The 57671-nt window shown below is 51.9% G+C and carries 56 protein-coding genes and 4 tRNA genes (2 of these 60 cut by a window edge); 40 read left to right on the top strand and 20 right to left on the bottom strand.

What is annotated here, in order from left to right; genetic code table 11:
• The 12 genes from QMG44_RS14585 to QMG44_RS14530 form a co-directional block, all read left to right on the top strand.
• On the top strand, positions 1 to 734 hold the 3' portion of the coding sequence (locus QMG44_RS14585; protein ID WP_281853130.1) for a hypothetical protein. 874 nt of this gene lie to the left of the window's left edge; the window shows 734 of its 1608 coding nt (coding positions 875-1608); its start codon lies off the left edge, out of view; it ends in the stop codon at positions 732 to 734.
• 40 nt (positions 735 to 774) lie between these two features.
• Positions 775 to 1632 carry an IdsF gene (locus QMG44_RS14580; protein ID WP_281853129.1) on the top strand — a complete coding sequence of 286 codons (858 nt, stop codon included), beginning with the start codon at positions 775 to 777 and terminating at the stop codon, positions 1630 to 1632.
• Positions 1633 to 1668: 36 nt separating this feature from the next.
• Positions 1669 to 1935: a PAAR domain-containing protein gene (locus QMG44_RS14575; RefSeq protein ID WP_281853128.1), complete on the top strand. Its 267-nt coding sequence runs from the start codon at positions 1669 to 1671 to the stop codon at positions 1933 to 1935.
• 119 nt (positions 1936 to 2054) lie between these two features.
• Positions 2055 to 2417: a hypothetical protein gene (locus tag QMG44_RS14570; RefSeq protein WP_281853127.1), complete on the top strand. Its 363-nt coding sequence runs from the start codon at positions 2055 to 2057 to the stop codon at positions 2415 to 2417.
• An 86-nt stretch (positions 2418 to 2503) separates the two neighbouring features.
• The gene (locus QMG44_RS14565; protein WP_281853126.1) at positions 2504 to 2743 is read left to right on the top strand and encodes a Dabb family protein; all 240 of its coding nucleotides are present in this window, start codon (positions 2504 to 2506) and stop codon (positions 2741 to 2743) included.
• Positions 2744 to 3156: 413 nt separating this feature from the next.
• Positions 3157 to 4401, top strand: a complete 1245-nt coding sequence (locus QMG44_RS14560; protein WP_281853125.1) for a GIY-YIG nuclease family protein — start codon at positions 3157 to 3159, stop codon at positions 4399 to 4401.
• Positions 4402 to 4448: 47 nt separating this feature from the next.
• Entirely contained in the window at positions 4449 to 5840 is a 1392-nt protein-coding gene (locus tag QMG44_RS14555; RefSeq protein ID WP_281853124.1) for a VasL domain-containing protein, read from the top strand.
• Between the two features lie 17 nt (positions 5841 to 5857).
• The gene (locus QMG44_RS14550; RefSeq protein ID WP_281853123.1) at positions 5858 to 6499 is read left to right on the top strand and encodes a hypothetical protein; all 642 of its coding nucleotides are present in this window, start codon (positions 5858 to 5860) and stop codon (positions 6497 to 6499) included.
• Positions 6496 to 7098, top strand: a complete 603-nt coding sequence (locus QMG44_RS14545) for a hypothetical protein (protein WP_139282311.1) — start codon at positions 6496 to 6498, stop codon at positions 7096 to 7098. Before QMG44_RS14550 ends, QMG44_RS14545 begins: the two co-directional genes overlap by 4 nt.
• Positions 7088 to 8002, top strand: a complete 915-nt coding sequence (locus QMG44_RS14540) for a Kiwa anti-phage protein KwaB-like domain-containing protein (protein WP_281853122.1) — start codon at positions 7088 to 7090, stop codon at positions 8000 to 8002. The genes QMG44_RS14545 and QMG44_RS14540 overlap by 11 nt, the downstream gene beginning before the upstream one ends.
• A gap of 161 nt (positions 8003 to 8163) precedes the next feature.
• Positions 8164 to 9081, top strand: a complete 918-nt coding sequence (locus QMG44_RS14535) for a DUF1837 domain-containing protein (protein ID WP_281853121.1) — start codon at positions 8164 to 8166, stop codon at positions 9079 to 9081.
• The gene (locus QMG44_RS14530) at positions 9081 to 11189 is read left to right on the top strand and encodes a DEAD/DEAH box helicase (protein ID WP_281853120.1); all 2109 of its coding nucleotides are present in this window, start codon (positions 9081 to 9083) and stop codon (positions 11187 to 11189) included. The genes QMG44_RS14535 and QMG44_RS14530 overlap by 1 nt, the downstream gene beginning before the upstream one ends.
• Positions 11190 to 11409: 220 nt before the next feature.
• Here the strand turns inward: QMG44_RS14530 and QMG44_RS14525 are convergent, their stop codons facing one another.
• From QMG44_RS14525 to aspA, 7 genes are all read right to left on the bottom strand, one after another.
• Complete coding sequence (locus QMG44_RS14525; RefSeq protein ID WP_281853119.1) at positions 11410 to 12669, bottom strand: integrase arm-type DNA-binding domain-containing protein; 1260 nt, start codon at positions 12667 to 12669, stop codon at positions 11410 to 11412.
• Between the two features lie 194 nt (positions 12670 to 12863).
• Positions 12864 to 12939, bottom strand: a tRNA-Phe gene (locus tag QMG44_RS14520).
• A 126-nt stretch (positions 12940 to 13065) separates the two neighbouring features.
• Complete coding sequence (locus tag QMG44_RS14515; protein ID WP_020882970.1) at positions 13066 to 13641, bottom strand: transcriptional regulator; 576 nt, start codon at positions 13639 to 13641, stop codon at positions 13066 to 13068.
• A 49-nt stretch (positions 13642 to 13690) separates the two neighbouring features.
• Positions 13691 to 15394 (bottom strand): protein-disulfide reductase DsbD, encoded by a 1704-nt coding sequence (locus tag QMG44_RS14510; protein WP_086533152.1) that lies wholly within the window; start codon positions 15392 to 15394, stop codon positions 13691 to 13693.
• Complete coding sequence (gene cutA / locus QMG44_RS14505) at positions 15370 to 15693, bottom strand: divalent cation tolerance protein CutA (protein WP_044857998.1); 324 nt, start codon at positions 15691 to 15693, stop codon at positions 15370 to 15372. Before cutA ends, QMG44_RS14510 begins: the two co-directional genes overlap by 25 nt.
• Positions 15694 to 15806: 113 nt before the next feature.
• Complete coding sequence (locus tag QMG44_RS14500; RefSeq protein ID WP_006178930.1) at positions 15807 to 17108, bottom strand: anaerobic C4-dicarboxylate transporter; 1302 nt, start codon at positions 17106 to 17108, stop codon at positions 15807 to 15809.
• Positions 17109 to 17224: 116 nt separating this feature from the next.
• Positions 17225 to 18661 carry an aspartate ammonia-lyase gene (gene aspA / locus QMG44_RS14495; RefSeq protein ID WP_020882968.1) on the bottom strand — a complete coding sequence of 479 codons (1437 nt, stop codon included), beginning with the start codon at positions 18659 to 18661 and terminating at the stop codon, positions 17225 to 17227.
• 335 nt (positions 18662 to 18996) lie between these two features.
• On the opposite strand from aspA, the gene QMG44_RS14490 reads away from it, so the two are divergent.
• Positions 18997 to 19461: an FxsA family protein gene (locus QMG44_RS14490; RefSeq protein WP_032679407.1), complete on the top strand. Its 465-nt coding sequence runs from the start codon at positions 18997 to 18999 to the stop codon at positions 19459 to 19461.
• A 42-nt stretch (positions 19462 to 19503) separates the two neighbouring features.
• Here QMG44_RS14490 and yjeH read toward each other — a convergent pair whose 3' ends face one another.
• Positions 19504 to 20742, bottom strand: coding sequence for an L-methionine/branched-chain amino acid transporter (gene yjeH / locus QMG44_RS14485; protein ID WP_086533153.1), 1239 nt, complete (start codon positions 20740 to 20742; stop codon positions 19504 to 19506).
• A 178-nt stretch (positions 20743 to 20920) separates the two neighbouring features.
• On the opposite strand from yjeH, the gene QMG44_RS14480 reads away from it, so the two are divergent.
• The 3 genes from QMG44_RS14480 (at position 20921) to QMG44_RS14470 (ending at position 23381) form a co-directional block, all read left to right on the top strand.
• Positions 20921 to 21214, top strand: a complete 294-nt coding sequence (locus QMG44_RS14480; RefSeq protein ID WP_003855929.1) for a co-chaperone GroES — start codon at positions 20921 to 20923, stop codon at positions 21212 to 21214.
• Between the two features lie 32 nt (positions 21215 to 21246).
• The gene (gene groL, locus QMG44_RS14475; protein ID WP_014168284.1) at positions 21247 to 22890 is read left to right on the top strand and encodes a chaperonin GroEL; all 1644 of its coding nucleotides are present in this window, start codon (positions 21247 to 21249) and stop codon (positions 22888 to 22890) included.
• Positions 22891 to 23027: 137 nt separating this feature from the next.
• Complete coding sequence (locus QMG44_RS14470) at positions 23028 to 23381, top strand: DUF4156 domain-containing protein (protein ID WP_020882965.1); 354 nt, start codon at positions 23028 to 23030, stop codon at positions 23379 to 23381.
• A 63-nt stretch (positions 23382 to 23444) separates the two neighbouring features.
• On the opposite strand, the gene epmB is transcribed toward QMG44_RS14470, so the two are convergent.
• Positions 23445 to 24473, bottom strand: a complete 1029-nt coding sequence (gene epmB / locus QMG44_RS14465; RefSeq protein ID WP_025206268.1) for an EF-P beta-lysylation protein EpmB — start codon at positions 24471 to 24473, stop codon at positions 23445 to 23447.
• Positions 24474 to 24513: 40 nt separating this feature from the next.
• On the opposite strand from epmB, the gene efp reads away from it, so the two are divergent.
• From efp to ecnB, 3 genes are all read left to right on the top strand, one after another.
• Positions 24514 to 25080 carry an elongation factor P gene (gene efp / locus QMG44_RS14460; protein WP_014882207.1) on the top strand — a complete coding sequence of 189 codons (567 nt, stop codon included), beginning with the start codon at positions 24514 to 24516 and terminating at the stop codon, positions 25078 to 25080.
• A gap of 58 nt (positions 25081 to 25138) precedes the next feature.
• Positions 25139 to 25270: an entericidin A/B family lipoprotein gene (locus QMG44_RS14455; protein ID WP_086533154.1), complete on the top strand. Its 132-nt coding sequence runs from the start codon at positions 25139 to 25141 to the stop codon at positions 25268 to 25270.
• A 108-nt stretch (positions 25271 to 25378) separates the two neighbouring features.
• The gene (gene ecnB / locus QMG44_RS14450; RefSeq protein WP_014168289.1) at positions 25379 to 25525 is read left to right on the top strand and encodes a lipoprotein toxin entericidin B; all 147 of its coding nucleotides are present in this window, start codon (positions 25379 to 25381) and stop codon (positions 25523 to 25525) included.
• A 38-nt stretch (positions 25526 to 25563) separates the two neighbouring features.
• Here ecnB and QMG44_RS14445 read toward each other — a convergent pair whose 3' ends face one another.
• Positions 25564 to 26163, bottom strand: coding sequence for a LuxR C-terminal-related transcriptional regulator (locus tag QMG44_RS14445; RefSeq protein WP_014168290.1), 600 nt, complete (start codon positions 26161 to 26163; stop codon positions 25564 to 25566).
• 262 nt (positions 26164 to 26425) lie between these two features.
• On the opposite strand from QMG44_RS14445, the gene sugE reads away from it, so the two are divergent.
• A complete protein-coding gene (gene sugE / locus QMG44_RS14440) occupies positions 26426 to 26743 on the top strand; it encodes a quaternary ammonium compound efflux SMR transporter SugE (RefSeq protein WP_032681885.1) in 318 nt (105 codons plus the stop codon).
• Here the strand turns inward: sugE and QMG44_RS14435 are convergent.
• Both QMG44_RS14435 and blaACT read right to left on the bottom strand, forming a co-directional pair.
• Entirely contained in the window at positions 26740 to 27270 is a 531-nt protein-coding gene (locus QMG44_RS14435) for a lipocalin family protein (protein ID WP_014168292.1), read from the bottom strand. The genes sugE and QMG44_RS14435 overlap by 4 nt on opposite strands.
• Positions 27271 to 27368: 98 nt before the next feature.
• Positions 27369 to 28514 (bottom strand): ACT family cephalosporin-hydrolyzing class C beta-lactamase, encoded by a 1146-nt coding sequence (gene blaACT / locus QMG44_RS14430; RefSeq protein WP_086533155.1) that lies wholly within the window; start codon positions 28512 to 28514, stop codon positions 27369 to 27371.
• Positions 28515 to 28646: 132 nt separating this feature from the next.
• Here blaACT and ampR point away from each other — a divergent pair, with 132 nt between their 5' ends.
• The gene (gene ampR / locus QMG44_RS14425) at positions 28647 to 29522 is read left to right on the top strand and encodes a LysR family transcriptional regulator AmpR (protein ID WP_020882960.1); all 876 of its coding nucleotides are present in this window, start codon (positions 28647 to 28649) and stop codon (positions 29520 to 29522) included.
• Positions 29523 to 29551: 29 nt separating this feature from the next.
• On the opposite strand, the gene frdD is transcribed toward ampR, so the two are convergent.
• Genes frdD through frdA form a run of 4 tightly spaced genes read right to left on the bottom strand, consistent with a single transcriptional unit; the run spans position 29552 to position 32845 of the window.
• Entirely contained in the window at positions 29552 to 29911 is a 360-nt protein-coding gene (gene frdD, locus QMG44_RS14420; protein ID WP_032679414.1) for a fumarate reductase subunit FrdD, read from the bottom strand.
• A 10-nt stretch (positions 29912 to 29921) separates the two neighbouring features.
• Positions 29922 to 30317 (bottom strand): fumarate reductase subunit FrdC, encoded by a 396-nt coding sequence (gene frdC / locus QMG44_RS14415; protein ID WP_281853118.1) that lies wholly within the window; start codon positions 30315 to 30317, stop codon positions 29922 to 29924.
• Positions 30318 to 30327: 10 nt separating this feature from the next.
• Entirely contained in the window at positions 30328 to 31062 is a 735-nt protein-coding gene (frdB, locus tag QMG44_RS14410; RefSeq protein ID WP_020882957.1) for a fumarate reductase iron-sulfur protein, read from the bottom strand.
• Complete coding sequence (gene frdA / locus QMG44_RS14405; RefSeq protein WP_025206263.1) at positions 31055 to 32845, bottom strand: fumarate reductase (quinol) flavoprotein subunit; 1791 nt, start codon at positions 32843 to 32845, stop codon at positions 31055 to 31057. The genes frdB and frdA overlap by 8 nt, the downstream gene beginning before the upstream one ends.
• Positions 32846 to 33155: 310 nt before the next feature.
• Between frdA and epmA the strand changes: the two genes are divergently transcribed.
• Together epmA and yjeM are read left to right on the top strand one after the other, a co-directional pair.
• Positions 33156 to 34133, top strand: coding sequence for an elongation factor P--(R)-beta-lysine ligase (gene epmA, locus QMG44_RS14400; protein WP_020882955.1), 978 nt, complete (start codon positions 33156 to 33158; stop codon positions 34131 to 34133).
• A gap of 200 nt (positions 34134 to 34333) precedes the next feature.
• Positions 34334 to 35833 carry a glutamate/gamma-aminobutyrate family transporter YjeM gene (gene yjeM / locus QMG44_RS14395; RefSeq protein WP_086533156.1) on the top strand — a complete coding sequence of 500 codons (1500 nt, stop codon included), beginning with the start codon at positions 34334 to 34336 and terminating at the stop codon, positions 35831 to 35833.
• A 39-nt stretch (positions 35834 to 35872) separates the two neighbouring features.
• Here yjeM and mscM read toward each other — a convergent pair whose 3' ends face one another.
• From mscM to rsgA, 3 genes are all read right to left on the bottom strand, one after another.
• Positions 35873 to 39196 (bottom strand): miniconductance mechanosensitive channel MscM, encoded by a 3324-nt coding sequence (gene mscM / locus QMG44_RS14390; RefSeq protein ID WP_025206261.1) that lies wholly within the window; start codon positions 39194 to 39196, stop codon positions 35873 to 35875.
• Between the two features lie 19 nt (positions 39197 to 39215).
• A complete protein-coding gene (gene asd, locus QMG44_RS14385; RefSeq protein ID WP_020882952.1) occupies positions 39216 to 40184 on the bottom strand; it encodes an archaetidylserine decarboxylase in 969 nt (322 codons plus the stop codon).
• 97 nt (positions 40185 to 40281) lie between these two features.
• Positions 40282 to 41334 carry a small ribosomal subunit biogenesis GTPase RsgA gene (gene rsgA / locus QMG44_RS14380; RefSeq protein WP_020882951.1) on the bottom strand — a complete coding sequence of 351 codons (1053 nt, stop codon included), beginning with the start codon at positions 41332 to 41334 and terminating at the stop codon, positions 40282 to 40284.
• Positions 41335 to 41441: 107 nt separating this feature from the next.
• Between rsgA and orn the strand changes: the two genes are divergently transcribed.
• The 4 genes from orn (at position 41442) to QMG44_RS14360 (ending at position 42502) form a co-directional block, all read left to right on the top strand.
• Positions 41442 to 41987 (top strand): oligoribonuclease, encoded by a 546-nt coding sequence (gene orn, locus QMG44_RS14375; RefSeq protein ID WP_025206260.1) that lies wholly within the window; start codon positions 41442 to 41444, stop codon positions 41985 to 41987.
• A gap of 215 nt (positions 41988 to 42202) precedes the next feature.
• A tRNA-Gly gene (locus QMG44_RS14370) sits at positions 42203 to 42278 on the top strand.
• A gap of 36 nt (positions 42279 to 42314) precedes the next feature.
• Positions 42315 to 42390 (top strand) — tRNA-Gly (locus QMG44_RS14365).
• Between the two features lie 36 nt (positions 42391 to 42426).
• Positions 42427 to 42502 (top strand) — tRNA-Gly (locus tag QMG44_RS14360).
• 269 nt (positions 42503 to 42771) lie between these two features.
• Here QMG44_RS14360 and queG read toward each other — a convergent pair.
• The gene (queG, locus tag QMG44_RS14355; protein WP_086533157.1) at positions 42772 to 43911 is read right to left on the bottom strand and encodes a tRNA epoxyqueuosine(34) reductase QueG; all 1140 of its coding nucleotides are present in this window, start codon (positions 43909 to 43911) and stop codon (positions 42772 to 42774) included.
• On the opposite strand from queG, the gene nnr reads away from it, so the two are divergent.
• From nnr to rnr, 13 genes are all read left to right on the top strand, one after another.
• Positions 43910 to 45433 (top strand): bifunctional ADP-dependent NAD(P)H-hydrate dehydratase/NAD(P)H-hydrate epimerase, encoded by a 1524-nt coding sequence (gene nnr, locus QMG44_RS14350; RefSeq protein ID WP_040018457.1) that lies wholly within the window; start codon positions 43910 to 43912, stop codon positions 45431 to 45433. The genes queG and nnr overlap by 2 nt on opposite strands.
• Positions 45426 to 45887 (top strand): tRNA (adenosine(37)-N6)-threonylcarbamoyltransferase complex ATPase subunit type 1 TsaE, encoded by a 462-nt coding sequence (gene tsaE / locus QMG44_RS14345; protein WP_020882947.1) that lies wholly within the window; start codon positions 45426 to 45428, stop codon positions 45885 to 45887. Before nnr ends, tsaE begins: the two co-directional genes overlap by 8 nt.
• Positions 45888 to 45903: 16 nt before the next feature.
• Complete coding sequence (gene amiB, locus QMG44_RS14340) at positions 45904 to 47241, top strand: N-acetylmuramoyl-L-alanine amidase AmiB (RefSeq protein WP_014168308.1); 1338 nt, start codon at positions 45904 to 45906, stop codon at positions 47239 to 47241.
• Between the two features lie 9 nt (positions 47242 to 47250).
• Entirely contained in the window at positions 47251 to 49095 is a 1845-nt protein-coding gene (mutL, locus tag QMG44_RS14335; protein ID WP_025206257.1) for a DNA mismatch repair endonuclease MutL, read from the top strand.
• Positions 49088 to 50038 carry a tRNA (adenosine(37)-N6)-dimethylallyltransferase MiaA gene (gene miaA / locus QMG44_RS14330; protein WP_014168310.1) on the top strand — a complete coding sequence of 317 codons (951 nt, stop codon included), beginning with the start codon at positions 49088 to 49090 and terminating at the stop codon, positions 50036 to 50038. Before mutL ends, miaA begins: the two co-directional genes overlap by 8 nt.
• Before the next feature lie 85 nt (positions 50039 to 50123).
• A complete protein-coding gene (hfq, locus tag QMG44_RS14325; protein ID WP_014168311.1) occupies positions 50124 to 50435 on the top strand; it encodes an RNA chaperone Hfq in 312 nt (103 codons plus the stop codon).
• Positions 50436 to 50509: 74 nt separating this feature from the next.
• Positions 50510 to 51790, top strand: a complete 1281-nt coding sequence (hflX, locus tag QMG44_RS14320; RefSeq protein WP_020882944.1) for a ribosome rescue GTPase HflX — start codon at positions 50510 to 50512, stop codon at positions 51788 to 51790.
• 56 nt (positions 51791 to 51846) lie between these two features.
• Positions 51847 to 53109: an FtsH protease activity modulator HflK gene (gene hflK, locus QMG44_RS14315; protein WP_014168313.1), complete on the top strand. Its 1263-nt coding sequence runs from the start codon at positions 51847 to 51849 to the stop codon at positions 53107 to 53109.
• A 2-nt stretch (positions 53110 to 53111) separates the two neighbouring features.
• A complete protein-coding gene (gene hflC, locus QMG44_RS14310) occupies positions 53112 to 54116 on the top strand; it encodes a protease modulator HflC (RefSeq protein WP_014168314.1) in 1005 nt (334 codons plus the stop codon).
• A 71-nt stretch (positions 54117 to 54187) separates the two neighbouring features.
• A complete protein-coding gene (locus QMG44_RS14305; protein ID WP_014168315.1) occupies positions 54188 to 54385 on the top strand; it encodes a DUF2065 domain-containing protein in 198 nt (65 codons plus the stop codon).
• Between the two features lie 104 nt (positions 54386 to 54489).
• Positions 54490 to 55788, top strand: coding sequence for an adenylosuccinate synthase (locus QMG44_RS14300; RefSeq protein ID WP_025206256.1), 1299 nt, complete (start codon positions 54490 to 54492; stop codon positions 55786 to 55788).
• Positions 55789 to 55980: 192 nt separating this feature from the next.
• Entirely contained in the window at positions 55981 to 56406 is a 426-nt protein-coding gene (gene nsrR, locus QMG44_RS14295) for a nitric oxide-sensing transcriptional repressor NsrR (protein ID WP_014168317.1), read from the top strand.
• A 38-nt stretch (positions 56407 to 56444) separates the two neighbouring features.
• Positions 56445 to 57671, top strand: partial view of a ribonuclease R gene (gene rnr, locus QMG44_RS14290; RefSeq protein WP_041162388.1) — the 5' portion only. 1215 nt of this gene lie beyond the right edge of the window; only the first 1227 of its 2442 coding nucleotides appear in the window; the start codon lies at positions 56445 to 56447; the stop codon falls past the right edge of the window.

The raw sequence follows: 57671 nt of genomic DNA, 5'->3' as shown, positions 1-57671 counted from the left end.
TTAAACTGCTGAGTACGGAAATAGTTTATCCGCAAATTGAAATGAAAGGTGGTGGAGAGCTGAAGGAAGACAGCAACTCAACACAGCTATATCTGCAGCGGAATTTATCCATTGAGCTTGCCCCTCTTATTGGGGTTAGACTAACACTGGATTTATTGCAGGCATTTGCGGCCTGGTATCATGCTGATGTCGTCCTGGCTGCAGCAAGGGAAGGTCTGGATGCGGGAGAAGATGATTATAAGGAAGGGAAAAACTCAGCTTATGTCGGTTCTACTTTTGAGCTGGTGGTTGAAGGTGAGTTTGATTTAGCGTTGCAATGTACCTCGGATACGAAAGAGAAGTGGCACGTAGAGTACAATGAAGATACGGCCATTAAGTTTGGTTTAACACTGAATGTAAACTTCAGGGCGGGAGTTCGGTTTTATGTAGCTAATGGTGCTCTGAAGATTGGCGGTGAGGCATCGGCAGAAGGATTTGTTGGACTGGAAGCTAATCACAGTGAACCGAGTAAAGTCGATTTAGTGCTTTACCATAGTGATGTTATTGCTAAGGTTTATGTCAGTTATACATGGTCTTTGGGCGGAGATTCAGGAAGCGGTGGCGGCGATAATGATGGTGGTCGAACCAAGAAAAACAATATAAGTAATGATTCAGAGGTGAATAAAGATGTTGAATGGAATATATATAAAAAACTTGAAAAGAAAGACTCTGCAGCCAGGATTACTCTTTTTTAATTTTTTATTTTTGACATTTTCCTCATATGGAGTCGATCACATGATAAATGAAAAATATCTTTTATCCTTTAAAACGAATAAAAGCACTTGCATTTTAAGAGTGAATGAAATTCCGGCAATAGAAAACACTTTAGTGTACAGTGGAACTATTTCGGCAGGATTTAACGCATCAGCTATGTTGGGTAATGGCAGTAATTCTATTGAATTGCTTATGGGAGGACAGGATACAGATGATCCAAAAACACTATATCCAGATTCATCTTGCGAGCTTATAGTTAGTAAAGATACAAATGATCTTCATACAGAAATTGCCAGATTTAAATTGACTGTGAACGATAAACATAAAATCACAGCTCGTGAATCCTTGCACTATGACGGTAGTCCATATAGCTCTAAAATTATTGAAGGCGATGCAATCAATAACAGGAGTTATCATTATGATAATGGTTTATATAAGTTGAGTAGCAATCTCATCGTTCATGACTTGCCGCTGTGGACATGGGAGAAAGCGACACCTGTTACGGAAAAAGATCTTCCCTTGATCCGTAAGGCATATGAAAAGATATGGTGGATGATGCAACGTCGTGACATTGATGGCCTGAAAGAGATTGCGAAAATTTCAAGCTCAGAGATGGCATATGCGGAAGGAACGACTACAGGGATGATGTTTGTTTCTACTGACTTTCCTGCGCATGTGCTGGATAAATCATTGACACCCGTGCCGATTGACTGGAATCATTATAAATTAATGACCTACAACCATGGGCGTTTATTCAGAATGGGGGTCGGTTATTTTCAAAATTCACCATTAAGATTTCAGAATTCAAAAGGAAAAATTGTTTATACCTATAGGCCATATTTCTCTATCATTAATGGTCAGGTTGTTTTAGTTCGTTGATTGTCTTCTAAATCAATAAACTCAATGGGGAAGTTTATGGGAAATGCAGTAAAAATTGGCGACAAAGATACCGGTCATGACAGTCATCCTCCTACACCAGTGAGTTCAGGTTCCTCATCTGTTAATGTCGATAATCGACCGCTTGCTCGTAAGGGAGACACACTGGTATCTCATGGTCATAATCGAATGATTAGCAGTGGCTCATCGAGTGTTTTTATTGATGGGAAACCTGCTGCGCGAACTAATGATACTGTCAGTTGTGGTGGTATATTGATTGGCGGAGGGAGTGTGAATATCGGTTGAATTTGTCTGTTATCATATTTTTCGACAAAGTTTCCCCGCTTCATTCTTATGTGTTGTACGATTTTTTCCGGCAGGATGATTCCTATCCCTTTTCTGTAAATTAAAAAGGCTTTATACACATGGCAACGATTATCAATATGGAAAACAAAAAAACAGGTGAGACTGTAAAAGGGTTTTACGGTTTCTCATGGACGACATTGTTCTTTGGGGCTTTCCCGGCATTGTTTCGTAAAGATTTTCTGACATTTCTGGGTGTCATTATTATCACTATTGTTGTGGGGTGTCTCACGTTTGGTATAGGTGGATTCATTATTTCTATTGCGTGGGCATTTATGTATAACAAGTATTATACAACTAACCTTATAAAGAAAGGTTTTGCGTTTGCTGGTATGCATACTGAAAACGAAATTGCTGCAGGTCGCCTGAAGTTAAAACTGAATAGCGATAACTGCCTGACAATTAATCAGACGTCTGAATTATAACAGATGATAAATCTGAACCGGAGGTAGAATCTTCCAGTTAATTCAGTATTCACTGCTGTATATTAATGATGATGGCAGGAGTAAAGATGATTCGCCATATTTTATTTATTAGATTTACTGATAGTGCACTACCGGAACAAATACAGGCTGTCAGGCAAGCATTTCTGAAGATCCCCGGGCAGATTGAGGGCATTACAGGCGTGGAATGGGGCGTCAATGACAGTCCCGAAGAGAAGAATGCGGGGTTTATTCATTGTGTGCTGATGACATTTGCGGATGAAGTAGCACGCCAGCGATATCTGCGCATCCTGCACACGATGATCTGAAAGCGATATTTCGAGCGATTCTGCAGGACATCATCGTGCTGGATTATACCCTGGCTCCCTGATTTATTTTTTCTGTAGATTGGTAACACGATGAATTTGAGTGAAATGACACAGACGATGACGGATGACGTAAAACGCATTATGGACGCATTCAGAGAAGCGCCGGTCATGACGTTACAGGCAGTCACCACCATGACAGGCCTGAGTGAGCACACCACGCGATTTATACTGGAGCAGCTGCGGCAGGCCGGGTGGGTTATTAACAGACATGAACGCTGGAGTATAGCTGAGGGAGAGAATTGATGTGACACTTGAAATAACAGTCGAGTATTTTCCAGAAGGCTCTTTGATATTATTCCGTTGTGATGGGTAAGTATTAATTAAAAATGGAAAAGACAAGTAAGGAGTAAAACGTGGCAAGAAGAAAAAAAGATGATAATGCAGGGGGTATTATCCTGGTTATCATTGGAGTAATTGCATGGGGTGTTTATGTCGCGGTAAGAGCATTAATCAATCTTAATGAACAATTTATTGAATCTGTGTCGAATCCGTCCGGAATCATCGGTCTGTTCTTTGGTTTACTGATAGCCGTTGCGCTGGTACTGCGGATTTTTATTTACCGGGGCTTCCGGAAGAAAACAGCGGAGCTTGAACAGGCCGTGTCGGACCTGGCGCAGAAAGAGAAAGCCTTTGAAGAAACTGTCAGTACTGAAGTGTCCCGTGGGCTGTATCAGGAAAAGAAACAGCTTTCCGGTCAGTGGGATGACTTTCACCATGCCAGAAATAAAGCCTCCCGGGCGCTGCAACGTATTGTGGACTCCGCGTATAAATTCAAAGTCAAAACACTGCTTTCCGGTACCACGGTAAATAACTGGCAAAGTAAATATGACCAGCTCCGCAAGGAAAGGGAAGCTTACGCTTCCATCAGTGAGAAAATCACCTTTCTGGAACTTGACGATAACGCCGACTGGGAAGGCGTAAAACAGCAGTTTCTGGATAAGGTTGCCCTGCTGGAAAAAGCGCAGGAAGAAAAAGAATATCAGGCAGAGCTCAAGCGTCAGATGCGGGAAGAAAAACAGCGTCAGGATGAGCTGGAGCAGCAGCAGCGCGAAGCGGAAGAGGAGGAGCAACGCCTTGCTGAGCAGCAGCGTTTACTGGAAGAAGCTCTGCTCGCCGCTGAAGGTGCTCACCGGGAAGAGCTGGAAAGGCAGCGTCTGGAGCTGGAGCAAAAAATCCAGGACGTACATCAGCAGTATGAGCGTGCCAAATCCATGGCCCAGCTCACCAGACAGGGGCATGTGTATGTGATTTCGAATATCGGCTCCTTCGGTGAAAACGTCTTCAAAATCGGCATGACCCGACGGCTGGAGCCGATGGAGCGCGTGAAAGAACTGAGCGGGGCAGCCGTGCCGTTTGATTTTGACGTCCACGCCATGATTTCCTGCGATGACGCTCCTGCGCTTGAAAAGACACTGCATGACCATCTGGAAAACTACCGTATCAACAGGGTTAACCTGCGTAAGGAATTCTTCCGGGTCGAGCTCAGCAGAATTATTGATGAGGTGGAGCGTCACCACGGGCAGGTTGAATATATTGCTGACCCGGTGGCGCTACAGTATCTGCAGAGTCTCGAATATGCAGAAAGCGAAGCCGCATAAGCCTTAATCATCCTTATTCCCGGACACGTCAGAATGGACAACTGGTCATGAATGACATTACCCAACGTAAGATTAAAACCGGCGGTGACCCGCGCTCGCTACCGGATTATGCCGCCTTGCGTGATGAGCTGAGTAAGCTGACGCATCCGGCTCGCCCGGATGTGAACTGGCGTTATGCGGAAAAACTCTGTCTCTCACTGTTTGAGCAGAACGGTGTGGAATTGCAAACAGCAGCCTGGTATACGCTTGCGCGTACGCAGCTGGCCGGTTTATTCGGGCTCAATGAAGGGCTGACGATACTCGAGGCCCTGATAAGCCATCAGTGGGCGGCTCTGTGGCCTCAGCCAGTCCATGCGCGCATGGAAATTCTCAGCAGTCTGAGTCAGCGTCTGCAGCAACGAATGCGCTCGCTCCCGCTGAATTACAGCGACCTCAGCCAGTTGTACCGGGCGGAGCAACTGCTTACAGGTCTGGGAGAGGTACTGCAGCGTCTGGAGCTTAAGCATCTGAGTCAGCTCGATACGTTGCGTACCCTGATGCACAACCATGCTGTCCGGCTGGAAAACAGTGATGGCATTACCAGCACCGGGCCAGGCATTCAACCTGGTATCGTGTTGCCTGCCACCGTGATGGGTGATCCGACAGCATCCACGAGAGGCTTTGCTGGTGGTCCGGGTGAAAATGTCCAGGTACTAGGTCGTGGAGTGAAGTGGGTTTACGTTGCGCAGCCGGAACATCAGCCGAACGTGGAAGTGCTGGCAGTAGTGCCCACACCGGTAAAAAAATGGACATCCTTCGTCGCCGGGATGTGTACCATGCTGGTGATAAGCACAGTCTCAGTGTGGAGCTGGCATTTTCTTCACCGGCCAGACCTGCTGCGGACTCAGCTTGCTGCTTCACTGGCTCCGTTCCCTGCACTTCTCACGTCTGAACAACTGGGGATGTTGCGTCAGCAGACTCCGTTACCGCAGGACCTTATCGCACAGACACAGCAGCAGCTTGCCAGGCTGGATAAATTACCCCCTGACTGGAATATTGTATACGGCAGAAAACTCATCGAACAGGCTCAGTCGTTGTGGCCGGAGCAGGCTAAACCTCTGACACAGCAGTGGCAGCAACAACTTAATGCTACTGCATTACCAACAGAGCAGCTGAATGGTTGGCATCAGGGGATGATGAAGCTGAAGCAACTGAGTGACAGGTTGAACGGGCTGGATGAACAAAAGGGTAAATACATGACGGTCAGCGAGCTGAAATCTGTGGTATTTTCCACCATGCAGTCTTTTAACAAATCGGTACCGGCTGAAGAGCAAATGCGGGTATTGTTACAAAATCCTGAGAGAGAACCTTTACCTGCTGCTGCCCGGGCTCAACTGGAGATGCATTTGAAACAATTGACAGCTCGCTATGCTGTAATACAAGAGAATGCATCAGAATAGAAATGGTGCTAAAAATTATGGGTAATTCAGTTCGTTATCGTAATAATCGTGTTCGATGGACAATCAGGGATTTAACATTTCTGGAAAATAATTATTCTTCCATGTCAGTTGTTGAAATCGCTGACGGGCTGGGGCGGACTCCTGGTGCAGTAGGGTTGATGGCTGATAAGCTCGGGTGTCGAAAAAAGAAAAATGCGCCGTGGAGTGAGAATGAAATGGATATTATCCGTGACCACTATGCTCGGGGTATGGAGGCCAGGTCTCTGACACAATTAATTCTAGGGAGAAGTATTAGTGCGATCTTTTCGATGGCGGAGACGCTGGGGGTAAAAAGTGGACGTTTCTGGCGTGAGGAGGAACTCGATATACTTAAAGCGGACTATCCCCGGATGGGAATGTCGGTAACTGCTCATCTGCCAGAAAGAAATGCAATGTCAGTTAAAATAATGGCGAGAAGGCTGGGGCTGAAGAAGTCCCGCTGTAGTGAAGCTGGTTTCCGTCCCTGGAGCGATGAAGAATGGACTCTTCTGGAAAAGAATATGCATCTGAGTGTGGCTGAGCAGCAGGTAATACTGTTTCCGGACAGGACCAAAAAAGCAGTGGAAAAGGCGCGAGGTCGTTTGATTAAGACCATAAGAAAAAACAAGGGGGGAGTGTGACACCAAGACTATTCTTTGCTCTTGCAATCTTCTTAGGATCATATTTGCCATTAAGTATGATTCTGCTAATGCAGGATCTGGACAATAAAAAACTCAAGGGGAATATCTGTTTTAATTTTTTGACTTCAGGAACATGCCATCTTCCGCTCCAAAAACCATTCCTGTCAGTGAGTTTGTTTCTTGTTTGTTTAGCCTGCTTTGTTTTTTCATGGTTTGCTTTGAATCTTGCTAAACCAGATGGGCAAAAAATAAAAGTAATTGAATCAAAATATACCCCATCAGATTTAATGAATTATGTGCTTCCTTATATTGTTTCATTTATGAGTATAAGTTATATGGAGACAAATAAGTTTTTAGGGTTTGTTGTATTCCTGTTGTGGCTCTTCTGGCTCTCATATAAGTCAGGTCAAATAATATTAAATCCCATGCTTATTGTTTTTAACTGGAAGATGTATGAAATATCTTATCGTTTTCCTGGAAGCAATGATATCTTTTCTGGAGTTGTATTAGCTAACACAGATGTTAATCCAAATTCAGATTATGAGTACGAAACAATACAATCTGTTATAGTCATTTGTGGAGAGAATGATGATGCTTGAGAATTTACAGGGTTTTGATCTTCAAACGGCCGAGTTATCGGTCTGGGTATTCAGGAAAAAATCCCTGAAAGGGCAGGCGTCATTTACAGGGAAATGGATCCCAGTAGATCCTGAGCTTAAAACAGAATTATTAGGGTTTATTCAAACAGAAAGAGGTAACTATACAGAAATCATAGATTATTCCTTGTTGGCGCAGAACAACGAAGGCAGTCTTATGCTTATTGGAACCGGGGAAACTTCAGCTGTAGATGTTACAACGATATCTGCAAATCAAATTCCAGCGAAAAAGGTAAAAGAGATTAAAGAGTTATCTAATTGTGACTTCTACTCTGTAAAATTAGTCTCCGGTGATACAGTCCTACACTGTGTGAAGAAAACTGATGCATCCTGGGCGACCAAAAAGCAGGCTGGGCTGAAGTCAGTTGTTTTCAAAAATAATAAGTTGAAAATTGACAGGTCCCCGAGATTTAACATTGCAAAGGATTTTGACTTTTTCATTCTTGAGGATAATGTTTATATTAAGAATAAAAAAGTATTTGAATCAGTTTTGTGTTACAAGACAGCGCATATTGATAATTTTAACGTATTGATGGATGAACCGGAGTTCAGTCAGTTGCTTACCGATGCAGAGCCGTTGAAACGGTACGTTGGTAATAATGCGATGCAACTGAGAAGAGCATCTGCTATTAAAGAAAAGGGATATTACAAGGTACCAGAATTCATGGATAGTTTGAGAGCCAATGCGTTACGATTTAGATTAAATCTGCAATTTGATGCCCAAGGTAAAATCATTGCTAATGATGAGTGCTGCGCGGATATATTTCAAGCTTTATTGGATCATCGCTTGCAATCACACTTTGCAGCACACATTTATGATGTACCAAATGCTTCTATGGTCTCTTGATAGGCTGATTGTTAAATCATTATATAATGACATGTTTTTTATCTGGTATGAAATTTAATTGTGTAATCAAAATGTTTTAGTAAATATTTGAGAGGGTGATGAGTTGTGCTTTTGAAACTATCACTCGACTTAAATATAGTAGTGGCATGAGGTGCTATGTGATGAATTTTCAAATATTAATCGATGATGCGTTTATTAATACTTGTGGGGATGTGTTATCACCTTCAAATAATAAATCTATCTTAAGTCTGGTCAATGATTTTGAAGATGGGAAATGGCGATACAAGAACTTTCATTTGTTTATATGGGATAATATAGCTGAAACCTCTCTGTCTTCTAAGGAAAGGGCAGCTCTAATAGATTGTTCAGCCTCGTTAATCAGTGCAGCGGCTGAAAACCTTCGTTTGGTCGATAAGGAAAATGATATTAGCAAAGGTAGTGAGCTTGCAGAAATAATGTTATACGGACTAATGAAGCATCATTATGGTGCTCTTCCGATTGTGCCAAAAATTTTTTATAAACAAAACTCACAAGATAATGCTAAAGGTGCCGATAGTGTACATTTGGTATTGCATGGTGATGATGATTTTTCTCTATGGTTTGGTGAGGCTAAATTCTATAATTCTATTGAGGATGCCAGATTGAGTAGTATAATAAACTCAGTCGCTAATGCATTAAAATCGGATAAGCTTAGGAAAGAAAATAGTATAATTACAAATGTTAACGATATTGACTTATTGATTCCAAATACAGATTTAAGGCGAAGAATAAAAGAAGCATTGTCACCGAAAAATTCTATTGATTTATTGAAGCCTAAAATCCATGTTCCGATTTTTATACTTCATGAGTGCCAATTAACTAAAGTCGCGACATCGATGTCCAGTGATTACATATATGAAATGGTTGAATATCATAAGAATAGGGCTGTAGCATTCTTTAAAAAACAAGTTGAATTATTAAAAGGTGTATACCTTTACAATGAAATTTCATTCCACATCATACTATTCCCCGTACCTGACAAGGCCATGATAGTTGATAAGTTTGTAGAAAAAGTTGAGTTCCATAAGGGGGAGTTCTGATGGATGTATTTCATAAATGCTTTGAAATTAATGAGCTTATCATTAATGGAGATGAAACGCAGGCAAGGAATGAAGTAATAAAACTCCTTGACTACTGTCAAAATAAGGGATTACCGCTTACACCACTGATAAATAATTTGATACGACAAGTCGGTCTTTATCCATATTTACAAGTAGAAACTAGTGCTTGGCAAGACCGTTTTATTTATGAGGCATTCAAAGTGAATGTTGGGGAAAAAAAACAGGTAACGTTGCATAGAGAGCAATCTGCAATTTTAAAAAAATTAATAAACGGTAAAAATCTCGCTGTAAGTGCCCCAACTAGTTTTGGTAAAAGTTTTATAATTGACGCTTTTATAGCAATAAAGGAACCTAAAAATGTAGTGATCATTGTTCCAACTATCGCGCTTACAGATGAAACAAGAAGACGATTACATAAAAAATTTAGCGTAAAATATAAAGTTATTACAACGACAGAGACAACACTAGATGAATGTAATATATTTGTCTTTCCGCAAGAGCGAGCTATACATTATGTAGAAAAATTAGATGAAATTGATATGTTGATTGTGGACGAGTTTTACAAAGCTAGCTCTGCTTTTGACAAAGAACGTTCGCCTGCGTTAATAAACGCAATAATAAAATTAGGTTCAAAGGCAAAACAAAAGTATTTTTTAGCACCTAACATATCAACTTTGAAAGATAATTTTTTCACAAAGGGTATGGACTTTGTAAGTGTTGATTTCAATACTGTTTTTTTAGAACACCATAAACTATATGAAAACATCAATGGTGACGAGTTATTAAAAAGTGAAGTGTTGCTAAAAATCTTAGATAATACCAATGGAAAAACACTCATATATGCAGGTACTTTTCCAAATATATCAAACATATCAAACCTTATAATTGATCAACAACCAGTTAAAAATAAAAAATTACTAGCTGATTTTCATGCTTGGCTATCCAAAAATTACGATAGCAACTGGCAGTTAACCAAATTAATTAAAAGGGGGACTGGTTTACATAATGGAAGATTACATAGGTCGTTAAGTCAAATTCAAATAAGATTGTTCGAAGAACCTGATGGAATAAAAAATTTAGTATCTACATCTTCTATTATAGAAGGGGTTAATACATCTGCGGAAAATGTTGTCCTTTGGAGCAATAAAAGCGGAAGAGGTAGAGCAAAGATTAACGACTTCAGTTATAGAAATATTATTGGTCGTGGTGGCAGAATGTTCCGACATTTTGTAGGTAAAATCTATATTTTGGAAAAACCTCCCGAAAATGAAGATATACAGCTTAATTTGACATTTCCAGATGAGCTCATAGGTAGTATCGATCTTGACGAATTCAAAAGTGAACTAAGTAAAGAGCAGATCTCAAAAATTATAGCTTACAGAGAAGAAATGGATGAATTTTTAGGTGATGGTGGTTTTGAAACACTTCAGCTAGAGGGGCGGCTGGACTCAAGTAACTCCTTTTTGATTCGAGATATAGCTAAAGAAATATATTCCAATCGTCAGAGTTGGAGAGGGTTAGGATACTTAAATTCCAACCATCCTGATGATTGGGAGGGCTACCTTTATAAAGTTATAAAACTATCGCCGGGTGGGTGGGGTGCAGAATACAACAAAATAGTTGCTTTTGTAAAAATAATTTCGAAGAATTGGAAGTGTTCAATTCCCGAGTTGCTTGAAGAACTAAATGACTATGACATTGGGATAGAGCAGTTTTTTGAACTGGAAAGAAATGTGACATTCAAGTTAGCATCACTTTTAAACGATGTTAATATTATCCAGGATAAAATTCTTAAGGAAGGTATCGATATATCTTCCTTTATAAAGAAAGTTTCTAACGCATTTTTGCCTCCTCTTGTTTACCAGCTTGAAGAATATGGCTTGCCACGAATGTTATCTAGGGTTATCAACAACGCTAACATCATCATTCTTGATGATAAAGAAAAGGAACTTCATGATACGCTCACAAATTTTGTAGAACTTAGTAAAGATAATAATAAATTAGATTGTCTATTTGATTCATTTGATAAATATATCTTTAAATATTTCATGGATGGAATTCGAATAGATGAAGTAACCATGTCATAACCTAATGATAAAACTGAAGTTTTCGATAGTCGGCTTTTTTAGTTGGAGTTGTAGATTGGCGCGAATTTCGGTGCAAAATATTCAATTTAAAATAGCCCGGCGATTTATAATGCTGGGCTTCATTTTATCTATATATTAAGGTATGTCTGTTAACGTCCTTTGAGTAAGATATTGTTTAGTTATAATGATAGCCTGTTGTGAAAGATAGCTAGTTATCCTTCTAATTAGAAACATGTTCTTTAGCAAAATCAAATGGGCTAACTGAGCTCTCTCTGTTGGCATCAAGAAAATCAGCCCACCATTGGAGCATCAGCCTGCGTTCATCCAGAAACTCTGCTTTATGGATATAAGCCGCACGTACGCCATTTCGCTCCTGATGGCTCATCTGGCGTTCCACTGCGTCCCTGGACCATAATCCTGATTCAATCAACGAACTACAGGCCATTGCCCTGAAACCGTGACCACAGACATCGACCTTTGTATCGTAGCCCATCAACCGCAGTGCGTTATTCACCGTGTTCTCACTCATGGGTTTCCATGGATTGTGATCGCCGGTAAAAATCAGTTCATGTTCTCCACTGATCGTGTGGATCTGCTGCAGTATATTCAGCGCCTGAGTAGAGAGTGGCACAAGATGCTCTGTTCGCATTTTTGAGCCACGATGGGAGTACTTGACCCCTTCAATAGGTTTCCGCTCAGGAGGAATGGTCCACATGGCTTTCTTAAAGTCGATCTCAGACCACCTGGCAAAGCGTAGTTCACTGGAACGGATGAAGATAAGCAGGGTGAGTTTAGTTGCCAGTCGGGTGAGAGGTTGCCCTCTGTATTCATCCAGTCGTTCAAGAAGCTCTGAAATGCGATTTAAGGCGAGGGCAGGGCGGTGCTGGCGTTTCACCGTGGTTAACGCGCCAGCCATATCCACGGCAGGGTTATAGGTTATAACGCCTGACTGGGCAGCATAGCGCATGATTGCAGTGATACGCTGTTGAAGGCGCGCTGCAATCTCATAGATCTCTTTGGCTTCGGCAGCCTTTACTGGAACAAGTAAATCGGGAGTTCTGAGGGAGGTAATGTCACGTGAGCCAATAAAGGGAAACACATGAGTTTCGAGACTTTTCAGTATTTTCTCACTGTGTGAAGCTGACCATTTTTTGTTGCTCTTATGCCACTGTCTTGCGATACCTTCGAATGTCTGAGCTGTTTCGGGTACCGACTTTTTGATCCGTTTCTGTTCGCACGGGTCAGTTCCCTCAGCTATCAGCTTCCTTGCCGCATCGCGTTTTTCCCTTGCTTCTGATAACGAGACTTCAGGATAGACACCCAGAGCTAGCGTTTTCTCTTTGCCCAGAAACCGATATCGGAGTCGCCAGTACCGTGAGCCATTAGGGTGAACGAGCAAAAACATGTTGCCGCTGTCGGCAAGTTTATAAGGTTTTTCATCCGGTTTAGCTGCACGGATTTTAGCGTCAGTGAGTGCCATTGGCGGTATCTCCTGATAGTAAAAGGGTACAAATTTTATCGAATCAGACTATACCCTCAGTTGTACCCTCGCAAGGGACTTGATGCGGGTTGAAGTTGATTGAGTTGGGTGGAGTTAAAGGATTGTAGATGTGTTGATTTGTGCGGGCTTAGAATGCAAAAACGGACCTCCGTGGAGGTCCGTTGATATGAATTTGGTGCCCGGACTCGGAATCGAACCAAGGACACGGGGATTTTCAATCCCCTGCTCTACCGACTGAGCTATCCGGGCAACGGAGCGCATTAAACCGCAATCGTGCCTGATCGTCAACACTATTTCGGGAAAAGCCGTTCAACTGCTTAACTTTGCGGCAATCTGACGGTTTACGCGCCGAACAGGTCAAATTCTTCAGACAGATTACGTCAGCGCACCACCCATACGACACTGCGCAAAACGCAGGATATCTTCGGCCAGACGGTGTGCTGTATCCACATCGGCCTGGCTACGGTTTACCAGCATGCGGCTCAGGCAACCTTCCAGTACCAGCTCCATCTGCTTAGCGACCATCGCCGGGTCATCCACTTCGAGCGTGGTCAGCAGTTCGTGCGTGAAATCATGCGCCGCCCGCTTTTGCTGATCCGCCAGTTGATGGATAGGATGGCCGGGGTCAGGGTAGAAGGTGCAGGCGGCAATAAACAGGCAACCCGGATAACGGTTGTTGCTTACGCATTCGCTCAGGGCGGTATAACGCGCCAGCAACTTTTGCTCTGCAGTCAGTTCTTCATTTAACATCAGCTGCCTGCGCCAGACATCAACCTGCTGGCTGAGATAACGCAGGGCATCGTAAAGCAGCGCCTCTTTATCCGGCCAGAAGCGCATGAGTTCATCCAGAGGATAATCAATACGGTCGGCTACCATCTCAAGCGTGGTGCTGGCGATCCCTTGAATCTCAAGTAATTGCAGGGCTTGTCCCAGTACGTCTTCGCGTTGCACGGTTATCTCCTCCGTTATTCCCAACGGTTTGTCCCGTTTCAAGTGTTGTTTACGGTTGGCGATTGCGCAAATGCGCGCTGAATGCCGTCGCGTCCATAAACCCGGTTACACGCTGTGCAGGCTGCTCTTGGCCCTGTTCGTTGAAGAACAGAATGGTTGGCAGACCCAGCACGTTAAGTTGCTTCAGCAGTGCCTTATCCGCTGTACTGTTGGCGGTGACGTTTGCCTGGAGCAGAACCGTCTCTTTCAGCGCACCTTGCACCTGCGGATCGCTAAACGTGTACTTTTCGAATTCTTTACAGGCGACACACCAGTCCGCATACAGATCCAGCATGACCGGTTTGCCTTTCGCCTGCGCCAGTGCGCTGTTGAGTTCATCCACGTTCTTTATCTGGATGAAGTTCAAATGCGCCTGCGTTTGTCCCGCGGGTGTGCCAAATGCCCAGTCCTGCAGTGGCCGTACGCTCACCAGCGCGGCGGCGAGCAGGAGGATTTGCACAAGACGCATCCACGGCTTTTTCGCTGCCAGGCTTGTGATAAACGCCCAACAGAAGAAAGCAACACCGAGCATTGCCCACAGGCGCATCCCCCAGACGTCGCCGATAATACGCTCGAGCAAGAACACCGGCAGCGCCAGAATGACAAAACCAAACGCGGTTTTCACCGTCTCCATCCACGGGCCGCTCTTGGGCAGCAGACGGTTGCCAAATACCGTTACCAGAATCAATGGCAGACCCATTCCCAGCGCGTAGAGATACAACGTACCACCGCCGAGCCACATGTTACCGCTCTGGGCAATATACAGCAGGATCGCGCTCAGTGGCGCGGTAGTGCACGGTGAGCAAATCAACCCGGCGATGGCACCCATCACGAACACGCCGCCCGGGGAGCCACCCTGCTGACGGTTACTCATCAGCGTTAAGCGAGTCTGCAACGCGGACGGCAGCTGTAGGGTGAACAAACCAAACATCGACAGCGCCAGCAGAATAAATACGATCGACAGGCCAGCCAGCACATAAGGGTGCTGAAGTGCAGCCTGGAACTGCAGTCCGGCAGCAGCAACAACGAGGCCCAGTGCGGTGTAGGTTAACGCCATACCCTGCACGTAGATAAAGGCCAGCAGCAGGGCGCGTGCGGTTGAAAGACGTTGCTTGCCGCCAAGGACAATTCCGGAGATAAGCGGATACATGGGCAGCACGCACGGCGTGAAGGCGATGCCGATACCAATCAGTAAAGCCCACAAGGCGGAGAAGGGCAGTGCTGTGTGACCGTCGTCCTTCATTCCGGCGCTCTCCCCTGCGGGAAGAGCAGGCATACTGGCGGCCACTTTAACTTCGCTCAGCGGAATGACTTTGGTTTCCGGCGGATAGCAGAAGCCCGCGTCGGCACAGCCCTGATACGTGACGGTCACGGTGGCGCCTTTATCGGCCTGATTGACCGTCACGGGCACGCTTAACCGCTGGCGATAGATTTCACTTTTGCCGAAAAACTCGTCCTCATGCCACTCGCCCGCAGGCATCTGAAGTGGGCCTACCTTTGCCTGAGCAGGCGTGATGCTGACCTGCTTGCGATAGAGGTAATACCCCTCTTTTATCTGCCAGGTAAGATTCAGGTCATGCTGGTCTTGCTGAAAATCGAAAACAAAGGCCTGGTCGGCAGAAATAACGTTCGAACGGCCGGGAGCGTCAAATAACCCGGCAAAAACTGATGTGCTGCACAGCAGCAGGATCAGCGTAAGGAAGCGTTGAGCCATGAGAGATAATCGTTGTCGCCGTGGACCACTGACAATACCAGCAGTTCGGGGGTTTGATAAGGATGATGAGATTTGAGGCAGTCCAGGAGTGCCTGCTGGTTCGCCAGATTGGTTTTGAGCAACATCTGGACTTCGTACTCCTGCTCCAGTTTACCTTCCCAGTAGTAAAGGGAGGTGGCGCCAGGAAGGAGCGTCACGCAGGCTGCCAGTTTTTCGGCCAGCACTTTGGCGGCGAGATCCTGGGCAGAGGCTTCATCAGGGGCGGTACAAAGGACAACAACAGCATCAGGCGTGTTCACAAGTCGACCTCCTCATCACGAAAGTCTTCACTATATCACGCAAGGCTATTGGTCATTAATGAAACGGGCCGCAGAGCGGCCCGTTTTTAACTATTTTTACAACCCATCATTGTTTACAGCACGATGCCGCCAATGATAAAGCCGAGGATCACGCACAGCGAGATAGCCACCACGCCCGGGATCAGGAACGCATGGTTAAACACGTACTTACCGATGCGAGTCGAGCCAGTGTCATCCATCTCAACCGCCGCCAGCAGGGTTGGGTAGGTGGGTAAAACGAACAGTGCAGAAACGGCAGCAAACGAGGCAATAGCCGTCAGCGGGGTAACTCCCAGCATCAGTGCCGCAGGCATCAGGGCTTTGGTGGTGGCCGCCTGAGAGTAAAGCAGGGTTGCGGCAAAGAACAGCACCACAGCCAGGAGCCACGGATAGTTGTGCAGCAGGTCGCCCGCAACGGTCTGGATATCGCTGATGTGAGCTTTCACGAAGGTATCACCAAGCCAGGCCACACCCAGTACACACACGCAGGCGCTCATACCGGATTTAAAGGTGCTGGCGTTGAGCACTTCGCTGGTGTCGATTTTACAGGTGATGCTGATCAGCGTAGCGATAGTCAGCATGAATACCACAATCGCTTCGTTACGCGGCAGGACCGGGTTTTGGATAAGACCCACGGTGTCACTGATGGCGGTTGCGTAGAACATGACCGCAACGATACCGATCAGGAACAGCAAGACGGAGCGTTTTGCATGCGGCTTCAGTTCGAAGACCTGGCTACCACGCAGTTTCACTTCACCTTTTGCCAGACGCTCCTGATAAACCGGATCGTCTTTCAGTTCGGCGCCGAGGAAGTTACACAGCACGGCGGTGATCATCACTGCAATCAGCGTCACCGGAATACAGATGGCCAGCAGCGTCAGGTAACTCACGCCCATAGGCTCAAGGATACCGGCGAAGAAGACCACCGCAGCGGAGATAGGTGATGCGGTAATTGCAATCTGGGACGCGACCACGGCAATCGAGAGTGGACGAGACGGACGGATGCCCTGCTCTTTCGCCACTTCGGTAATGACCGGCAGCGTGGAGAAGGCGGTGTGGCCAGTACCGGCGAGAATGGTCATAAACCACGTCACCAGCGGGGCAAGAAAGGTAATGTATTTTGGATGGCGGCGTAACATACGCTCCGCCAGGCTCACCAGGTAGTCCATACCGCCTGCCACCTGCATGGCTGCGATAGCGGCAATAACCGCCATGATGATTTCGATAACATCAAAAGGGATTGCGCCGGGTTTAATCTGAAAGATAAGGGTAAGTACGAGCACCCCGAGACCGCCGGCAAAACCAATGCCGATACCCCCGAGTCTTGCTCCCAAATAAATCGCCAACAGGACGATGACGAGTTCTGCTCCAAACATAAGGACCTGCCTTGCTTATTAACAAGTTGATATTGAATTGTTGTATTTTGGTAACGCCTATAAAGAAAAAAGGCACGTCACAAGTGACGTGCCTTAAGGAAGCCTAGCCTGAACTGCTACTGTTCGCTTTCATCGGTATATCGTTTCGCTTTGTATGCCGGGTGCATCAGGTTCTGGGCCGAGAAGATATCGTCCAGCTCGGCTTCGGTCAACAGTCCACGCTCCAGAACGACTTCACGCACGCTCTTACCTGTTTCGGCGCAAATCTTACCGACGATGTCGCCGTTATGGTGGCCGATGAACGGGTTGAGGTAGGTGACGATGCCGATGGAGTTGTAGACATACCCTTCACAAACTTCTTTGTTTGCGGTGATGCCGTTAACGCATTTCTCCAGCAGGTTGTAGCAGGCGTTGGTCAGAATGTGGATGGATTCAAACATTGCCTGGCCGATGACCGGCTCCATGACGTTCAGCTGCAGCTGGCCGGCTTCAGAGGCCATGGTCACGGTTGTATCGTTACCGATGACTTTAAAGCAGACCTGGTTCACCACTTCTGGCACTACCGGGTTCACTTTCGCCGGCATGATGGACGAACCGGCCTGCAGCTCTGGCAGGTTGATTTCATTCAGACCAGCGCGTGGACCGGAAGAGAGCAGGCGCAGGTCATTACAGATTTTGGAGAGTTTCACCGCCAGACGTTTCAGGGCGCTGTGAACCATAACGTACGCGCCGCAGTCGGAGGTGGCTTCAATCAGATCTTCTGCAGGCACAACCGGCAGGTTAGAGACTTCAGCCAGCTTCTGTACCGCCAGCTGCTGGTAACCGTCCGGCGTATTCAGACGCGTGCCGATGGCGGTTGCGCCCAGGTTCACTTCCAGCAGCAGCTCGGAGGTGCGCAGCAGGTTTTTAGTTTCTTCGTTAAGCAGCACGTTAAACGCGTGGAATTCCTGACCGAGTGTCATCGGAACCGCGTCCTGCAGCTGGGTACGACCCATTTTCAGGATGTCCTGGAACTCAACGGCTTTGCGCTGGAAGCCGTCACCCAGCTGATTGATGGCGTCCACCAGTTTCACTACGGAGGCATACACCGCGATACGGAAGCCGGTTGGGTAGGCGTCGTTAGTGGACTGACATTTATTAACGTGGTCGTTCGGATTCAGATACTGGTATTCACCTTTCTGATGACCCATCAGCTCCAGGCCGATGTTTGCCAGTACTTCGTTGGTGTTCATGTTAACGGAGGTGCCCGCGCCGCCCTGATAGACATCGACCGGGAACTGATCCATGCATTTGCCGTTGTTCAGCACTTCATCGCAGGCAGCGATAATCGCATTTGCCGCGCTTTTTGGAATGGTTTGCAGCTCTTTATTGGCCAGTGCTGCGGCTTTTTTCACCATCACCATGCCACGTACAAATTCAGGGATGTCGCTGATTTTGTTGTTGCTGATGTAGAAGTTTTCAATCGCTCTCAGAGTGTGAACACCATAGTAGGCATCCGCTGGAACTTCCCTGGTACCCAACAAGTCTTCTTCGATACGAATGTTGTTTAACATGTGAACCTTCTTTTCAAGCTGCCGATGGATTGTACTAAACACACAGTATTTATGTGGTTTTGAATATTTTCTGACCGACGATTATTCCCTCAATCAGCCAGATGTTCGAGATCATATGCTGATGATAGCGAATTGCCGTAATCTGGATCACTTATTATCGACCCGATTCCATGATAATTATTAATCTGTGAAATGAGTCACCGCTTTAAAATTTCCAGAAAAAATATCCGTGCAAACCGATTGAATTTTGGCTAACCGTCACCATTTCTTACAGACGCGTTTCGCGAACACATTCAGACAGGGGCCTGAGGGCACCTGCCACACAGGAGATGCCAGTGCGCTGGATACCATTTATTGCTTTCTTTCTCTATGTTTACATCGAGATTTCAATTTTTATCCAGGTCGCCCATGTACTGGGTGTCCTGTTAACGCTGATTCTGGTGATTTTCACTTCGGTGATCGGCATGTCGCTGGTGCGTAATCAGGGTTTCAAAAATTTCCTGATAATGCAGCAGAAGATGGCCGCAGGCGAAAGCCCGGCCGCAGAGATGATCAAAAGCGTCTCGCTGATTATTGCTGGCCTGCTGCTGATCCTGCCGGGATTCTTCACTGACTTCCTCGGCCTGCTGCTGCTTCTGCCGCCGGTGCAAAAACACCTGACCATGAAGCTACTGCCGCATCTGCGTTTTAGCCGTATGCCGGGCGGTGGATTCAGCACAGGGCCGGGTGATACTTTCGAAGGGGAGTATCAGCGTAAAGATGAACAGCGCGACCGTTTAGACCATAAAGACGATCGGTAAAAGAGGCCAGGCCCGGTAAGCGAATCGCTACCGGGCTTTGTTTTACAGGGTGCCGCGTTTCGGTAAAAACAGCCACAGCCCCGCCAGCATGCTAATCGCATACAGGCTTTTCCACCCCACCATCGCCAGCAACAGCAGGCAAAGCACGCCACCAACCACTGCCAGCGTTTTATAGCGACCTTTCAGCAGACGACAACCCGCCAGCATGCACAGCAGGTAGATCATGATGAAAATCCCGTTGGCGTACACGATCAGGGCATCAAGATTGATATTCAGCGCGTAAATACATAGCGAACTCAAGACGCAGCAGCCCAGCACGGTATTAAGCGCATTCAACGGCAGCTGACGTTTAGACAGGCGCGCAAGGCGGCTCTCTGGTTTATCAAGCGCCTGCGACCACACCAGACGCGCAAAGCTCTGGATGTAGATATTGAGGCTGGCGAAACAGGCCAGATAGCCAATAACACAGGCGACCCACAGCGCTTTCAGACCAAACAGTTGCACCACAATGCCCGGCAGCGAGGCAGCGGCCGCTTTATCCGCGGCGAACGCGTTAAAATGCAGTACCAGCACGGTACAGGCCCAGTAAACGGTACCTGCTAACAGCAGGCCAATCATCAGGGCGCGCGGGAAATCCCGTTCCGGTTGTTTAAACTCAGAGGCCAGATGGGCGAACGCCTCCAGCCCGACAAAACACCAGAACATTACCGATAGCGCAGCGAACAGCTGCGAATGGTTGACCTCACTTACCGCGGGGAAGGGGATCTCCTTCAGCGTAATATCCCCTTTCCACCAGATGGCGACAATGAGGGCCACAATCAGTATTGCAACGACGGTTTGCAGGTTGGCACTCGAGCTGGCACCCCGTGAGCCGACCCACCAGACGATGGCCAGCGTACCCAGCTCGGCCAGCAGCAGTTGCTCGTTATGCCAGCCAAACAGCGCCTGGCCAAAACCGGTCGCGATATGCAACGCTGCCGGTAGACCGACCGGAATAACAGAAAGAAACAGCCAGCCGGTGACCCGCTCCAGTCGCGGACCAAAGGCCATACCGACAAAGTGCGCTACGCCGCCCGCGCTAGGGAAATGCCGTCCGAGGATGGCAAACACGACCGCGACCGGAAACACCAGCACAATCAGCACTGGCCACGCCCACAGGCTAGTATTGCCGGCCACCAGTGCTGCCAGCGCGGGTACCGCAAACACACCTGTACCTAACAAGGAGGTCGACAGCAGACCCACGCCCTGCGCCAGTCCCAACTCCTGTTTTAGTCCACTCATTGACATCGCCCTGCCACGATCAAAAGAGAGGCGATGGTAACACTTTCGCAAATTTTTTTTCGTCTGCCCCTTGAAGGGGGAAAAAGCTATCCCCATCTCTCAGGGCACTAGTCGGAAAACCGCGTGCGGACCGGCGTCATCCATAACTGATAATGACTTTCTCAAAGGAGAGCTATCAATGAGTATTCGTCCGTTACATGATCGTGTGATCGTCAAACGTAAAGAAGTTGAAACCAAGTCTGCTGGCGGCATCGTTCTGACTGGTTCTGCAGCAGCAAAATCAACGCGTGGCGAAATCATCGCTGTCGGTAAGGGCCGCATTCTGGAAAACGGAACTGTGCAGCCACTGGACGTTAAAGTTGGTGACATCGTAATTTTCAACGATGGCTACGGCGTGAAATCCGAGAAGATCGACAATGAAGAAGTGTTGATCATGTCCGAAAGCGACATTCTGGCAATTGTTGAAGCGTAATTTTACGCACGAGAATTTGAGGAAATAAGAACATGGCAGCTAAAGACGTAAAATTCGGTAACGACGCTCGTGTAAAAATGCTCCGCGGCGTAAACGTACTGGCAGATGCAGTTAAAGTGACCCTGGGCCCGAAAGGCCGTAACGTAGTGCTGGATAAATCCTTCGGCGCGCCAACCATCACGAAAGACGGTGTTTCTGTAGCACGTGAAATCGAGCTGGAAGACAAGTTCGAAAACATGGGTGCGCAGATGGTGAAAGAAGTTGCCTCTAAAGCGAACGATGCTGCAGGCGACGGTACCACCACCGCAACCGTACTGGCACAGGCTATCATCACCGAAGGTCTGAAAGCCGTTGCTGCGGGTATGAACCCAATGGATCTGAAGCGCGGTATCGACAAAGCGGTTACTGCGGCGGTTGAAGAGCTGAAAGCGCTGTCCGTTCCATGCTCCGACTCTAAAGCGATTGCTCAGGTTGGTACTATCTCCGCTAACTCCGACGAAACCGTAGGTAAACTGATTGCGGAAGCGATGGACAAAGTCGGTAAAGAAGGCGTGATCACCGTTGAAGACGGTACCGGTCTGGAAGACGAACTGGACGTGGTTGAAGGTATGCAGTTCGACCGCGGTTACCTGTCCCCATACTTCATCAACAAGCCAGAAACGGGCGCTGTTGAGCTGGAAAGCCCATTCATCCTGCTGGCTGACAAGAAAATCTCCAACATCCGTGAAATGCTGCCAGTGCTGGAAGCCGTTGCGAAAGCAGGCAAGCCGCTGGTTATCATTGCTGAAGACGTTGAAGGTGAAGCACTGGCGACCCTGGTGGTTAACACCATGCGTGGCATCGTGAAAGTGGCTGCGGTTAAAGCACCTGGCTTCGGCGACCGCCGTAAAGCGATGCTGCAGGATATCGCTACCCTGACTGGCGGTACCGTAATCTCTGAAGAGATCGGTATGGAGCTGGAAAAAGCGACCCTGGAAGACCTGGGCCAGGCTAAACGCGTTGTGATCAACAAAGACACCACCACCATCATCGATGGCGTGGGTGAAGAAGCGGCTATTCAGGGCCGTGTTGCTCAGATCCGTAAGCAGATTGAAGAAGCAACCTCTGATTACGACCGTGAAAAACTGCAGGAGCGCGTAGCGAAACTGGCAGGCGGCGTGGCAGTAATCAAAGTGGGCGCGGCAACTGAAGTTGAAATGAAAGAGAAGAAAGCACGCGTTGACGATGCTCTGCACGCGACCCGTGCAGCAGTAGAAGAAGGCGTGGTAGCTGGTGGTGGTGTCGCGCTGGTGCGTGTTGCCGCTAAACTGGCTGGCCTGACTGCTCAGAACGAAGATCAGAACGTGGGTATCAAAGTTGCGCTGCGCGCAATGGAAGCACCACTGCGTCAGATCGTTTCCAACGCCGGTGAAGAGCCATCCGTGGTTGCGAACATGGTGAAAGCGGGCGAAGGTAACTACGGTTACAACGCTGCAACTGAAGAATACGGCAACATGATCGACTTCGGTATCCTGGATCCAACCAAAGTGACCCGTTCTGCACTGCAGTACGCGGCCTCTGTAGCGGGTCTGATGATCACTACCGAGTGCATGGTGACCGACATGCCTAAAGGCGACGCACCTGACTTAGGTGCTGCGGGTATGGGCGGCATGGGTGGTATGGGCGGCATGATGTAATCGTGCGCTTTACCGCTTAGAATGAGAAAAACCCCCGGGCAGAAATGCTCGGGGGTTTTTCTTTTGGTCATCTTTTTAGTATAAGGTTTACACACGGACAACATCTGCTGTCCAGCTTATTGAAAACGAGGAATAACATGCGCGTAAAAGTCTGTGCAGGGATCGTAGGAGCAGCATTGCTGCTGGCGGGTTGTAGCTCCAGCAATGAGCTGTCTGCTGCAGGTCAGGGCGTTCGCTTTGTTGAAGATAAGCCGGGTAACGAGTGCCAGTTTTTAGGCACGGCAACCGGTGAGCAAAGCAACTGGATGTCGGGTCAGCACGGTGAAGAAGGTGGATCTATGCGTGGTGCTGCTAACGCGCTGCGTAACCAGGCTGCAGAGATGGGTGGCAACGTGATTTACGGTGTGAGCAGCCCGTCGCAAGGGATGTTGTCCAGCTTCGTGCCAACGGCCAGCCAGATGAATGGCCAGGTCTATAAGTGCCCTAACTGATCTACATTGCTGATGGCGCTGCGCCCAACCCCGCCGGGCGGATAAGCGTAGCGCCACCTGCCATTATTGTTGCCGCAGTTGCAAATCCAGCGGCGTCTTACTCGGCTCACCGCCAATCTCTCGCGCCAGCTTCGGCACCATATAGCCTGAAACCAGCGTTAACAGTTCGCGCATAATTTGCCGGGCCTCTTCATCCGTGACCATGAAATGCGCCGCGCCTTGCACACGATCCAGTACGTGCAGGTAGTAGGGCATCACGCCCGCATCGAATAACGCATTACTGAGCTCCGCCAGAACCCGGGCATTATCATTCACACCGCGCAGCAACACGCTCTGGTTCAACAGCGTCACACCCGCTTTGCGCAGACGCGCCATCGCCGCACGGAATGCCTCATCGATTTCATTCGCATGGTTGATATGGTTCACCAGCAGAACCTGTAAACGAGACTGCTCAAGGCGAGATACCAGACCGTCCGTGATGCGTGCCGGAATAACAATCGGTAAACGGCTGTGGATGCGCAAACGCTTAATGTGTGGAATGGCTTCAAGCTGGGTCAACAGCCAGTCCAGTTCATGATCTTTTGCCATCAGCGGATCGCCACCCGAAAAAATGATCTCATCCAGTTCCGGATGGGCGGCGATATAGTCCAGGGCGACCTGCCAGTTGCGTTTATTACCCTGATTTTCGGCATACGGGAAGTGGCGACGGAAACAATAACGGCAGTTTACCGCGCAGCCGCCTTTCACCAGCAGAAGAGCACGGTTGAGATATTTGTGCAGTAAACCCGGTACCACACTGTTCTGCTCTTCCAGAGGATCGGTGCTGTATCCAGGCGCCGATATAAACTCTTCCTGCGCAGTAAGCGTTTGTTTTAATAATGGATCGTCAGGGTTTCCTTTCTCCATACGGGCAACAAACGCGCGGGGAACACGCAGGGCAAAAAGTCGCTTAGCCTCGCGGCCTGCAAGCAACTCTGGGTGCTGATCGAGGTCTAACAGACGCAGCAATTCATCAGGACTGGTGATTACATCGGCAAGTTGCGATAACCAATCTTCTCTGGACGGGGTGTTTAGGGTTACAATATGCGCCATTTTGTGGCTTAGCTACCAGTTAACAAATTTAGAGGGCCTTATGGCAACGTACTATAGCAACGATTTTCGTGCTGGTCTTAAAATCATGATGGACGGCGAACCGTACGCGGTTGAAGCCAGCGAATTCGTTAAACCAGGTAAAGGCCAGGCATTCGCGCGCGTTAAGCTGCGTCGCCTGCTGACCGGTACCCGTGTTGAGAAAACCTTCAAGTCTACTGACTCCGCTGAAGGCGCTGATGTTGTCGATATGAACCTGACTTACCTGTACAACGACGGTGAGTTCTGGCACTTCATGAACAACGAAACGTTCGAGCAGCTGTCTGCGGATGCTAAAGCGATTGGCGATAGCGAAAAATGGCTGCTGGACCAGGCTGAGTGCATCGTGACCCTGTGGAACGGCCAACCTATCGCTGTTACCCCACCAAACTTCGTAGAGCTGGAAATCGTTGAAACCGACCCAGGTCTGAAAGGTGATACCGCAGGTACTGGCGGCAAGCCAGCTACCCTGTCCACCGGTGCAGTGGTTAAAGTTCCACTGTTCGTACAGACTGGTGAAGTGATCAAAGTAGATACCCGCTCCGGCGAATACGTATCTCGCGTGAAGTAATTTACGTCAAGACTGAAGGCGCAGCGCCCGCTGCGCCTGTTTTTTGCAGGCAGGGATGATGAACCGTACCGTTAAAATTCTGCTTCTGTTAGCGCTGTCCAGCGCGTTGCTTTCCGGCTGTAACACCGCGCGTGGAATGGGGGAAGATATCCAGGATCTCGGCCATATCATTTCTCACGCGGCCAGCTAACCCCGTCTAATTTTCCTAAAAATGCGTCCTTTTCCGTCAAACGACGGGATATTGTCTATTCTTAAATTGCTATACACAAAACAACTTTGGCTATAAAAGGACGATATTATGGTTAAGAAGACAATTGCAGCGATCTTTTCAGTCCTGGTACTTTCTTCAGTATTAACAGCCTGTAATACCACGCGTGGCGTTGGTCAGGATATTTCTGAAGGTGGTAGCGCAATCTCTGGTGCGGCAAGTAAAGCACAGCAGTAATTGAATAAACGGTACGGAACCAGACGGGTTTCGTACCGTCAGCTTTCTGATTCCTGCAGGGATAAAAACGGTGAATAACGCGTATCCATATGCAATTTCATGCGGATATTCCGTTTATAGGTATAGACCGTTTTACCGTTAATACTCAGGTGAGCCGCAATTTTCTGATTGCTGGCACCCTCCATCCACAACGTCAGCACTTTCTCCTCCTGGCGCGTCAGCAAAGGCGCGGTTACCTTTGGCTTTTCACTGTTCGCGTGCGAAATGAGTGCGTCGTGGATAACTGTCCCCAGTTGTTCAAGACGGGCATTTTTCAACAGCGATGACCAGACCGGGAATTGCTTCAGCCAGGCGGTCATTTCACTATCCTCACCCGATTGCAGCAAAATAAAGGGCACTCTTTCGCTGGCGTTCAGTAAAGATGAGAGTGACTGAAAGGGATGGACATCCTGTCTGAACCCATGCAGGTCAGCAATGACCAGCGTCGGTTTCCATTGCAGAATGTGCTCTCTGGCGAGGAAAAGATTATTCAGGCCGGTCACAACGACGTTTTCCGGAAATAAACCGGAATGATTGAGCCATGCTTCAAACCCGGTGCGGGTGAAGTGACAACGGTCAATCAAAAGAATTTTGAACATATTATATTCGCAGTCGGCTAGTGGTTTGGCTTCCTGCCATCAGAAAGCACATCATCATAGAGAAGTCGGATGAGTGATAAATGCCTGAACTGCGCGGCATACTGCGGCTATTTCTTGCCTTAACATGTTCAGCACAAAAGGATTGAAAAAAAATCGCACGCTAACCAAAATATGAGGCGTAATCTTTGCCTTGCGGGACGACCCGTAAGCGCTTCCTTCATCGGGGACGGCCCCAACTTGCATTTAAGTTAAGGAGCCTGAAATGTCCTGGATCATTCTTGTTATTGCTGGCCTGCTCGAAGTGGTATGGGCGATAGGTCTGAAGTACACCCACGGTTTTACCCGCCTGACACCCAGCGTCATTACCCTTACCGCGATGATTGTGAGTATCGTTTTGCTCTCGTGGGCGATGCGTTCTTTACCGGTGGGGACAGCGTATGCCGTCTGGACGGGAATTGGCGCCGTGGGGGCGGCCATCACGGGGATCCTGCTGTTGGGTGAGTCAGCGAGTCTGGCGCGTATCGCCAGCCTCGCCCTGATTGTGGCTGGTATTATTGGGTTGAAGCTCAGCACCCATTAATGGGGTTGTTCTACCCAGATGAGTTTCGACACATCAAACCCTTGCCGGGTCGCGACGTCCAGCATCTGCTGTTTCATCTCAGGTGAAAGGGTTGGGGTGCGAGAGAGGATCCACAGATAGTTACGATCCGGCCCGCAGACCAGCGCGTGACGGTACTCTCTGTCGAGCGCGATCACGTTATATCCGCCATAGAACGGGCCGAAGAAGGAGACTTTGAGCGCGGCCCGTCGCGGGTCGCCGGTAAAGTACGCTTGTCCAATCGACTGCTGCCACATTTCCCGGTCCGGATTATAGCCCCGGTTGATAACCTGAATACCGCCGTCATCCATCGGGCTGTAATTTGCCGTGACCTTCTCTAAACCCCGTTCAAAACGGTGGTCAAGGCGCGCGATTTCATACCATGTTCCAAGAAAACGTTGTGCGTCGAAATTGCTGACAACGGTGACGCCGGGAGGGGGAGTAGGGGAGCTGCAGGCAACCACTAAAAACGCGGCTGTCACTGCGGCGATAACAGGCAAAATGCGCATAGGAGTTTCCTTACTGTTTTTTGTTAAGTGTAGATGACAGCAAGGAAAATGCGGGAATTTTGCAGGCCGGGTGGGCATCAGCATCACCCGGCAAGATGTTACTGCAGAGCGCTCAGAATACGGTATGCCGCTTCCACGCGTGCCGGGTTCGGGTAGCTCTTGTTCGCCAGCATAACGATGCCGAGTTCCTTCTCAGGAATAAATGCCACGTAGCTGCCAAATCCGCCCGTCGAGCCTGTTTTATGTACCCATGACGCTTTTACCGGTGGTGCAGGAGGGTTCACTTCTGCCACGGGCAACGGTGCAAGCGCTACCTTGTTGTCGCTGCCCTCCACCACGGTTTTGGCTTCTACCGGCCAGTTGAGCATCTCCCAGCCCAGGCCCTGGTACATCGAGCCTGTGCGCCAGTAGCGAGACTGTGCAAGCACCATGCCCTGCTTCAGTGAGGCATCCTGTACCCCATCGGGGGCCATGTTAGCCACCACCCAGCTCGCCATATCCTTCACGTTGGTTTTCACGCCATATGCTTCGGCATCGAGCATGCCCGGCGAAACGTGAACCGCTTTACCGTCACGATAACCCCAGGCGTAATGCGGTTCTTCTGCCTTCGGAACGTTAATCCACGTATGGTTCAGGTTAAGCGGCTTCAGGACCCGTTCTGTCATCGCCTGCTCAAAGCGCATGCCAGAAGGTTTCACCGCCAGAGCCCCAAACAGACCGATGCTGGCGTTCGCATAAAGACGCGTGGTGCCTGGCGCCCACTGTGGTTGCCAGGACTGGTAAAAACGCAGCAGCGAGGCATTATCGGTAACCTCATCGGGCACCTGTAACGGCAGGCCACCGGCAGTATAGGTTGCCAGGTCCAGCATGCGAACGCCCTGCCACTGTTTGCCGGTCAGCTCAGGCCAGTATTTGGTCACCGGATCGCCCAGCGAAATTTCACCGCGAGCAATAGCATCGCCACCCAGAACGCCGGTGAAGGTTTTGCTGATTGAGCCCAGCTCAAACAGCGTTTGTGCAGTGACGGGTGTGTTCGCTGCGACATCGGCCTTGCCGAAGGTGAAGTAGTGCGGCTGGCCCTGATAGATCACGGCGACCGCCATACCCGGAATAGACTGCGCTTTCATCAGGGGCGTAACGGTACGTTCCACGACCTTCGCCAGCTGTGTTTCTGACATAGGTGCGGCTAATGCAGCGCAGGAGGTGCTGAGCAGCAGGGCGCAGCACAGGGATTTTTTCATCATCAGTTATCTTCCGTAATAGCGAGTCAAGGGAGTGTCCGGGCCCGTCAGACATACCCAGTCTGTTGGATTTGACTGTGGCTGACAAACGGTTAAATTTAGCATTAGCTGTTAATTTTTCTAACGGATGGGTCGATGACACGCAGCTATTTACCGCTTAATTCGCTTCGTGCCTTCGAAGCCGCCGCAAGGCACCTCAGTTTTACTAATGCTGCCATTGAGCTGAATGTCACCCATTCAGCCATCAGTCAGCACGTTAAGACGCTGGAACAGCATCTGAACTGTCAGCTGTTTGTCCGGGTTTCGCGCGGATTGATGCTGACGACAGAGGGCGAGAATCTGCTGCCGGTGCTGAACGATTCGTTTGATCGTATCGCCGGCATGCTGGATCGCTTTGCCAGTCATCGCGCGCTGGAGAAGCTTAAAATTGGCGTGGTGGGGACTTTTGCGACCGGGGTGTTATTCGCGCAGCTGGATGATTTCCGTCGCCGCTATCCGCATATCGATCTGCATCTTTCGACCCATAATAACCGCGTCGATCCGGCCGCCGAAGGGCTGGATTACACGATCCGCTACGGTGGAGGGGCGTGGCATGGCACTGAAGCGACGTTTCTGTGTTCTGCGCCGCTGGCTCCGCTGTGCACGCCTGAAATTGCCGTCGGGCTACAAGCACCGGCGGACATGCTGAAGTTTACGCTGCTGCGCTCCTACCGACGCGACGAATGGTCGGCGTGGATGCAGGCCGCGGGCGAACTCCCGCCGTCACCAACGCATCGGGTGATGGTGTTTGATTCATCCGTTACCATGCTGGAAGCCGCGCAGGCCGGCGTGGGAATTGCTATCGCACCTGTGGGTATGTTCACTCATCTGCTGAACAGCGAACGTATCATTCAGCCGTTTGCGACACAGATTGAGCTGGGCAGTTACTGGTTAACCCGATTGCAGTCACGGACAGAAACCCCTGCAATGCGTGAGTTTGCGCAGTGGCTGGTGGGGAAAATGCAGAAATGACAGGCCCGCCGGGAGGCGGGCCTGATGTATCAGATAGTAACCACGGCAATCAGCGTAACCACCGTCAGGATGGTTGCCAGACCGTAGAACACCCATTTCCCGCTCGGGACATGGATTTTCAGGTCATGCATCGCGTGGTGAATACGGTGCAGGCCACACCACAGCGGCAGGACGATCATCAGGAAGAGGAACACACGGCCAATAAAGCTGCTGGCAAAGGCCAGTACTCGTTCGTAACCCAGCGCATCGCCCGGAAACAGCCCCAGTGGCAGCATAATACCGACCAGCAGGATGATGACCGGCGCGATGATGGCGCTCCACATCCCCCCTGCGCCAAACAGTCCCCAGAAGACCGGCTCGTCAGAACGTTTTGGATTTGGATTAATCACAGTAGTCTCCTTACCAGAACAGTGCGACAAACAGAATGACCACAGTGACGAGGATCGTCACTCCCCATAGCCCTTTAATGACCGGCTCTGGCCCCATTTTCTCGTCTTTAATGATGATGTTCGCCGCTTTTGGCGCCAGTTCAAACCAGGTTTGGGTATGAAGCAGCGCTGCCGCGAGCACAATCAGGTTCAGGATCACGATGATGGGGTTTTGCAGGAAGCCGACAAAGCTGGCCCAGGTTTCAGGGCCATGTTTGAGGGCATAAACGCCATACATCAGCTCCAGGCTGAACCAGACCGCCGGCACCGCGGTGCCTTCACGCAGCATATAGAAGCGATAAAACGGCAGTTTCTTCCACCAGGTGGACGGCATTGGCCGCACGTAGGCTTTGCGTTTAGTCGTCATTATGCACTCCTTAGCGTGGTTTCAGGGTGGCGATAAGAAAGTCTTTCGAGCTTTCCACTTTACCCTGCTGAATAGCGGCGGCCGGGTCGACGTGCTTTGGACAGACTTCGGAGCAGTAGCCCACAAAAGTACAGCTCCAGACGCCGTTCTGGCTATTAAGCTGCGCCATACGTTCTTTTTTACCGTGGTCGCGGCTGTCCTCGTTATAGCGGTGTGCCAGGGTAATGGCCGCCGGGCCAATAAACTCTGGATTCAGACCAAACTGTGGACACGCGGCGTAGCACAGACCACAGTTGATGCAGCCGGAGAACTGATGGTATTTCGCCATCTGAGCTGGCGTCTGGGTGTTCGTCCCCTGATCCGGCGTACGTGGATTGCCGATGATGTACGGCTTAATCGCTTCCAGACTTTCGATAAAATGGGTCATATCGACCACCAGATCGCGTTCAATCGGGAAGTTACCCAGCGCTTCTACTTTGATGCCTTTGGTGTATTCACGCAGGAAAGTTTTACAGGCCAGTTTCGGCACCTTGTTGACCATCATGCCGCAGGAGCCGCAGATTGCCATACGGCACGACCAGCGGTAGCTCAGGTCCGGCGCAAGGTTATCTTTGATATAGCCGAGCGCATCCAGCAGAGAGGTTTGCTCGTCATAAGGGACTTCATAGAATGCGCTGTGCGGTGCGGTGTCTACTTCCGGATTGTAGCGCACCACTTCGATTTTCAGTTTCTGCATCTCAGCCATTCGCCTTCTCCTTCTTCTCGGCGGCTTCTGCTTCTGCGCCATACACGCGTTTAGCCGGTGGCAACGTCGTGATTTTCACGTCGCTGTAGTCCAGACGGGTGGTGCCATCCGCATCGCGCCAGGCGAGAGTGTGTTTCAGGAAATTGACGTCATCACGTTCGGTGCAGCCTTCATCAAGACGCTGATGCGCGCCGCGTGACTCTTTACGTGCCAGCGCAGAGTGCGCCATACATTCCGCCACGTTCAGGCCGTGACCCAGCTCAATGGTATAGAGCAGGTCTGTGTTGAACACGCTGGAGGTATCGGTAATGCGCACGCGCTTGAAGCGCTCCTGCAGCTCTGCCAGCTTATCCACGGTTTTTTGCATCAGCTCAGGGGTACGGTAGATACCGCAGCCTTCTTCCATCGACAGGCCCATCTCGTCGCGGATTTTCGACCAGTTTTCATTTCCTTCCTGGTTCACCAGGTTTTTCAGCCGTTTTTCGACGTCAACGACCTGGGCATCCAGCGCCGCGCTGTTCGCCTCGCCCGCGGTGGCAGCACGCTCCATCGCGCGTTCGCCCGCCATGCGGCCAAAGACCACCAGCTCCGCCAGTGAGTTTGACCCCAGACGGTTGGCACCGTGCAGGCCGACAGAAGAGCACTCGCCCACGGCAAACAGCCCTTTAATGCGGGTTTCGCACTGCTGATCGGTTTCGATACCGCCCATGGTGTAGTGGGCCGTTGGACGTACCGGAATCGGCTCTTTCACCGGATCGACGCCAACATAGGCTTTTGCCAGTTCGCAAATGAACGGCAGACGTTCCAGCAGTTTCTTCTCGCCAAGATGACGCAGGTCGAGGTAGACCACATCGCCGCGTGGCGTGGCGATGGTGTTGCCTTTGCGCCATTCGTGCCAGAAGGCCTGAGACACTTTGTCGCGCGGGCCCAGTTCCATGTATTTGTTTTTCGGCTCGCCGAGCGGGGTTTCCGGACCCATGCCGTAATCCTGCAGATAGCGGTAGCCATTTTTATTGACCAGGATCCCGCCTTCACCACGGCAGCCTTCCGTCATCAGAATGCCGGAGCCCGGCAGGCCAGTAGGGTGATACTGCACGAACTCCATATCCCGCAGCGGCACGCCGTGGCTAAGCGCCATGCCCATGCCGTCACCGGTGACGATACCCCCGTTGGTGTTGTAGCGGTAAACACGCCCCGCACCGCCGGTAGCCATTACCACCGCGTTGGCGCGGATCTGGACGAGGGTGCCTTCCATCATGTTCATCGCCACCAGACCGCGCGCCTGACCGTCATCAACCAGAATGTCGAGGACGAAATGTTCGTCAAAGCGCTGAATCTGTGGGAACTGAAGGGAGGTCTGGAACAGGGTGTGCAACATGTGGAAGCCGGTTTTATCGGCGGCGAACCAGGTGCGTTCGATCTTCATCCCGCCGAAGCGGCGAACGTTGACGCTGCCGTCCGGACGACGGCTCCACGGACATCCCCACTGTTCAAGCTGGGTCATCTCCGTAGGACAATGGTGTACAAAGTAGTCAACGACATCCTGCTCGCAAAGCCAGTCGCCCCCTGCAACCGTGTCGTGGAAATGGTATTCGAAGCTGTCATGATCCTGCGCAACGGCGGCGGATCCTCCTTCTGCGGCAACCGTATGGCTGCGCATCGGATAGACTTTTGAAATCAATGCGATTTTAGCGTTGGGATTAGCTTGTGCTGCAGCAATCGCAGCACGTAATCCAGCCCCGCCAGCGCCTATAACGGCAAGATCGGCTTGAAAAGTTTGCACGACATTCCTCCAGATTTTTGTTATTTCGCAACGCGATAAACTAAAGGTAGTTCACCCGTCCAAAAGGACGATTGCGAAAGCGTTTCCACTGCTCCTTTATGGGTAAAGCAGTATAACCGCGTGGATGTCAGGGAAATTTGACGTGTTCGATTTTTTTGCTGTTCTGTGCGGCGATTTATCGCGGTGAGTAATGAATTTCGTCGCGCAATTGTTCACCTAAATGAAATGCGCTTTTTTACTGCGCAAAATTTGTCTCCGTCCCTGGTAACGAGTAGACTTCGTGCCCTTGTCTGAAATCGGAGAAAAACTCATGAGCGAAACGGCCACCTGGCAGCCGAGCGCATCCATCCCCAACCTGCTAAAACGCGCTGCAATTATGGCGGAGATCCGCCGCTTCTTTGCCGACCGCGGCGTCCTTGAGGTGGAAACCCCGTGCATGAGTCAGGCAACGGTAACGGATATTCATCTGGTCCCGTTTGAAACCCGTTTTGTTGGTCCTGGCCACTCACAGGGCATGAATTTGTATCTGATGACCAGCCCGGAATACCACATGAAACGCCTGCTGGCGGCAGGGTGTGGCCCGGTCTATCAGCTGTGCCGCAGTTTCCGTAATGAAGAGATGGGGCGTCACCACAATCCGGAATTCACCATGCTGGAGTGGTACCGTCCGCATTATGATATGTACCGCCTGATGAACGAGGTGGACGATCTGCTGCAGCAGGTGCTGGAGTGCTCAGAAGCGGAAACGCTCTCTTATCAGCAGGTTTTCCAGCGTTACCTGGAAATTGATCCGCTTTCTGCGGATAAAGCGCAGCTGCGCGAAGTGGCGGCAAAACTGGATCTGAGCAACGTGGCAGATACCGAAGAAGACCGCGACACGCTGCTGCAACTGCTCTTCACCTTTGGCGTTGAGCCGCAAATTGGCAAAGACCGGCCGACGTTTGTATATCACTTCCCGGCAAGCCAGGCTTCGCTGGCGCAGATCAGCACCGAAGATCACCGCGTGGCGGAGCGTTTTGAGGTCTATTACAAAGGTATCGAGCTGGCGAACGGCTTCCACGAACTGACCGACGCACGCGAACAGCAGCAGCGTTTTGAGCAGGATAACCGCAAGCGCGCGGCACGTGGTCTGCCGCAGCAGCCCATTGATACCCATCTGCTGGAAGCATTGAAAGCGGGTCTGCCGGACTGCTCCGGCGTGGCGCTGGGCGTTGATCGTCTGGTGATGCTGGCGCTGGGTGCAGAACAGCTGGGCGAAGTGATCGCGTTTACGGTCGATCGCGCATAACGCATCGCATTGCCGGGTAGCGCTGTCGCTTACCCGGCTCACCTCTGATGTCAATTAACCTTTCCATTTCCGCACGACAACATTAAAAACTGCCACATTCTCTGTACGCAGGTCTTTTTCTTAATTTGCCCCTAATAGCCACAATATTAGTCTGGTCTTCTGCTACCATCCGCGCAGTTTAACTTCCTTTGGATGGCGCTATGTCCCAGTCACTTAAAAAGATGACCCTCACCGGGCTCATCCTGATGATTTTTACCTCCGTCTTTGGCTTTGCCAACAGCCCGTCGGCTTTCTATCTGATGGGCTACAGCGCAACGCCGTTCTACATCGTCTCGGCCCTGTTTTTCTTCATACCGTTTGCGCTGATGATGGCTGAAATGGGGGCGGCTTACCGCAAAGAAGAGGGCGGGATCTATTCCTGGATGAACAACAGCATCGGCCCGCGCTACGCGTTTATCGGCACGTTTATGTGGTTCTCCTCGTATGTGGTCTGGATGGTCAGTACGGCGGCCAAGGTCTGGGTACCGTTTTCGACGTTTGTTTTCGGCAGCGATTACACTCAGGTCTGGTCTTTGGCCGGTCTGAGCTCCACGCAGGTGGTCGGGATTCTGGCCGTCTGCTGGATGGTGGTTGTAACGCTGGTGGCGTCTAAGGGCATCAACAAAATTGCCCGCATTACCGCCGTGGGTGGGATCTCGGTGATGTGCCTGAACCTGGTGTTGCTGCTGGTCAGCATTGCCATTCTGTGCCTGAACGGCGGACATTTCGCTCAGGAGGTGAACTTCGTTTCCTCGCCCAACCCGAGCTATCAGTCCGGGCTCGCTATGCTCTCCTTTGTGGTGTTTGCCATTTTTGCGTACGGCGGTATTGAGGCGGTGGGCGGCCTGGTCGACAAGACCGAGAACCCGGAAAAGAACTTTGCGAAAGGCATTATTTTTGCCGCAATAGTTATCTCCATTGGCTATTCGCTGGCAATTTTCCTCTGGGGCGTCAGCAGCAACTGGCAGCAGGTACTCAGCAACAACACCACTAACCTGGGCAACATTACCTATGTGCTGATGAAAAGCCTGGGGATGACGCTGGGACAAGCGATGAATCTGACACCGGAAGCGGCGGCAATGATGGGCGTCTGGTTTGCACGCATCACCGGCTTGTCCATGTTCCTTGCCTATACCGGCGCGTTTTTCACGCTGATTTACTCTCCGTTGAAAGCGATAATTCAGGGCACGCCAAAAGCGCTGTGGCCTGCACGCATGACGCAACTGAATACCGCAGGTATGCCCGCCAACGCCATGTGGATGCAGTGCCTGCTGGTCTGCGTGTTCATTTTGCTGGTGTCGTTTGGTGGGGATACCGCGTCAGCGTTTTATAACAAGCTGACCCTGATGGCGAACGTGTCGATGACGCTGCCTTATCTCTTTCTGAGCCTGGCCTTCCCGTTCTTTAAGGCGAAGGAGGATCTTGAGCGTCCGTTTGTGATTTTCAAAACGCGCGCCGCCACGCTGCTGGCAACCACGGTGGTGGTGCTGGTAGTGGCATTCGCCAACATCTTTACCGTTATTCAGCCGGTGATTGAGGCGAATGACTGGAGTAGCGCACTGTGGATGGTGGGCGGTCCAGTCTTCTTCTCGCTTCTGGCGATGGGGATTTATGAGAATTACCGCCGACGTTCTGTGGCGTTGCTGACGGAAGTGGCGTAGCGGTTAAACATTCCCCTCCCGGAAGGGAGGGGAGAAGGGTTACAGACTTCCTGCCGGGCGTGTGCGCGCCGCTGACGTTAACGTTCTTCCCGTTTTACGCCCGTCCAGGCTTTCCAGACGCATCTGGAACGGTGGGAACGGCATATCAATGCCGTGCTCACGGAACCCTGCCAGAATCAGCTGGTGGATCTCATGACGCAGTGGCATACGGTGTCCCATTTCGGCGGCGTAAATACGCAGTTCGAAAATCTGGATCCCCTGTTGTAAATCCACCAGGAACACTTCCGGCGCCGGGTTGTCGATCACAAATGAACAGCGCTCCGCGGCGGTGTAGAGGATCTGAGTGACCTCTTCGCTATTGGCATCCGACGGCGCAGGTACCGTCAGCACCACACGCGTGACGGAGTCTGACAGCGACCAGTTGATAAACTGCTCGGTAATAAACGCCTTGTTCGGCACGATGATCTCTTTACGGTCCCAGTCGCTGATGGTGGTGGCGCGCGTGTTGATCCTGGTGATGCTGCCGGTCAAATCGCGGATCGTTACCGTATCGCCAATACGAATCGGTTTTTCGAACAGAATAATCAGGCCAGAGATAAAATTGGCGAAGATCTCCTGTAAGCCAAACCCTAACCCCACACCAAGTGCCGCCACCAGCCACTGCAGTTTCGACCATTCAATACCAATCATTGAGAAGCCGACCAGCCCGCCAAACAGCATGATCAGATATTTGGTGATGGTGGTAATTGCATATCCCGTCCCCGGGGTTAAATCGAGATGCTGCAGCAGGGCCAGCTCCAGCAGTGCCGGGAAGTTACGCACCAGCTGGGTGGTGATGATCAACACCAGAATGGCTATTAACACCGCGCCTAAGGTAATCGGCTCCAGGCTCTCCACACCTTGTACCGTGGACGTTACGTCCCACAGGGAGATGTTTTCCAGGAAGCCAAACGCGGAGTGAATTTCCGACCACAGGAAGATCACCGACAGCAGGGCAATCAGCATCAGGATGGAGCGTACCAGTCGCAGGGATTGGGTACTGATGGCATCCAGATCCAGCTCGACTTCGTCAGCTTCCGTCGTGCCTTCTGTGCTGTTGACATGGTTTGGCTCTTCCTCGCCACGCGCACGCTGGGCGAGGATCTCTGCCCGCCGGTGCTTGGCACGGTCGAACGCCAGACGGCGGCGCTGGATCAGCATCCAGCGGCGTATCACGTGATACACCACCAGAAGCAGGAACCAGATCGCCACCGAGGTTTCAAGCCTCGCCAGCAGCGCCTTGGCGGTCGCCAGGTAACCCACCGTCGCTGCCAGCATGGCAATCAGCGGTGCGCTCAGCAGCAGGTTCCAGAGCAGCCGGTTGAACATGTTGTCGCCGTTACCGGATTTATCCAGATAGAGCGGGATACCGGCGCGTTTCAGGCTGAGCGTGACAATTGCCAGCGCCCCGCATATCAGCATAAAGCAGAGGCGGCCCAGCGACCCTGAGAATTCCCGGTCGTTGAGTTTATCGAACATGATCAGCGCCATAATCAGCGGCACAATCAGTCCGATGCTCATCAGGTAGTAACGCATGGCGCGTGCAACGCGATTACGCGGCCAGCCGAAGTGAGCGATGAACAAACCGTTGGGCCGCGCGAACGTGGCGCAAATCATTACCACCCACAGCAGTGGCACCGTGGCAGTGACGCCATCGCCAATGGCCACCGCGAGCGGGTAGGGCCAGGCTTCCCGCAGGCCATATCCAAGCGTCATCCACAGGACCGGTAGCGGTGAGGCGACGAGAATCGACCAGAAGACGGTGCGTAACGTCAGCCAGAAGTGATCCTGCGTAACTTTCCCCACCCGGGCGCTGGAGCGCTCCAGGAATCGGGTGAAATACCGGCGCGAGTAAATGCTGAAGCCCACCAGAATCAGCGCGGCCAGCAGCGGGAAAATGGTCTCTTTACTGGTGAGCATCATCACGCTGGCCTGGCCCAGCTGGCTGAAGGTATCCAGCGAAATAAGGCGGCGCAGATCCTGAACAATCTCAATCGGCCACGAGAAGGTCATCGGCCGCACGTCGGAGGTCCAGAAGAGATAACGGTGCGTTGCCTCATTCACCTCTTTCAGCGCATCTTCCAGTTGGCTATTAGAGACCTTGAGCTTGGTCAGTTCCAGAATCAGCGTATCCCCGCCCTGGAGCAGGGAGTTCAGCAATTCACGCTGGGTACGCAACTGGGCTTCCAGAATGCGGTTCTGCTCGCTGGTCAGCGGCTGTCCGTCAGCCTGACGGATCTGGCGGATTTGCGGCTGTTTGTTGAGCAGATCCTCAAAGTGCAGTCGCTGCACGCGCAGCTGAGCCATTTCGGTATCCAGCTGCTGCGGTTTGGGCATTTCCGGCAGGCGTGAGACCTGCGCGCGTAACGCTTCACCCAGCAGGTTTGATGACCCTAGCCACTGGGACTGCTCACGCAACGTGTTAAGCGCCTGGCGGACCTGTAGGGTTTGATTGGTAGCCTGGCGCTGTTGCGAGGCCACCAGGTCCATACGCTGCGCCTGTTGGTTCAGCGCCGCAGAGAGCTCGCGGTTGACCTTAAACTGCTCAACGATGCCGCTGGGCAGGTTCGCGCTGTTTTCCGCCAGCAGTTCGGTGCTTTCAAGCGCACGCTCGGCTTCGCGCTGCCGCTGGCTGTTAAGCTGATTACGCAGGGCCTGCAGATATGCATCCAGCTGTTCGCTCTGCTTCTGCGCCAGCTCAGAGCGCATCCGCGACAGCTCCTGGCGGTTATTGGCGGACAGCTGCGCCAGCTCCAGTTCATCGACAAGGGCTTTGAGGCGAGCAGATTCGGCCTGCAGCCCCAGATTCTGCGCCTGCGCTTGCGGCGTGTTGCCGCTTTGCGTGCCAACGCGACGCTCAACTTCATTAAGCTGGCGGCGGGCATCGGTTTGCTGCTGGGGAAGCTGGCTGAGCGAGTCGGCAATTTCACGCGCCCGCTCCTGCTCCTGCTGAGCCAGACGGCTCTTTTCCAGAAGCTGGCTGCTGACCTGGAGGATCTCCTGATTCAGCGCATCAGAAGACATGTCCGCCGGTATATCGCGCGGTTCATCACGCAGATTACTGAGCTGCGAGCGCAGCGTTTGCGAGAGTTTCGGGAAGTTGTCGATAACCTGCTGATATTGCTGCGCACGCTCAAGGGAGCCTTTTCGCTCCGCAAGCGCGTTCAGGGCGGACTGGAGCGACTCAACGGTCTCTGGCTGAGCGGGTTTTGCCGCTTTTGCCTGCTCCAGTTCCTGGGTTATCTGTTTTGCGTCGGGGGCTGTCGCTGCGTACGCCCCCATGCTGAGGCACCAGGCCATCAGTAGAACGATAATCGGGCGCACGTCAGCGATCCTTCTGTTATTAGCCTTCGTCTTTTTTGTCGTCAACCAGCGGGCTGGCGTCGTGCTCGGCGTCGATCTCTTCTTGGGACAACGGTGCAGGTTCTGCCACCGGCGTTACGAAGGTTTCGGTAGAGACGGCCAGCGGCTGACCCAGTTTGGTGACCGACAGGCTTTCAAGCTGTTCGGCCAGCTTAACTTTACCCGGTGCAAACAGGTTGATAACGGTTGATCCCAGCTTGAAGCGACCCATCTCCTGACCTTTCAGCAGGGCGACAGAGCCTTCTTCTTCACCGGCAGGCCAGGTCCAGCGCTTGATCACGCCTTCACGTGGTGGGGTGATGGTGCCAGCCCAGACGGTTTCAATGCTGCCGACAATGGTCGCGCCCACGAGAATCTGCGCCATAGGGCCGAATTCAGTATCAAACAGGCAAATGACGCGTTCGTTACGGGCGAACAGGTTAGGTACGTTCTGCGCGGTGAGGTGGTTCACGGAGAACAGATCGCCCGGAACGTAGATCATTTCACGCAGGATGCCGTTGCACGGCATGTGCACGCGGTGATAGTCGCGCGGTGAGAGATAGGTGGTCGCGAAGGTCCCGTTACGGAACAGATCCGCCATCAGGTAGTTACCTGCCAGCAACGCTTCCAGGCTGTAGTTATGGCCTTTCGCCTGCAGGATTTTGTCGTCTTCGATGTGACCCAGTTGGCTAATCACGCCATCTGCAGGCATCACCAGCACGTTAGGGTCCGTATTCAGCGGGCGCACGTCGTCGCGCAGTGGGCGGACGAAAAACTCGTTGAAGGTGCGGTAGCTGGCGGTATCCGGCTTCTGCGCCTCTTTCATGTCGACCTTGTAATATTTTACGAAAAGGTCGATGACCAGTTTGGTCAGCCAGCCCGCTCGTTTGCTCGCGCCCCAGCCCGCCAGGCGAGTGAGCCACAGTTTCGGCAGAATGTATTGAAGCGAAAGTTTAAATGAGTTTAACAAGGTAGCCTCCAGGCCATTGTTTTGTCGTTCCTGATCCGGCCGCAAAGCGCCGGAACCTGAAAAAAGGGGACGATTTTAGCGATGCTTAGCTTAGTTGTCAGTTATCAGAATCAGAAAAGTTTTTACGCGTTTTTACCTGATCCATGCTCTCGAGAATGCGGTGGTAGTTTTCAAAGCGGGTCTCTGCTATTTCGCCTTTCTCGACCGCTTCACGGATAGCGCAGCCCGGGTCATTGTCATGTTTACAGTCGCGGTATTTGCAAGCACCTAAATAATCATGGAATTCGACAAATCCGTTGAAGATTTGTTCCGGCTCAAGGTGCCACAAACCGAATTCACGCACGCCCGGGGAGTCAATGACATCACCGCCGTGCGGGAAGTGATACAGGCGTGACGCGGTGGTAGTGTGCTGGCCCAGGCCAGAAACATCAGACACATCGTTGGTCACGATCTCTTGCTGGAGGCCGAGAAGGTTGTTCAGCAGGCTCGATTTGCCCACACCGGACTGTCCCGCAAAGATGCTGATGCGATCGGTAAGCGCCTCTTCAAGCGGTTTCAGACCATCTTTGGTATAGCTGGAAACCATCAGAACGCGATACCCGATGTTACGGTAGATATCCATCTGCTCGTTGACGAAGTTCATACCGTCTTCATCGAGCAGATCGATTTTGTTGAGTACGATGATCGGTTCAACCTGCAGCGTTTCACAGGCGACAAGGTATCGGTCGATAATATTGAGCGAAAGTTCAGGCAAAATCGCTGAGACGATAACGATCTGGTTAATGTTGGCTGCGATAGGTTTAACCCCGTCGTAGAAATCGGGACGGGTCAGTACCGACGTACGCGCGTGGACCGCCTCAACGATGCCTTTTACCGTGACGCCTTCCGCCGCTTCTTTACCCGGGCGCCAGACCACGCGATCGCCGGTCACCAGAGAACGAATCGTCCGGCGGATGTTGCAGCGGTGAATCTCACCGTTGGCGGATTCCACGTCGGCGTGCATACCGAAACGGCTGATGACGATGCCTTCCATCGGTTCGCCAAACAGGTTGTCGTCGTAATCGACCTTCTCCGAAGTGGTTTTAAGACGGCGCTGGTGATTGGCATTCACACGGCGCTGCTGCCCTTTGGAGAGTTTATTTTTACTCAATCGCGCTGGCTCCTGGTCGCCCGTAAGGGGCAAAACCTCTATGATACACTCTAATTAATACTAGTTAACCTGCTACAGCCGGTTATGCGAGAAGGGTGGAAAATAACATGAGCGCGGATGAAAACAACCTGATTTGGATCGATCTTGAAATGACCGGGCTGGATCCCGAGCGCGATCGCATTATTGAGATTGCAACCCTGGTGACCGATGCCAACCTGAATATTCTGGCGGAAGGGCCGACTATCGCGGTTCATCAGTCCGACGACCAGCTTGCGTTAATGGATGAGTGGAACGTGCGCACCCATACGGGGAGCGGGCTGGTGGAGCGCGTTAAGGCCAGCACCATGGGCGATCGCGAGGCGGAGCTGGCAACGCTTGCGTTTCTGAAACAGTGGGTTCCGGCGGGCAAATCACCTATCTGCGGTAACAGCATCGGTCAGGATCGCCGTTTTCTGTTTAAGTACATGCCGGAGCTGGAGTCTTACTTCCATTACCGCTATCTGGATGTGAGCACCCTGAAAGAGCTGGCGCGTCGCTGGAAACCGGAAATCCTGGATGGCTTTAAAAAGCAGGGTACGCATCAGGCCATGGACGATATCCGTGAGTCTGTGGCCGAACTGGCGTATTATCGCGAGAACTTTATTAAGCTGTAATTCAGGCGGTTGCCGGGGGCGTTGCGCGTTACCCGGCCTACAGAACGCATGAATGGTGTAAAAACGTGCAAAGCGATGAATATTCCATCACTTGAACTGAATTTCACAAAAAACGCTTTTAGGGGGGTTGCAGCTAAACGGATTTCTCGTATAATGCGCCTCCCGTAACGACAGAGAAATACACGTTACGACAGCAACAAAAGCAGTGCAAATTTGCGGGAATAGCTCAGTTGGTAGAGCACGACCTTGCCAAGGTCGGGGTCGCGAGTTCGAGTCTCGTTTCCCGCTCCAAAATTTGAAGGTGCTTCTAAAGCACAGACCACCCAAGCGGGAATAGCTCAGTTGGTAGAGCACGACCTTGCCAAGGTCGGGGTCGCGAGTTCGAGTCTCGTTTCCCGCTCCAAAATTTGAAAGTGCTTCCACAGCACGGACCACCCAAGCGGGAATAGCTCAGTTGGTAGAGCACGACCTTGCCAAGGTCGGGGTCGCGAGTTCGAGTCTCGTTTCCCGCTCCAAATTCTTATCATCTCCAGATTATCCACAGCGGAATGCTTCGTTGGGGACATTTTCTATTGCATCTGAAATACTCTTGTGAACAGAGTTATCCACAGAAGCCCTACTCAGTTACAGACCAGAAGAAAATTAGCAGGGTGAATAATATCTTCGTAACATACTGAATTTAATGAAGTAAATTTCATTTCAAAATGTTATTTAGATCACTTGACCTCATTGCCAGCCCCGATGGCGCTTGAGTTTTTATTTTTATTCACAGGCTGTGAATATATCAAGCATCCCGTACAAGCCCTTTTTCAATCACTCTCACCAGCCGTTGTTTCTTCGGCAGCTGCACCTCGACAACGCAGGCATTGCGCTTCTCGATTTGCTGCGCAATCGCCCATTCTATGTGTTCATCAAGAAGTGGGTGCTCACCTCTGCGACTTTCGAGCGCCTGAATATTGGCTTCATCCCAGGGCGCATTACCCAGCGCAACGGCGACATTTCGTAACCAGCGCAGATGCCCAATACGCCGAATGGCGGATCCTTCGGTGACTTTCAGGAACCAGGCCTCACTCCAGGCGAAGAGCTCGATAAGCTGAGGCGCATGAAGCGCTTTACGAGGACTGAAATCGTCTTCATCCGTAAGCTGCGAGTAACGATTCCAGGGGCAGATCAGCTGGCAGTCATCGCAGCCGTAGATACGGTTCCCGATAAGCGGACGGAATTCTTCCGGTATCGCCCCTTCGAGTTCAATGGTGAGATAGGAGATGCAGCGGCGCGCATCCACCGTATAAGGCTCAACGATGGCACCCGTCGGGCAAATGGTCATGCAGGCCACGCAGCGCCCGCAACCTTCCTCTACCGGACCATCTACCGGCAGCGGCAAATCTATGAGCAGTTCACCGAGGAAAAAGAACGATCCGGCGTCGCGGCTAAGGATAAGTGAGTGCTTACCTGTCCAGCCAAGCCCGGCTTTTTCTGCTATCGGGCGCTCAAGAACAGGCGCAGAGTCTACAAACGGTCTAAAATTCAGCGACACACAGTGCTGCTGAATAGTTTCCCCGAGTTTTTTTAAACGGTTACGCAGAAGCTTATGGTAATCACGGCCCAGGGCGTACCGGCTGACGTAACCAAGTGCGGGATTTTTTAACGTGCGAGCAAACGCCGCGTTGGCGGGCAGGTAGTTCATGCGTACGCTGATGACGCGTAATGTACCGGGCAACAGCTCGTGTGGGCGGGCACGCATCATGCCATGACGCGCCATCCACTCCATTTCGCCATGGTATTGTTTATTCAGCCATGCCTGCAGTTTCGGCTCGCTGGCGGAGAGGTCGGTATCGGTGATACCCACCTTCTGGAAGCCAAGCTCAGCACCCCACTGTTTAATTTTTTGCGCTAATTCATTGAGATCGAGGGGCTGTGACATGACGGACCATACTGTGAAGAAAAACCCCGAAAGTATACCACATTCCATCTGGCATGCGGATGACCTCCGGCACGCCGAAAAAGAGGCCGCAGACAGCCTCGGCATTACCCTGTATGAACTGATGCAACGCGCGGGCGAAGCGGCGTTTAACGTTACCCGCACGGCTTACCCTGAATCGTCGCATTGGCTGATTTTATGCGGACACGGCAATAACGGCGGTGACGGTTATGTTGTTGCCCGCCTGGCGGTTGCCGCCGGGATCCACGTGACGTTGCTGGCGCTGGAGAGCGATAAACCGCTGCCAGAAGAGGCCAGTGCGGCGCGGGAAGCCTGGCTGAACGCGGGCGGTGTTATTCATGCCACCGATATCGTCTGGCCGGAAGAGATTGATGTGATTATTGATGGCCTGCTGGGCACCGGGCTTCGCAGTGCGCCGCGCGACCCGGTTGCCACCCTGATTGCACGTGCCAATGCCCACAGCGCGCCGGTGGTGGCCCTGGATATACCTTCTGGACTGATGGCGCAAACCGGCACGACGCCGGGCGCGGTGATTCAGGCCGCGCACACCGTTGCCTTTATCGCCCTGAAACCGGGGCTGCTCACTGGTAAAGCGCGGGATGTCACGGGAACGTTGCACCATAACGCACTGGGGCTGGAGAGCTGGCTTGCCGGGCAGGAAACCCACGTTTCGCGCGTTGATGCTTCGCTGCTGGCACAGTGGCTACCGCCGCGCCGCCCGACGTCCCATAAAGGCGATCACGGCAGGCTGGTGATCATTGGAGGTGACCACGGTACGGCGGGGGCTATCCGCATGACGGGGGAAGCGGCATTGCGTTGCGGTGCCGGTTTAGTGCGGGTGCTGACGCGCATCGAAAATAGTGCGCCAATTATTACGGCCCGTCCGGAGCTGATGGTGCATGAATTGACGCCGCAGTCGCTTGAAGAGAGTCTCGAATGGGCGGATGTCGTGGTCATTGGCCCGGGGCTTGGGCAGCAGGCCTGGGGGAAACAGGCCCTGCAGAAGGTCGAGAATTTTCGTAAACCGATGCTGTGGGATGCAGACGCGCTGAACCTTCTGGCAATCAATCCTGATAAGCGTCACAATCGCATTCTGACGCCGCACCCCGGCGAAGCCGCGCGCCTGCTTAACTGCAGCGTGGCAGAAATTGAAAGCGATCGCTTACTTTCTGCCCGGCGTCTGGTAAAACGTTACGGAGGTGTTGCCGTTCTGAAAGGGGCAGGAACCGTTGTCGCCAGCGACGAGGCGCTGGGCATTGTCGATGCCGGAAATGCGGGGATGGCGAGCGGCGGAATGGGCGATGTGCTTTCCGGCATCATTGGCGCATTGCTTGGACAGAAACTTCCCCTTTATGATGCAGCCTGCGCTGGCTGCGTGGCCCATGGTGTCGCGGCGGATAAGCTGGCGGCACGTTACGGTACACGCGGAATGCTGGCCACCGATCTTTTTTGCACGCTACGGCGTGTTGTTAACCCGGATGTGATTGACGTAGAAAATGACTAATCGAGCGATTTCTTTACCTGATGAACAAGCCACTTTAGATCTTGGCAAACGCGTGGCACAGGCCTGTCAGGGGGCAACCGTCATTTATCTGTATGGTGATTTAGGTGCGGGTAAAACCACCTTCAGCCGGGGTTTTCTGCAGGCGTTAGGCCATAAAGGCAATGTGAAAAGCCCAACCTACACGCTGGTAGAACCGTACACCCTTGAAAATCTCATGGTGTACCACTTTGATTTATACCGCCTTGCGGATCCCGAGGAGCTGGAATTTATGGGGATCCGTGATTATTTTGCCAATGATGCCATCTGCCTGGTGGAGTGGCCGCAACAAGGTGCGGGTGTGTTGCCTGACCCGGATGTCGAAATTCACTTAGATTACCAGGCACAAGGGCGTGAGGCACGCATCAGTGCTGTTTCCTCATCAGGTAGTTCCTTACTGGCGCGTCTGGCCGGTTAAGCGTAGGGATGACGGGATGATTAGTCGCGTTAAAGGTTGGTTATTGGCTGCCACGGTGCTGCTGTGCGCGCAGGCCGGGGCGGCAAGCCTGTCGGATATTCAGGTGTCGAACGGCGAAAGCCAGGCCAGGATCACGTTCAGCTTTATGGGCGATCCGGAATATGCTTTTTCACAGCCAGACAGCCACAGCGTGGCGCTGGATATCAAACAAACCGGGGTTATCCAGGGGTTACCGCTCCAGTTCAGCGGCAATAATCTGGTTAAAAGCATTCGTTCCGGCTCGCCAAAAGATAGCCAGTCATTGCGTCTGGTGGTCGACCTAACCGAAAAGGGTAAAACCAGAGCGGTTAAGCAGCAAAACGGTGCGAATTATACGGTGGTCTTTACCATCAACGCTGACGCCCCTCCGCCGCCTCCGCCTCCACCGGTGGTGGCGAAACGCGTGGAAGAGCCGGTTTATACCCCGCGCCCCTCTGAACCGGCACGTAATCCGTTTAAAACGGACAGCGACCGCATTACCAGCGTTACCAGCAGCAATACCGTGACGCGGCCGGCGGCCAGCGCACGTCGCGCGGTCAGCGGTGATAAAGTGATTATCGCCATTGATGCGGGGCACGGCGGTCAGGATCCCGGCGCAATTGGTCCGGGCGGTACGCGGGAGAAAAATGTCACCATCGCGGTTGCCCGTAAGCTGCGGACGCTGCTAAACGACGATCCTATGTTTAAAGGCGTGCTGACGCGCGACGGCGATTACTTTATCTCGGTGATGGGCCGCTCGGATGTGGCACGTAAGCAAAATGCCAATTTCCTGGTGTCCATTCATGCGGATGCCGCGCCAAACCGTAACGCCACGGGAGCCTCAGTGTGGGTGCTGTCAAACCGTCGGGCGAACAGTGAAATGGCAAACTGGCTTGAAGAGCATGAGAAACAGTCCGAACTGTTAGGTGGAGCGGGTGATGTGCTGGCAAACAGCCAGGCCGATCCGTATCTCAGCCAGGCGGTGCTGGATTTACAATTCGGTCATTCCCAGCGCGTCGGGTATGATGTCGCCACAAATGTATTGAATCAGCTGCAGGGCATCGGGTCATTGCACAAGCGCCGTCCGGAGCATGCGAGCCTGGGCGTTCTGCGATCGCCGGATATTCCATCGATTCTGGTGGAAACAGGCTTTATCAGTAATAACGCTGAAGAACGCCTGCTGGGCAGCGACAGCTATCAGCAGCAAATTGCCGAAGCGATCTATAACGGTCTGCGTAAATACTTTGATGCGCATCCGCTGCAGTCCGCGCCACAGGGCGGTGCCGCCCAGACGGCCAGCGCAGCGCAGCCAGGTGAGATGACCGCGACCAACTAAGGAGAATTCATGCCGATTCAGGTTCTACCGCCGCAGCTCGCGAACCAAATCGCCGCCGGTGAGGTGGTGGAGCGCCCTGCATCGGTGGTGAAGGAGCTGGTAGAAAACAGTCTTGATGCGGGGGCCACCCGCATTGATATTGATATCGAACGCGGCGGCGCAAAGCTGATTCGCATTCGTGACAACGGCTGTGGAATTAAAAAAGACGAGCTGGCGCTAGCGCTGGCGCGTCATGCCACCAGTAAAATTGCCTCTCTTGATGACCTGGAAGCGATCATCAGCCTCGGTTTTCGCGGGGAAGCGCTGGCCAGTATCAGCTCTGTTTCCCGTCTCACGCTCACCTCTCGTACCGCTGAACAGCAGGAAGCCTGGCAGGCGTACGCCGAAGGGCGTGATATGGACGTGACGATTAAACCAGCGGCGCATCCGGTCGGTACGACGCTGGAAGTGCTGGATCTGTTTTATAACACCCCCGCCCGACGCAAGTTTATGCGTACCGAAAAAACCGAGTTTGGGCATATCGATGAGATCATTCGTCGCATTGCCCTGGCGCGGTTTGACGTGACCATTAACCTTAGCCATAACGGCAAAGTCATGCGCCAGTACCGCGCCGTGGCGGAAGGTGGGCAAAAAGAGCGCCGCTTGGGCGCTATCTGCGGCGTACCGTTCCTCGAGCACGCGCTGGCCATTGAGTGGCAGCATGGCGATCTGGCCATGCGCGGCTGGGTGGCTGACCCCAACGCGAGCAGCGCCGCCTTCGCTGAGATCCAGTATTGCTATGTGAACGGCCGCATGATGCGTGACCGCCTCATTAACCACGCCATTCGTCAGGCCTGTGAAGATAAACTGGGCGCAGATCAGCAACCGGCGTTTGTGCTCTATCTAGAAATCGATCCACACCAGGTGGACGTTAACGTCCATCCTGCCAAGCATGAAGTGCGGTTCCACCAGTCACGTCTGGTGCATGATTTTATCTATCAGGGCGTGCTGAGCGTATTGCAACAGCAGGCTGAACCGACGCTGCCGTTGGAAAAAGAAGAACCCGCCCCGCGCGCGTTTCCGGAAAACCGTGTTGCAGCGGGCCGGAACCATTTTGCTGAACCTGCCGTGGCGCGTGAGCCGGATGCCCCGCGTTTCTCTGCTGCGGGTAGCACACCGCGCCCAACGGGAGCGAACTATCCGAATGCCCAGCCTGGCTATCAAAAACAGCAGGGAGCGTTGTACCGGAAATTGCTGGAAACCCCCGCGGTGGAGCGCAAAGCGCCTGTCGCGGTGCCAGCGCCTTCGCTGGATGGCCACAGCCAGAGTTTTGGCCGGGTTCTGACGATTATCGCACCGGATATGGCGCTGCTGGAGCGCGAAGGCCACGTGATGCTTCTGGCATTGCCGGTGGCGGAACGCTGGCTTAAACAAGTGCAGCTTACGCCGGGTGAAAACGCGGCCTGTGCACAACCGCTGCTGATCCCCGTTCGGCTAAAAATATCCCCTGAAGAAACAGGGGTACTGCGTCGCGCAGAGGCCCTGTTGGCGCAGATGGGCATTGAAATGGTGCTCGAACCACAACATGTGACCATTCGCGCAGTGCCTTTACCCTTACGCCAACAAAATTTACAAAACTTGATTCCTGAACTGATAGGCTACCTGGCGCAGCAAACGTCGTTTGATGCCGCCAACACCGCGCAGTGGATCGCCCGCCATCTGGCAAGCGAACATGCGCCGTGGAGTATGGCGCAGGCCATTAGCGTGCTGGCGGAGGTTGAACGCCTTTGTCCGCATCTGGTGAAGACACCGCCAGGTGGGTTATTACAACCTGTTGATTTACAAACGGCGATGAATGCCCTGAAACATGATTGACGTAAGCAAGGCGAGCCTGCCAAAGGCGATTTTTTTAATGGGCCCCACGGCCTCCGGCAAAACGGCACTGGCCATTGAGTTGCGTAAAGTTTTGCCTGTAGAGTTGATTAGTGTCGATTCTGCCCTTATCTACCGAGGGATGGACATCGGCACGGCGAAGCCTGACGCAGACGAACTGCGTGCGGCACCGCATCGTTTGCTGGATATTCTCGACCCGGCTCAGGCATACTCCGCAGCGGATTTCCGCCGCGATGCATTAGCCGAGATGGCCGAGATAACGGCGGCGGGACGTATACCGCTGTTGGTTGGCGGAACCATGCTTTATTTCAAGGCGTTGCTGGAGGGGCTTTCACCTCTGCCATCAGCGGATCCGGAAGTAAGAGCAAAAATTGAGCAGCAGGCGGCAGAGCAGGGATGGGACGTTTTGCATAAGCAACTGGCCGAGATTGACCCGGTTGCCGCAGCACGGATCCATCCAAATGATCCGCAAAGGCTTTCCCGGGCACTGGAAGTTTTTTTCATTTCGGGTAAAACTTTAACGGAACTGACGCAAACGTCAGGAGACGCTCTGCCGTATCAGGTGCATCAGTTCGCCATCGCCCCGGCGAGCCGTGAACTGCTCCATCAACGAATTGAGCAGCGTTTTCATCAGATGTTAGCTTCAGATTTTGAAGCAGAAGTGCGGGCGCTATTTGCCCGTGGAGATTTGCATACGGATATGCCTTCCGTTCGTTGTGTGGGATACCGCCAGATGTGGTCATATCTTGAAGGCGAGATTTCATATGATGAAATGGTTTATCGAGGTGTTTGCGCCACGAGACAGTTAGCGAAGCGCCAGATCACCTGGTTGCGCGGTTGGGACGGTGTTCACTGGTTAGACAGTGAAAAACCGCAACAGGCGTTAAACGAAGTGATTGAGGTTGTTGGTGATATCGCTCACTGAATGTGTACAATTGAGTCGTATCGTGCGCAATTTTTCAGAATCGCAAGGTTCTAAGTACAAAACAAGCATATAAGGAAAAGATAGAATGGCTAAGGGGCAATCTTTACAAGATCCGTTCCTGAACGCATTGCGTCGGGAACGTGTTCCAGTTTCTATTTATTTGGTGAATGGTATTAAGCTGCAAGGTCAGATTGAATCTTTCGATCAGTTCGTGATCCTGTTGAAAAACACGGTCAGTCAGATGGTCTATAAGCACGCTATTTCTACAGTTGTTCCGTCTCGTCCGGTATCCCATCACAGCAATAACACTGGCGGCGGCACGGGTAGTAACTACCATCATGGCAGCAGCGCGCAGGGTTCTTCTTCTCCTGCGCAGGACAGCGAAGATACCGAATAAGGTTTCGGGCTGTTATCCACACGGGGAGCCAGGGATCCTGCGTTCCCCGCTGATCTTTTTTGAGGAATTTACGCTTGTTTGACCGTTATGATGCCGGTGAGCAGGCGGTGCTGGTACACATCTATTTTACGCAAGACAAAGATATGGAAGACCTCCAGGAGTTTGAATCTCTGGTCTCTTCCGCCGGTGTCGAAGCAATGCAGGTGATTACCGGTAGCCGTAAAGCGCCGCACCCAAAGTATTTTGTTGGTGAAGGTAAAGCAGTTGAAATTGCGGATGCCGTAAAAGCAACCGGCGCGTCAGTCGTGTTGTTTGATCATGCGCTGTCTCCGGCTCAGGAACGTAACCTGGAACGTCTTTGCGAATGCCGTGTTATCGATCGCACGGGTTTGATTTTAGATATTTTCGCTCAACGTGCGCGTACTCACGAAGGTAAGCTGCAGGTTGAGCTGGCGCAGTTGCGCCATCTGGCAACGCGGCTTGTGCGTGGCTGGACCCACCTTGAAAGACAAAAGGGCGGGATTGGTTTGCGCGGTCCGGGTGAGACCCAGCTTGAAACCGACCGCCGTCTGTTGCGTGGCCGTATTACCCAGATCCTTTCACGTCTGGAACGCGTTGAAAAACAGCGTGAGCAAGGACGTCGGGCGCGATCGAAAGCTGACATCCCGACGGTGTCGCTGGTGGGGTATACCAACGCCGGTAAATCCACCCTGTTTAACCAGATTACTGAGGCCCAGGTTTATGCCGCAGACCAGCTGTTTGCGACCCTGGACCCCACATTGCGTCGTATTGACGTCGCCGACGTCGGTGAAACGGTGCTGGCGGATACCGTAGGGTTTATCCGTCACCTGCCGCATGACCTGGTGGCTGCGTTTAAAGCCACCCTGCAGGAGACGCGTCAGGCGACCCTGCTGCTGCACGTCATTGATGCTGCAGACGTTCGCTTGCAGGAGAACATCGACGCGGTAAACGTGGTGCTCGACGAGATCGACGCCGACGACATCCCAACGCTGTTGGTGATGAACAAGATCGATATGCTGGAGGATTTTGAGCCGCGTATCGACCGAGATGAAGAGAACAAACCGATTCGGGTCTGGCTTTCCGCTCAGACCGGTATTGGTGTGCCACTGCTTTTCCAGGCTTTGACAGAACGTCTTTCCGGTGAGGTAGCCCAGCACACGCTGCGATTGCCGCCACAGGAAGGCAGGCTGCGCAGCCGGTTTTATCAGCTTCAGGCGATAGAAAAAGAGTGGATGGAGGATGACGGCAGCGTGGGGATGCAGGTGCGTTTGCCGATCGTTGACTGGCGTCGCCTCTGTAAACAAGAACCTGCGCTGGTCGACTATATCGTCTGATCAGAAAGGGGATGCCTGAATAATTCGCCCTTGCATAACAAATATGGAGCATATACATGGCGTGGAATCAGCCCGGTAATAACGGACAAGACCGCGACCCGTGGGGAAGCAGCAATAATCAAGGCGGCAACTCTGGGGGAAATGGCAACAAAGGTGGTCGCGAGCAGGGGCCGCCGGATCTGGATGATATCTTCCGCAAGCTAAGCAAGAAGCTTGGTGGCCTTGGCGGAGGTAAAGGTTCTGGCTCTGGTGGGGGTTCCACTCAGGGGCCGCGCCCGCAGTTAGGGGGCCGCGTGGTGGGCATTGTTGCCGCTGCCGTGGTGATCATCTGGGCTGCCAGCGGGTTCTACACCATTAAAGAAGCGGAACGCGGTGTGGTCACCCGTTTCGGGAAGTTCAGCCATCTGGTTGAGCCAGGTCTGAACTGGAAACCGACTTTCATTGACGACGTGACCGCGGTGAACGTGGAGTCTGTGCGTGAACTGGCGGCCTCCGGCGTGATGCTGACCTCCGACGAGAACGTTGTGCGCGTTGAGATGAACGTCCAGTACCGCGTCACCGATCCGCAGCACTACCTGTTTAGCGTGACCAGTGCAGATGACAGTCTGCGCCAGGCCACAGACAGTGCGCTGCGCGGTGTGATCGGTAAATACACCATGGACCGCATTCTGACCGAAGGTCGTACCGTTATTCGTAGCGATACCCAGCGTGAGCTGGAAGAGACCATTCGCCCGTACAACATGGGTATCACCCTGCTGGACGTCAACTTCCAGGCTGCTCGTCCGCCGGAAGAGGTGAAGGCCGCGTTTGATGACGCGATTGCCGCCCGTGAAAACGAACAACAGTACATCCGTGAAGCGGAAGCGTACACCAACGAAGTTCAGCCACGTGCTAACGGTCAGGCGCAGCGTATTCTTGAAGAAGCGCGTGCGTATAAAACTCAGACCGTCCTGGAAGCTCAGGGTGAAGTGGCGCGTTTCGCGAAGATTTTGCCAGAATATAAAGCGGCTCCGGAGATTACCCGTGAACGTCTTTATATTGAGACCATGGAAAAAGTGCTGAGCCATACGCGTAAGGTACTGGTTAACGACAGCAAAGGTGGAAACCTGATGGTACTGCCGTTGGATCAGATGCTGAAAGGCGGTTCGGCGCCGGCGGCAAAGGCGGATACCAGCGGTGCCAACAACCTGCTGCGTCTGCCACCTGCGGCATCCGGTAGCTCAAGCGCCACAACCACGCCTTCTTCGAACGATGGTGACATTATGGACCAACGCCGTGCTAACGCGCAGCGTAACGACTACCAGCGTCAGGGGGAATAAGGATGCGTAAGTCAGTTATTGCGATCATCATCATCGTATTGGTCGTGCTTTATACCTCTATCTTTGTGGTGAAAGAGGGCGAGCGTGGAATTACCCTGCGTTTTGGTAAAGTTCTGCGCGACAGCGAGAACAAGCCGCTGGTGTTTGAGCCGGGCCTGCACTTTAAAATGCCACTGATTGAATCGGTGAAAACGCTCGACGCCCGTATCCAGACCATGGATAACCAGGCCGACCGTTTCGTGACTAAAGAGAAGAAAGACCTGATCGTTGATTCCTACATCAAATGGCGTATCAGTGATTTCAGCCGCTACTACCTGGCAACGGGCGGTGGCGACGTTTCTCAGGCGGAAGTGCTGTTGAAACGTAAGTTCTCTGACCGTCTGCGCTCTGAGATTGGTCGTCTGGATGTGAAAGACATCGTCACCGACTCCCGTGGTCGTCTGACGCTGGAAGTGCGTGATGCGCTGAACTCCGGTTCTGCAGGAACCGAAGACGAAGTCACCACCCCGGCAGCGGATGATGCCATTGCCAAAGCGGCAGAACGCGTTCAGGCTGAAACCAACGGCAAAGTGCCGGTGATCAACCCGAACAGTATGGCTGCTCTGGGTATCGAAGTGGTCGACGTCCGTATCAAGCAGATCAACCTGCCAGCGGAAGTGTCCGAGGCGATTTACAACCGTATGCGCGCCGAGCGTGAAGCGGTAGCCCGTCGTCATCGTTCACAAGGTCAGGAAGAGGCGGAGAAACTGCGTGCGGCAGCGGATTACGAAGTGACCAAGACGCTGGCAGAATCTGAGCGTCAGGGCCGTATTCTGCGCGGTGAAGGGGATGCCGAAGCGGCAAAACTGTTTGCCGATGCCTTCAGCCAGGATCCCGACTTCTACGCCTTTATCCGTAGCCTGCGTGCTTACGAGAACAGCTTCCAGAGCAACCAGGATGTGATGGTGCTCAGCCCGGACAGCGATTTCTTCCGTTACATGAAGACGCCGGCTAACGCAACGCGATAAACTCAGGCCAGTTTGAGTATTCAAACCACCGCTCTCAACGGAGCGGTGGTTTTCTTTTATAAGGATGAAAAATGAATTCAACGATTTGGCTTGCGCTGGCCCTGGTTCTGGTGCTGGAAGGCCTTGGACCGATGCTTTATCCGCGTGCATGGCGTCGGATGATAGCCTCTCTGAGCCAGTTGCCGGATAATATTTTGCGTCGATTTGGGGGCGGACTTGTGGTTGCCGGCATCGTTATCTACTACATGTTGAGGAAAACGATTGGCTGATCAAAAAGTAATCTGGTTTGGCGTATTTTGAGGTCAAAAAGTGCTGTATATCTGAAAAAGCGATGGTAGAATCCATTTTTAAGCAAACGGTGATTTTGAAAAAAATGGGTAACAACGTCGTCGTACTGGGCACCCAATGGGGTGACGAAGGTAAAGGGAAGATTGTTGATCTTCTGACTGAACGGGCTAAATATGTTGTACGCTACCAGGGCGGTCACAACGCAGGCCATACTCTCGTAATCAACGGTGAAAAAACCGTCCTCCATCTTATTCCATCAGGCATTCTTCGCGAAAACGTCACCAGCATCATCGGTAACGGCGTTGTGCTGTCTCCGGCTGCTCTGATGAAAGAGATGAAAGGTCTGGAAGACCGTGGTATCCCCGTTCGCGAGCGTCTGCTGCTCTCCGAAGCCTGCCCGCTGATCCTTGATTATCACGTGGCGCTGGACGTAGCGCGCGAAAAAGCGCGTGGCGCGAAAGCGATTGGCACGACCGGTCGTGGTATCGGCCCGGCTTATGAAGACAAAGTTGCTCGTCGCGGTCTGCGCGTGGGCGATCTGTTTGATAAAGAGACGTTCGCTGAAAAACTGAAAGAAGTGATGGAATATCACAACTTCCAGCTGGTGAACTTCTATAAAGCTGACGCTGTTGACTACCAGAAAGTGCTGGATGACGTCATGGCGATTGCTGACATTCTGACCGGTATGGTTGTTGATGTGTCCGATCTGCTGGACCAGGCGCGCAAGCGTGGCGATTTCGTCATGTTCGAAGGTGCGCAGGGTACGCTGCTGGACATCGACCACGGTACCTATCCGTACGTCACCTCCTCTAACACCACCGCAGGTGGCGTTGCGACCGGTTCTGGTCTGGGTCCACGTTATGTGGATTACGTTCTGGGCATCATCAAAGCTTACTCCACTCGCGTGGGTGCGGGTCCATTCCCGACTGAGCTGTTTGATGAAACCGGCGAGTTCCTGTGCAAGCAGGGTAACGAGTTTGGCGCGACCACCGGTCGTCGTCGTCGTACCGGCTGGCTGGACGTGGTAGCCGTGCGTCGCGCAGTACAGATTAACTCCCTGTCTGGTTTCTGCCTGACCAAACTGGACGTGCTGGACGGTCTGAAAGAGGTGAAACTCTGCGTAGGCTACCGTATGCCTGATGGTCGCGAAGTGACCACCACTCCGCTGGCTGCGGATGACTGGAAAGGCATCGAGCCAATCTACGAAACCATGCCAGGCTGGTCTGAAACGACGTTCGGTGTGAAAGAGCGTAGCGGTCTGCCACAGGCAGCACTGAATTACATCAAGCGTATTGAAGAACTGACCGAAGTGCCGATCGACATTATCTCTACCGGCCCTGATCGTACTGAAACGATGATCCTGCGCGACCCGTTCGACGCATAATCTTCGTGACTGCTGGCCTGCGGGACAACCCGCAGGCTGGATACGCGTCGCGCCATCCGGCGAACGCTCCTCGATCTCCGCTTTTTCGCCCCGTCTGTCAAATAAATTAGCCGCTTACTATCTGGCTGGTTTATCATCATTAATGAATATCTGTGCGGTTTATCCGCGTTTTCCCTTTTTCCTGAGGTTGATGTGCAGTTAACAAGTTTCACCGATTACGGCTTACGCGCGCTGATTTACATGGCGTCGTTACCCGATGGGAAAATGACCAGTATCTCTGAGGTTACAGAGGTATACGGTGTGTCCCGTAATCATATGGTCAAAATAATCAATCAACTTAGTCGTGCCGGATACGTTGCTGCCGTCCGCGGGAAGAATGGTGGGATCCGTCTCGGTAAACCGGCGCAGAGTATTCGTGTTGGGGATGTGGTACGTGAACTGGAGCCGTTGTCTCTGGTGAACTGCAGCAGCGCGTTCTGCCACATTACGCCCGCTTGTCGCCTTAAACAGGCACTTTCTCTGGCCGTGCAAAGTTTTCTCAAGGAACTGGATAACTACACGCTGGCCGATTTGGTAGAAGAGAATCAACCACTTTATAAATTATTGCTGGTGGAATGAAGAAAATTTCCACCGGAGCTGACAACGGAGGAACCGATATGTCACATGATCCTTTCCAGGAACGCGAAGCCGAAAAATACGCGAATCCTATCCCCAGCCGCGAGTTCATCATTGAACACTTAACAAAACGCGAAAAACCCGCCAATCGTGAAGAACTTGCCGTTGAATTAAACATTGAAGGTGAAGAGCAAATTGAAGCCCTTCGCCGCCGCCTGCGCGCGATGGAGCGCGACGGGCAACTGGTCTTTACCCGCCGTCAGTGCTATGCGCTTCCCGAACGTCTTGACCTGCTGAAAGGCACCGTCATCGGCCACCGTGATGGCTATGGCTTCCTGCGCGTAGAAGGCCGTAAAGACGATCTTTATCTTTCCTCTGAGCAGATGAAGATGTGCATTCACGGTGACCAGATCCTGGCGCAGCCGCTGGGCGCAGACCGTAAAGGCCGCCGCGAAGCGCGCGTGGTGCGTGTCCTGGTCCCTAAAACCAGCCAGATTGTTGGCCGCTACTTTACCGACGCTGGCGTGGGCTTTGTGGTGCCGGACGACAGCCGCCTGAGCTTCGATATCCTGATCCCGCCTGAAGAGGTGATGGGTGCCCGTATGGGCTTTGTGGTGGTGGTTGAACTCACCCAGCGTCCTACCCGACGCACCAAGGCGGTCGGGAAAATCGTCGAAGTGTTAGGCGATAACATGGGCACCGGCATGGCCGTTGATATGGCGCTGCGTACTCATGAAATTCCTTACGTCTGGCCGAAAGCGGTTGAAGAGCAGGTTGTCGGCCTGAAAGAAGACGTGCCGGAAGAGTCCAAAGTGGGCCGCGTGGATCTGCGCGATCTGCCGCTGGTGACTATTGATGGTGAAGATGCCCGCGACTTCGATGATGCCGTTTATTGCGAGAAAAAACGCGGCGGCGGCTGGCGTCTGTGGGTTGCCATCGCTGACGTAAGCTATTACGTGCGCCCGCATACTCCGCTGGATAACGAAGCGCGCAGCCGTGGAACGTCGGTCTACTTCCCGTCGCAGGTAATCCCGATGCTGCCGGAAGTCTTGTCTAACGGCCTGTGCTCCCTGAACCCGCAGGTTGACCGCCTGTGCATGGTCTGCGAGATGACCATCTCCACCAAAGGGCGCTTAACGGGTTACAAATTCTACGAAGCGGTAATGAGCTCCCATGCGCGCCTGACCTACACCAAGGTCTGGCATATGCTGCAGGGCGATCAGGATCTGCGTGAGCAGTATGCGCCGCTGGTGAAACACATCGAAGAG

This window comes from Enterobacter sp. 200527-13 (assembly GCF_027924865.1).
GTDB classification, from domain to species: domain Bacteria; phylum Pseudomonadota; class Gammaproteobacteria; order Enterobacterales; family Enterobacteriaceae; genus Enterobacter; species Enterobacter ludwigii.
This window is presented reverse-complemented; position numbering and strand designations above follow the sequence as displayed.

What these genes read in the sequence shown, in the direction of transcription:
- QMG44_RS14580 (WP_281853129.1), top strand. Translation starts at nt 775, where the DNA reads ATGATAAATGAAAAATATCTTTTATCCTTTAAAACGAATAAAAGCACT.
- QMG44_RS14575 (WP_281853128.1), top strand. Translation starts at nt 1,669, where the DNA reads ATGGGAAATGCAGTAAAAATTGGCGACAAAGATACCGGTCATGACAGT.
- QMG44_RS14570 (WP_281853127.1), top strand. Translation starts at nt 2,055, where the DNA reads ATGGCAACGATTATCAATATGGAAAACAAAAAAACAGGTGAGACTGTA.
- QMG44_RS14565 (WP_281853126.1), top strand. Translation starts at nt 2,504, where the DNA reads ATGATTCGCCATATTTTATTTATTAGATTTACTGATAGTGCACTACCG.
- QMG44_RS14555 (WP_281853124.1), top strand. Translation starts at nt 4,449, where the DNA reads ATGAATGACATTACCCAACGTAAGATTAAAACCGGCGGTGACCCGCGC.
- QMG44_RS14550 (WP_281853123.1), top strand. Translation starts at nt 5,858, where the DNA reads ATGGGTAATTCAGTTCGTTATCGTAATAATCGTGTTCGATGGACAATC.
- QMG44_RS14540 (WP_281853122.1), top strand. Translation starts at nt 7,088, where the DNA reads ATGATGCTTGAGAATTTACAGGGTTTTGATCTTCAAACGGCCGAGTTA.
- QMG44_RS14535 (WP_281853121.1), top strand. Translation starts at nt 8,164, where the DNA reads ATGAATTTTCAAATATTAATCGATGATGCGTTTATTAATACTTGTGGG.
- QMG44_RS14530 (WP_281853120.1), top strand. Translation starts at nt 9,081, where the DNA reads ATGGATGTATTTCATAAATGCTTTGAAATTAATGAGCTTATCATTAAT.
- QMG44_RS14525 (WP_281853119.1), bottom strand. Translation starts at nt 12,669, where the DNA reads ATGGCACTCACTGACGCTAAAATCCGTGCAGCTAAACCGGATGAAAAA.
- QMG44_RS14510 (WP_086533152.1), bottom strand. Translation starts at nt 15,394, where the DNA reads ATGGCTCAACGCTTCCTTACGCTGATCCTGCTGCTGTGCAGCACATCA.
- QMG44_RS14500 (WP_006178930.1), bottom strand. Translation starts at nt 17,108, where the DNA reads ATGTTTGGAGCAGAACTCGTCATCGTCCTGTTGGCGATTTATTTGGGA.
- aspA (WP_020882968.1), bottom strand. Translation starts at nt 18,661, where the DNA reads ATGTTAAACAACATTCGTATCGAAGAAGACTTGTTGGGTACCAGGGAA.
- yjeH (WP_086533153.1), bottom strand. Translation starts at nt 20,742, where the DNA reads ATGAGTGGACTAAAACAGGAGTTGGGACTGGCGCAGGGCGTGGGTCTG.
- QMG44_RS14480 (WP_003855929.1), top strand. Translation starts at nt 20,921, where the DNA reads ATGAGTATTCGTCCGTTACATGATCGTGTGATCGTCAAACGTAAAGAA.
- groL (WP_014168284.1), top strand. Translation starts at nt 21,247, where the DNA reads ATGGCAGCTAAAGACGTAAAATTCGGTAACGACGCTCGTGTAAAAATG.
- QMG44_RS14470 (WP_020882965.1), top strand. Translation starts at nt 23,028, where the DNA reads ATGCGCGTAAAAGTCTGTGCAGGGATCGTAGGAGCAGCATTGCTGCTG.
- epmB (WP_025206268.1), bottom strand. Translation starts at nt 24,473, where the DNA reads ATGGCGCATATTGTAACCCTAAACACCCCGTCCAGAGAAGATTGGTTA.
- efp (WP_014882207.1), top strand. Translation starts at nt 24,514, where the DNA reads ATGGCAACGTACTATAGCAACGATTTTCGTGCTGGTCTTAAAATCATG.
- QMG44_RS14455 (WP_086533154.1), top strand. Translation starts at nt 25,139, where the DNA reads ATGAACCGTACCGTTAAAATTCTGCTTCTGTTAGCGCTGTCCAGCGCG.
- ecnB (WP_014168289.1), top strand. Translation starts at nt 25,379, where the DNA reads ATGGTTAAGAAGACAATTGCAGCGATCTTTTCAGTCCTGGTACTTTCT.
- QMG44_RS14445 (WP_014168290.1), bottom strand. Translation starts at nt 26,163, where the DNA reads ATGTTCAAAATTCTTTTGATTGACCGTTGTCACTTCACCCGCACCGGG.
- sugE (WP_032681885.1), top strand. Translation starts at nt 26,426, where the DNA reads ATGTCCTGGATCATTCTTGTTATTGCTGGCCTGCTCGAAGTGGTATGG.
- QMG44_RS14435 (WP_014168292.1), bottom strand. Translation starts at nt 27,270, where the DNA reads ATGCGCATTTTGCCTGTTATCGCCGCAGTGACAGCCGCGTTTTTAGTG.
- blaACT (WP_086533155.1), bottom strand. Translation starts at nt 28,514, where the DNA reads ATGATGAAAAAATCCCTGTGCTGCGCCCTGCTGCTCAGCACCTCCTGC.
- ampR (WP_020882960.1), top strand. Translation starts at nt 28,647, where the DNA reads ATGACACGCAGCTATTTACCGCTTAATTCGCTTCGTGCCTTCGAAGCC.
- frdC (WP_281853118.1), bottom strand. Translation starts at nt 30,317, where the DNA reads ATGACGACTAAACGCAAAGCCTACGTGCGGCCAATGCCGTCCACCTGG.
- frdB (WP_020882957.1), bottom strand. Translation starts at nt 31,062, where the DNA reads ATGGCTGAGATGCAGAAACTGAAAATCGAAGTGGTGCGCTACAATCCG.
- epmA (WP_020882955.1), top strand. Translation starts at nt 33,156, where the DNA reads ATGAGCGAAACGGCCACCTGGCAGCCGAGCGCATCCATCCCCAACCTG.
- yjeM (WP_086533156.1), top strand. Translation starts at nt 34,334, where the DNA reads ATGTCCCAGTCACTTAAAAAGATGACCCTCACCGGGCTCATCCTGATG.
- orn (WP_025206260.1), top strand. Translation starts at nt 41,442, where the DNA reads ATGAGCGCGGATGAAAACAACCTGATTTGGATCGATCTTGAAATGACC.
- nnr (WP_040018457.1), top strand. Translation starts at nt 43,910, where the DNA reads ATGACGGACCATACTGTGAAGAAAAACCCCGAAAGTATACCACATTCC.
- queG (WP_086533157.1), bottom strand. Translation starts at nt 43,911, where the DNA reads ATGTCACAGCCCCTCGATCTCAATGAATTAGCGCAAAAAATTAAACAG.
- tsaE (WP_020882947.1), top strand. Translation starts at nt 45,426, where the DNA reads ATGACTAATCGAGCGATTTCTTTACCTGATGAACAAGCCACTTTAGAT.
- amiB (WP_014168308.1), top strand. Translation starts at nt 45,904, where the DNA reads ATGATTAGTCGCGTTAAAGGTTGGTTATTGGCTGCCACGGTGCTGCTG.
- mutL (WP_025206257.1), top strand. Translation starts at nt 47,251, where the DNA reads ATGCCGATTCAGGTTCTACCGCCGCAGCTCGCGAACCAAATCGCCGCC.
- miaA (WP_014168310.1), top strand. Translation starts at nt 49,088, where the DNA reads ATGATTGACGTAAGCAAGGCGAGCCTGCCAAAGGCGATTTTTTTAATG.
- hfq (WP_014168311.1), top strand. Translation starts at nt 50,124, where the DNA reads ATGGCTAAGGGGCAATCTTTACAAGATCCGTTCCTGAACGCATTGCGT.
- hflK (WP_014168313.1), top strand. Translation starts at nt 51,847, where the DNA reads ATGGCGTGGAATCAGCCCGGTAATAACGGACAAGACCGCGACCCGTGG.
- hflC (WP_014168314.1), top strand. Translation starts at nt 53,112, where the DNA reads ATGCGTAAGTCAGTTATTGCGATCATCATCATCGTATTGGTCGTGCTT.
- QMG44_RS14305 (WP_014168315.1), top strand. Translation starts at nt 54,188, where the DNA reads ATGAATTCAACGATTTGGCTTGCGCTGGCCCTGGTTCTGGTGCTGGAA.
- QMG44_RS14300 (WP_025206256.1), top strand. Translation starts at nt 54,490, where the DNA reads ATGGGTAACAACGTCGTCGTACTGGGCACCCAATGGGGTGACGAAGGT.